This is a genomic window from Haloarcula halobia (genome assembly GCF_029338255.1).
Classification (GTDB): Archaea; Halobacteriota; Halobacteria; order Halobacteriales; family Haloarculaceae; genus Haloarcula; species Haloarcula halobia.
The window spans coordinates 333,606-387,062 of record NZ_CP119787.1; the positions used below are offsets into that span (position 1 = coordinate 333,606).

At 64.2% G+C, this 53,457-nt stretch carries 65 protein-coding genes, 2 tRNA genes and 1 pseudogene (2 of these 68 running past the window's edge); 41 read left to right on the forward strand and 27 right to left on the reverse strand.

What is annotated here, in order from left to right; all coding sequences use genetic code 11:
* On the reverse strand, positions 1–237 hold the 5' portion of the coding sequence (locus P1K88_RS01740; protein WP_379786674.1) for a methyl-accepting chemotaxis protein. Its footprint begins 1,362 nt before the window's first position; only the first 237 of its 1,599 coding nucleotides appear in the window; it begins with the start codon at positions 235–237; the stop codon falls past the left edge of the window.
* 457 nt (positions 238–694) lie between these two features.
* Between P1K88_RS01740 and P1K88_RS01745 the strand changes: the two genes are divergently transcribed.
* The 7 genes and pseudogenes from P1K88_RS01745 (at position 695) to P1K88_RS01775 (ending at position 6,333) form a co-directional block, all read left to right on the forward strand.
* Positions 695–2,032 carry an ammonium transporter gene (locus tag P1K88_RS01745; protein ID WP_276412064.1) on the forward strand — a complete coding sequence of 446 codons (1,338 nt, stop codon included), beginning with the start codon at positions 695–697 and terminating at the stop codon, positions 2,030–2,032.
* A complete protein-coding gene (locus P1K88_RS01750) occupies positions 2,025–2,381 on the forward strand; it encodes a nitrogen regulatory protein GlnK1 (protein WP_276412066.1) in 357 nt (118 codons plus the stop codon). The genes P1K88_RS01745 and P1K88_RS01750 overlap by 8 nt, the downstream gene beginning before the upstream one ends.
* Positions 2,382–2,390: 9 nt before the next feature.
* Positions 2,391–2,849, forward strand: coding sequence for an HTH-type transcriptional regulator Lrp (lrp, locus tag P1K88_RS01755; RefSeq protein ID WP_276412067.1), 459 nt, complete (start codon positions 2,391–2,393; stop codon positions 2,847–2,849).
* Between the two features lie 275 nt (positions 2,850–3,124).
* Positions 3,125–3,418 (forward strand): annotated as a pseudogene (locus P1K88_RS01760) (bile acid:sodium symporter family protein); the annotation flags it as partial.
* Positions 3,419–3,518: 100 nt separating this feature from the next.
* A complete protein-coding gene (locus P1K88_RS01765; RefSeq protein ID WP_276414172.1) occupies positions 3,519–3,917 on the forward strand; it encodes a hypothetical protein in 399 nt (132 codons plus the stop codon).
* Between the two features lie 278 nt (positions 3,918–4,195).
* Positions 4,196–5,533, forward strand: a complete 1,338-nt coding sequence (gene hemL, locus P1K88_RS01770; protein WP_276412069.1) for a glutamate-1-semialdehyde 2,1-aminomutase — start codon at positions 4,196–4,198, stop codon at positions 5,531–5,533.
* Positions 5,530–6,333, forward strand: coding sequence for an HVO_0234 family beta-propeller protein (locus P1K88_RS01775; RefSeq protein WP_276412071.1), 804 nt, complete (start codon positions 5,530–5,532; stop codon positions 6,331–6,333). The genes hemL and P1K88_RS01775 overlap by 4 nt, the downstream gene beginning before the upstream one ends.
* Before the next feature lie 130 nt (positions 6,334–6,463).
* Here P1K88_RS01775 and P1K88_RS01780 read toward each other — a convergent pair whose 3' ends face one another.
* A complete protein-coding gene (locus P1K88_RS01780) occupies positions 6,464–6,766 on the reverse strand; it encodes a ubiquitin family protein (protein ID WP_276412072.1) in 303 nt (100 codons plus the stop codon).
* 117 nt (positions 6,767–6,883) lie between these two features.
* Between P1K88_RS01780 and prs the strand changes: the two genes are divergently transcribed.
* Positions 6,884–7,738 (forward strand): ribose-phosphate diphosphokinase, encoded by an 855-nt coding sequence (prs, locus tag P1K88_RS01785; RefSeq protein WP_276412074.1) that lies wholly within the window; start codon positions 6,884–6,886, stop codon positions 7,736–7,738.
* Here prs and P1K88_RS01790 read toward each other — a convergent pair whose 3' ends face one another.
* From P1K88_RS01790 to P1K88_RS18375, 3 genes are all read right to left on the reverse strand, one after another.
* Positions 7,739–8,992, reverse strand: coding sequence for an MFS transporter (locus P1K88_RS01790; protein WP_276412076.1), 1,254 nt, complete (start codon positions 8,990–8,992; stop codon positions 7,739–7,741).
* Between the two features lie 74 nt (positions 8,993–9,066).
* Positions 9,067–12,420, reverse strand: a complete 3,354-nt coding sequence (gene ileS, locus P1K88_RS01795; RefSeq protein ID WP_276412078.1) for an isoleucine--tRNA ligase — start codon at positions 12,418–12,420, stop codon at positions 9,067–9,069.
* Between the two features lie 507 nt (positions 12,421–12,927).
* On the reverse strand, positions 12,928–13,164 hold the full coding sequence (locus P1K88_RS18375) for a DUF4177 domain-containing protein (RefSeq protein ID WP_379786675.1): 237 nt from the start codon (positions 13,162–13,164) through the stop codon (positions 12,928–12,930).
* A 34-nt stretch (positions 13,165–13,198) separates the two neighbouring features.
* Between P1K88_RS18375 and proC the strand changes: the two genes are divergently transcribed.
* From proC to P1K88_RS01830, 6 genes are all read left to right on the forward strand, one after another.
* Entirely contained in the window at positions 13,199–13,972 is a 774-nt protein-coding gene (proC, locus tag P1K88_RS01805; RefSeq protein ID WP_276412080.1) for a pyrroline-5-carboxylate reductase, read from the forward strand.
* Positions 13,965–14,798: a glutamate 5-kinase gene (proB, locus tag P1K88_RS01810; RefSeq protein ID WP_276412081.1), complete on the forward strand. Its 834-nt coding sequence runs from the start codon at positions 13,965–13,967 to the stop codon at positions 14,796–14,798. Before proC ends, proB begins: the two co-directional genes overlap by 8 nt.
* Positions 14,791–16,119, forward strand: a complete 1,329-nt coding sequence (locus P1K88_RS01815; RefSeq protein ID WP_276412083.1) for a glutamate-5-semialdehyde dehydrogenase — start codon at positions 14,791–14,793, stop codon at positions 16,117–16,119. The genes proB and P1K88_RS01815 overlap by 8 nt, the downstream gene beginning before the upstream one ends.
* Positions 16,120–16,131: 12 nt before the next feature.
* Entirely contained in the window at positions 16,132–16,746 is a 615-nt protein-coding gene (locus P1K88_RS01820; RefSeq protein ID WP_276412084.1) for a uracil-DNA glycosylase, read from the forward strand.
* Between the two features lie 195 nt (positions 16,747–16,941).
* A complete protein-coding gene (locus P1K88_RS01825; protein ID WP_276412085.1) occupies positions 16,942–17,364 on the forward strand; it encodes an HIT family protein in 423 nt (140 codons plus the stop codon).
* A 66-nt stretch (positions 17,365–17,430) separates the two neighbouring features.
* The gene (locus P1K88_RS01830) at positions 17,431–18,153 is read left to right on the forward strand and encodes a ParA family protein (protein ID WP_276412087.1); all 723 of its coding nucleotides are present in this window, start codon (positions 17,431–17,433) and stop codon (positions 18,151–18,153) included.
* Here P1K88_RS01830 and P1K88_RS01835 read toward each other — a convergent pair.
* Positions 18,150–18,527 (reverse strand): universal stress protein, encoded by a 378-nt coding sequence (locus P1K88_RS01835; RefSeq protein ID WP_276412088.1) that lies wholly within the window; start codon positions 18,525–18,527, stop codon positions 18,150–18,152. The genes P1K88_RS01830 and P1K88_RS01835 overlap by 4 nt on opposite strands.
* A 142-nt stretch (positions 18,528–18,669) precedes the next feature.
* On the opposite strand from P1K88_RS01835, the gene P1K88_RS01840 reads away from it, so the two are divergent.
* Together P1K88_RS01840 and P1K88_RS01845 are read left to right on the forward strand one after the other, a co-directional pair.
* A complete protein-coding gene (locus P1K88_RS01840; protein ID WP_276412089.1) occupies positions 18,670–18,834 on the forward strand; it encodes a hypothetical protein in 165 nt (54 codons plus the stop codon).
* A 59-nt stretch (positions 18,835–18,893) separates the two neighbouring features.
* On the forward strand, positions 18,894–19,631 hold the full coding sequence (locus P1K88_RS01845; protein ID WP_276412091.1) for a ribonuclease H-like domain-containing protein: 738 nt from the start codon (positions 18,894–18,896) through the stop codon (positions 19,629–19,631).
* A 75-nt stretch (positions 19,632–19,706) separates the two neighbouring features.
* On the opposite strand, the gene P1K88_RS01850 is transcribed toward P1K88_RS01845, so the two are convergent.
* Positions 19,707–20,309: a rhomboid family intramembrane serine protease gene (locus P1K88_RS01850; RefSeq protein WP_276412093.1), complete on the reverse strand. Its 603-nt coding sequence runs from the start codon at positions 20,307–20,309 to the stop codon at positions 19,707–19,709.
* 138 nt (positions 20,310–20,447) lie between these two features.
* On the opposite strand from P1K88_RS01850, the gene P1K88_RS01855 reads away from it, so the two are divergent.
* Entirely contained in the window at positions 20,448–20,870 is a 423-nt protein-coding gene (locus P1K88_RS01855; RefSeq protein WP_276414106.1) for a GIY-YIG nuclease family protein, read from the forward strand.
* On the opposite strand, the gene P1K88_RS01860 is transcribed toward P1K88_RS01855, so the two are convergent.
* Positions 20,871–21,077 carry a heavy-metal-associated domain-containing protein gene (locus P1K88_RS01860; protein ID WP_276412095.1) on the reverse strand — a complete coding sequence of 69 codons (207 nt, stop codon included), beginning with the start codon at positions 21,075–21,077 and terminating at the stop codon, positions 20,871–20,873.
* Positions 21,078–21,173: 96 nt separating this feature from the next.
* Between P1K88_RS01860 and P1K88_RS01865 the strand changes: the two genes are divergently transcribed.
* Together P1K88_RS01865 and P1K88_RS01870 are read left to right on the forward strand one after the other, a co-directional pair.
* Positions 21,174–21,617: an acyl-CoA thioesterase gene (locus tag P1K88_RS01865; RefSeq protein ID WP_276412097.1), complete on the forward strand. Its 444-nt coding sequence runs from the start codon at positions 21,174–21,176 to the stop codon at positions 21,615–21,617.
* A 56-nt stretch (positions 21,618–21,673) separates the two neighbouring features.
* Positions 21,674–22,126: a luciferase domain-containing protein gene (locus P1K88_RS01870; protein ID WP_276412099.1), complete on the forward strand. Its 453-nt coding sequence runs from the start codon at positions 21,674–21,676 to the stop codon at positions 22,124–22,126.
* On the opposite strand, the gene P1K88_RS01875 is transcribed toward P1K88_RS01870, so the two are convergent.
* The 6 genes from P1K88_RS01875 to P1K88_RS01900 form a co-directional block, all read right to left on the reverse strand.
* A complete protein-coding gene (locus tag P1K88_RS01875; protein WP_276412100.1) occupies positions 22,116–23,123 on the reverse strand; it encodes a hypothetical protein in 1,008 nt (335 codons plus the stop codon). The genes P1K88_RS01870 and P1K88_RS01875 overlap by 11 nt on opposite strands.
* Before the next feature lie 326 nt (positions 23,124–23,449).
* Entirely contained in the window at positions 23,450–23,725 is a 276-nt protein-coding gene (locus P1K88_RS01880; protein WP_276412102.1) for a hypothetical protein, read from the reverse strand.
* Positions 23,722–23,961 carry a hypothetical protein gene (locus P1K88_RS01885; RefSeq protein ID WP_276412103.1) on the reverse strand — a complete coding sequence of 80 codons (240 nt, stop codon included), beginning with the start codon at positions 23,959–23,961 and terminating at the stop codon, positions 23,722–23,724. The genes P1K88_RS01880 and P1K88_RS01885 overlap by 4 nt, the downstream gene beginning before the upstream one ends.
* A 77-nt stretch (positions 23,962–24,038) precedes the next feature.
* A complete protein-coding gene (locus tag P1K88_RS01890) occupies positions 24,039–24,278 on the reverse strand; it encodes a hypothetical protein (RefSeq protein WP_276412105.1) in 240 nt (79 codons plus the stop codon).
* A gap of 444 nt (positions 24,279–24,722) precedes the next feature.
* Positions 24,723–24,794: transfer RNA gene (locus P1K88_RS01895), tRNA-Thr, on the reverse strand.
* A 65-nt stretch (positions 24,795–24,859) separates the two neighbouring features.
* Complete coding sequence (locus tag P1K88_RS01900) at positions 24,860–25,513, reverse strand: DUF7114 family protein (RefSeq protein ID WP_276412107.1); 654 nt, start codon at positions 25,511–25,513, stop codon at positions 24,860–24,862.
* 61 nt (positions 25,514–25,574) lie between these two features.
* Between P1K88_RS01900 and P1K88_RS01905 the strand changes: the two genes are divergently transcribed.
* Positions 25,575–26,252, forward strand: coding sequence for an enoyl-CoA hydratase/isomerase family protein (locus P1K88_RS01905; RefSeq protein WP_276412109.1), 678 nt, complete (start codon positions 25,575–25,577; stop codon positions 26,250–26,252).
* Positions 26,253–26,301: 49 nt separating this feature from the next.
* Complete coding sequence (locus P1K88_RS01910; RefSeq protein WP_276412110.1) at positions 26,302–27,012, forward strand: DUF3105 domain-containing protein; 711 nt, start codon at positions 26,302–26,304, stop codon at positions 27,010–27,012.
* A gap of 1 nt (position 27,013) precedes the next feature.
* Here P1K88_RS01910 and P1K88_RS01915 read toward each other — a convergent pair whose 3' ends face one another.
* A complete protein-coding gene (locus P1K88_RS01915; protein WP_276412112.1) occupies positions 27,014–27,847 on the reverse strand; it encodes an NAD+ synthase in 834 nt (277 codons plus the stop codon).
* A gap of 217 nt (positions 27,848–28,064) precedes the next feature.
* Between P1K88_RS01915 and P1K88_RS01920 the strand changes: the two genes are divergently transcribed.
* Positions 28,065–28,135, forward strand: a tRNA-Gly gene (locus tag P1K88_RS01920).
* A 402-nt stretch (positions 28,136–28,537) separates the two neighbouring features.
* Here P1K88_RS01920 and P1K88_RS01925 read toward each other — a convergent pair.
* Positions 28,538–29,551, reverse strand: a complete 1,014-nt coding sequence (locus P1K88_RS01925) for an NADP-dependent oxidoreductase (protein ID WP_276412114.1) — start codon at positions 29,549–29,551, stop codon at positions 28,538–28,540.
* A 245-nt stretch (positions 29,552–29,796) separates the two neighbouring features.
* On the opposite strand from P1K88_RS01925, the gene P1K88_RS01930 reads away from it, so the two are divergent.
* The 9 genes from P1K88_RS01930 (at position 29,797) to P1K88_RS01970 (ending at position 38,350) form a co-directional block, all read left to right on the forward strand.
* Entirely contained in the window at positions 29,797–30,522 is a 726-nt protein-coding gene (locus P1K88_RS01930) for an alanyl-tRNA editing protein (protein ID WP_276412115.1), read from the forward strand.
* A 187-nt stretch (positions 30,523–30,709) separates the two neighbouring features.
* Positions 30,710–30,865 (forward strand): hypothetical protein, encoded by a 156-nt coding sequence (locus P1K88_RS01935; RefSeq protein WP_276412116.1) that lies wholly within the window; start codon positions 30,710–30,712, stop codon positions 30,863–30,865.
* A 169-nt stretch (positions 30,866–31,034) separates the two neighbouring features.
* Complete coding sequence (locus P1K88_RS01940; protein WP_276412118.1) at positions 31,035–31,184, forward strand: hypothetical protein; 150 nt, start codon at positions 31,035–31,037, stop codon at positions 31,182–31,184.
* Positions 31,185–31,344: 160 nt separating this feature from the next.
* The gene (locus P1K88_RS01945; protein WP_276412119.1) at positions 31,345–33,741 is read left to right on the forward strand and encodes a bacterio-opsin activator domain-containing protein; all 2,397 of its coding nucleotides are present in this window, start codon (positions 31,345–31,347) and stop codon (positions 33,739–33,741) included.
* Between the two features lie 51 nt (positions 33,742–33,792).
* Positions 33,793–34,980, forward strand: a complete 1,188-nt coding sequence (locus P1K88_RS01950) for a sensor histidine kinase (protein WP_276412121.1) — start codon at positions 33,793–33,795, stop codon at positions 34,978–34,980.
* A gap of 55 nt (positions 34,981–35,035) precedes the next feature.
* Positions 35,036–36,040: an AAA family ATPase gene (locus tag P1K88_RS01955; RefSeq protein ID WP_276412123.1), complete on the forward strand. Its 1,005-nt coding sequence runs from the start codon at positions 35,036–35,038 to the stop codon at positions 36,038–36,040.
* A 75-nt stretch (positions 36,041–36,115) separates the two neighbouring features.
* Positions 36,116–36,430: a 30S ribosomal protein S24e gene (locus P1K88_RS01960; protein ID WP_276412125.1), complete on the forward strand. Its 315-nt coding sequence runs from the start codon at positions 36,116–36,118 to the stop codon at positions 36,428–36,430.
* A 1-nt stretch (position 36,431) separates the two neighbouring features.
* Positions 36,432–36,563 (forward strand): 30S ribosomal protein S27ae, encoded by a 132-nt coding sequence (locus P1K88_RS01965; RefSeq protein ID WP_276297553.1) that lies wholly within the window; start codon positions 36,432–36,434, stop codon positions 36,561–36,563.
* 8 nt (positions 36,564–36,571) lie between these two features.
* The gene (locus P1K88_RS01970; protein ID WP_276412127.1) at positions 36,572–38,350 is read left to right on the forward strand and encodes a bifunctional N(6)-L-threonylcarbamoyladenine synthase/serine/threonine protein kinase; all 1,779 of its coding nucleotides are present in this window, start codon (positions 36,572–36,574) and stop codon (positions 38,348–38,350) included.
* 7 nt (positions 38,351–38,357) lie between these two features.
* On the opposite strand, the gene P1K88_RS01975 is transcribed toward P1K88_RS01970, so the two are convergent.
* From P1K88_RS01975 to P1K88_RS01985, 3 genes are all read right to left on the reverse strand, one after another.
* Positions 38,358–38,645, reverse strand: a complete 288-nt coding sequence (locus tag P1K88_RS01975; RefSeq protein WP_276412129.1) for a HalOD1 output domain-containing protein — start codon at positions 38,643–38,645, stop codon at positions 38,358–38,360.
* 432 nt (positions 38,646–39,077) lie between these two features.
* Complete coding sequence (locus P1K88_RS01980) at positions 39,078–39,323, reverse strand: hypothetical protein (RefSeq protein ID WP_276412130.1); 246 nt, start codon at positions 39,321–39,323, stop codon at positions 39,078–39,080.
* A 33-nt stretch (positions 39,324–39,356) separates the two neighbouring features.
* Entirely contained in the window at positions 39,357–40,565 is a 1,209-nt protein-coding gene (locus P1K88_RS01985) for a hypothetical protein (protein ID WP_276412132.1), read from the reverse strand.
* A 232-nt stretch (positions 40,566–40,797) separates the two neighbouring features.
* Between P1K88_RS01985 and P1K88_RS01990 the strand changes: the two genes are divergently transcribed.
* Positions 40,798–41,163, forward strand: a complete 366-nt coding sequence (locus P1K88_RS01990) for a hypothetical protein (RefSeq protein WP_276412133.1) — start codon at positions 40,798–40,800, stop codon at positions 41,161–41,163.
* A gap of 34 nt (positions 41,164–41,197) precedes the next feature.
* On the opposite strand, the gene P1K88_RS01995 is transcribed toward P1K88_RS01990, so the two are convergent.
* Together P1K88_RS01995 and P1K88_RS02000 are read right to left on the reverse strand one after the other, a co-directional pair.
* A complete protein-coding gene (locus P1K88_RS01995; RefSeq protein WP_276412135.1) occupies positions 41,198–41,626 on the reverse strand; it encodes a hypothetical protein in 429 nt (142 codons plus the stop codon).
* A gap of 1 nt (position 41,627) precedes the next feature.
* Positions 41,628–42,392, reverse strand: a complete 765-nt coding sequence (locus tag P1K88_RS02000) for an HhH-GPD family protein (protein ID WP_276412136.1) — start codon at positions 42,390–42,392, stop codon at positions 41,628–41,630.
* A gap of 90 nt (positions 42,393–42,482) precedes the next feature.
* Here P1K88_RS02000 and P1K88_RS02005 point away from each other — a divergent pair, with 90 nt between their 5' ends.
* Positions 42,483–43,796: a DNA cytosine methyltransferase gene (locus P1K88_RS02005; RefSeq protein ID WP_276412137.1), complete on the forward strand. Its 1,314-nt coding sequence runs from the start codon at positions 42,483–42,485 to the stop codon at positions 43,794–43,796.
* Here the strand turns inward: P1K88_RS02005 and P1K88_RS02010 are convergent.
* Positions 43,793–44,866, reverse strand: coding sequence for a PDDEXK family nuclease (locus P1K88_RS02010; protein WP_276412139.1), 1,074 nt, complete (start codon positions 44,864–44,866; stop codon positions 43,793–43,795). The two genes, P1K88_RS02005 and P1K88_RS02010, sit on opposite strands and share 4 nt — an antisense overlap.
* Before the next feature lie 243 nt (positions 44,867–45,109).
* Positions 45,110–46,156: a hypothetical protein gene (locus P1K88_RS02015; RefSeq protein WP_276412140.1), complete on the reverse strand. Its 1,047-nt coding sequence runs from the start codon at positions 46,154–46,156 to the stop codon at positions 45,110–45,112.
* 273 nt (positions 46,157–46,429) lie between these two features.
* Here P1K88_RS02015 and P1K88_RS02020 point away from each other — a divergent pair, with 273 nt between their 5' ends.
* Together P1K88_RS02020 and P1K88_RS02025 are read left to right on the forward strand one after the other, a co-directional pair.
* Complete coding sequence (locus P1K88_RS02020) at positions 46,430–46,660, forward strand: DUF8139 family protein (protein WP_276412141.1); 231 nt, start codon at positions 46,430–46,432, stop codon at positions 46,658–46,660.
* 31 nt (positions 46,661–46,691) lie between these two features.
* Positions 46,692–46,916, forward strand: a complete 225-nt coding sequence (locus P1K88_RS02025; protein WP_276412142.1) for a hypothetical protein — start codon at positions 46,692–46,694, stop codon at positions 46,914–46,916.
* A 111-nt stretch (positions 46,917–47,027) separates the two neighbouring features.
* Here the strand turns inward: P1K88_RS02025 and P1K88_RS02030 are convergent, their stop codons facing one another.
* Complete coding sequence (locus P1K88_RS02030; protein ID WP_276412143.1) at positions 47,028–47,258, reverse strand: hypothetical protein; 231 nt, start codon at positions 47,256–47,258, stop codon at positions 47,028–47,030.
* 175 nt (positions 47,259–47,433) lie between these two features.
* Positions 47,434–47,802: a hypothetical protein gene (locus P1K88_RS02035; protein WP_276412144.1), complete on the reverse strand. Its 369-nt coding sequence runs from the start codon at positions 47,800–47,802 to the stop codon at positions 47,434–47,436.
* Between the two features lie 156 nt (positions 47,803–47,958).
* On the opposite strand from P1K88_RS02035, the gene P1K88_RS02040 reads away from it, so the two are divergent.
* Positions 47,959–48,144, forward strand: a complete 186-nt coding sequence (locus tag P1K88_RS02040) for a hypothetical protein (RefSeq protein ID WP_276412145.1) — start codon at positions 47,959–47,961, stop codon at positions 48,142–48,144.
* Positions 48,137–48,787, forward strand: a complete 651-nt coding sequence (locus P1K88_RS02045) for a tyrosine-type recombinase/integrase (RefSeq protein ID WP_276412146.1) — start codon at positions 48,137–48,139, stop codon at positions 48,785–48,787. Before P1K88_RS02040 ends, P1K88_RS02045 begins: the two co-directional genes overlap by 8 nt.
* 6 nt (positions 48,788–48,793) lie before the next feature.
* On the opposite strand, the gene P1K88_RS02050 is transcribed toward P1K88_RS02045, so the two are convergent.
* Positions 48,794–49,096, reverse strand: a complete 303-nt coding sequence (locus tag P1K88_RS02050; RefSeq protein ID WP_276412148.1) for a hypothetical protein — start codon at positions 49,094–49,096, stop codon at positions 48,794–48,796.
* Positions 49,097–49,269: 173 nt separating this feature from the next.
* Positions 49,270–49,434 (reverse strand): hypothetical protein, encoded by a 165-nt coding sequence (locus P1K88_RS02055; RefSeq protein ID WP_276412150.1) that lies wholly within the window; start codon positions 49,432–49,434, stop codon positions 49,270–49,272.
* A gap of 546 nt (positions 49,435–49,980) precedes the next feature.
* Here P1K88_RS02055 and P1K88_RS02060 point away from each other — a divergent pair.
* From P1K88_RS02060 to P1K88_RS02075, 4 genes are all read left to right on the forward strand, one after another.
* Positions 49,981–50,445, forward strand: coding sequence for a hypothetical protein (locus P1K88_RS02060; protein ID WP_276412151.1), 465 nt, complete (start codon positions 49,981–49,983; stop codon positions 50,443–50,445).
* A 207-nt stretch (positions 50,446–50,652) separates the two neighbouring features.
* Positions 50,653–50,967: a hypothetical protein gene (locus tag P1K88_RS02065; protein WP_276412153.1), complete on the forward strand. Its 315-nt coding sequence runs from the start codon at positions 50,653–50,655 to the stop codon at positions 50,965–50,967.
* A 328-nt stretch (positions 50,968–51,295) separates the two neighbouring features.
* The gene (locus tag P1K88_RS02070; protein ID WP_276412155.1) at positions 51,296–51,682 is read left to right on the forward strand and encodes a hypothetical protein; all 387 of its coding nucleotides are present in this window, start codon (positions 51,296–51,298) and stop codon (positions 51,680–51,682) included.
* 326 nt (positions 51,683–52,008) lie between these two features.
* Positions 52,009–53,457 carry the 5' portion of a DUF7845 domain-containing protein gene (locus P1K88_RS02075; protein WP_276412156.1) on the forward strand. It continues 249 nt past the right edge of the window, so 1,449 of the gene's 1,698 nt are visible here — the first part of the coding sequence; its start codon is at positions 52,009–52,011; the stop codon falls past the right edge of the window.

Here is a 53,457-nt window from a genome sequence, read left to right on the forward strand (position 1 = left end):
GACCTCGGCGGTCGTGGCGGCGATCTCTTCGATGGTCGCCGAGAGCGCCGACATCTCCTCGACGACCCACTGTGCGTCCGACGCCTGCGCGCTCGCCCGGTCGTCGATGGCCGCGAGCTGGTCGTCGACCTCGTTCGCGGCGACCTGGACGACGTCAAGCGCTCCCTGTGCGTTCGCGACGGTGCGCTCGTCGGTTGCGGACCCGTCCGGCGCCCGCTTCGTCCCGGAGTCCTGCATCGTCATTTTTCCGTGTTTTCGTCGATTTTGTCCAATGGTTGGTCCAGTAGGGGAGATATACTATACGAATTTCTTATTATCCTACCCATTCGAGTCAGTTTATCGAATTGCAGCCGCCCCCATAATTCTGCCGGCAGCGACAATCTTGCCGGCCGGGGCGCGCACGAGCGAAATCGGCCTTCGCGGCCCACAGCGGTAGAATAGGCGGTCGACGTTCGTCCAGAATTCCGGTGGCCAGATGCAGTCTTTCTTTACGGAGAACAACCTTATATCCATAATATCATACCCTAATTTGGACATTCGTCTACCAAACTCCCCCCAATCGGCGAGTCTCTAAAGCAAATCTTTATGTATGGAACGGTGGAGAGGTTTTCCCGTGAACGACTTGACGAAGTTGGCACTCGCGACGATAAAGTTGGACATTCAAACGCAATAAAAACGAAAACCGAAACAAACAATGGTACTATCACCACTCCAAGCAACGCCGGAAACGCTCGAAACGATAGTCACGGGGGTCAACCTCCTGTGGGTACTCGTCGTAACGTTCCTGATCTTCTTCATGCACGCTGGCTTCGCGATGCTCGAGGCCGGCCAGGTGCGCTCGAAGAACGTCGCGAACCAGCTCACGAAGAACCTCCTGACCTGGTCGGTCGGGGTATCGGTGTTCTTCGTCATCGGGGCTGGCATCTCGTCGCTCGTCGGCGGGAGCGGCTTCTCGCCGGCCTTCGTCGCCGAGAACCCCAACGACTGGGTCGGCTGGCTGTTCGGTGCCGTCTTCGCGATGACGGCGGCCACCATCGTCTCCGGGGCCGTGGCCGGCCGCGCGAAACTCCGCGCGTACGTGGCCTACACGTTCCTGCTGGCGGCGGTCATCTACCCGGTCGTCACCGGCATCACCTGGGCCGGCGGCTACATCAGCTTCGGCGGCGCCGTCTTCCACGACTTCGCGGGCGGCATGATCGTCCACGGGATGGGCGGCATCGCCGGCCTCACCGCAGCGTACGTCCTCGGTCCGCGCATGGGCCGGTACAACGAGGACGGCAGCGCGAACGTCATCCCCGGTCACTCGCTGACCTTCGCGGTCCTGGGGACGCTCATCCTCGCCTTTGGCTGGTACGGCTTCAACGTCGGCACGGCCGCGAGCGTGTTCGTCTTCACCGACGGCGGCATCGAGCTCGGTGCCTTCGCGTCCGTCGGTCGCGTCGCCATGACGACGACCATCGCGATGGCCGCCGGTGCGATGGGCGCCGGACTCTTCGCCTGGTCCAAGACCGGCAAGGTCGACACGCTCTACGTCGCCAACGGCCTGCTGGCCGGCCTGGTCGGCATCACCGCGATTCCGGACACCACCGCGTGGTGGGGTGCGTTCGTGGTCGGCGGCCTCGCCGGCGCCCAGCTCCCGATGGTCTTCGAGTTCGTCGAGAAGCGCCTGAAGATCGACGACGTCTGTGCGGTCTTCCCCGTCCACGGCAGCGCCGGCGTCCTGGGGACGCTCCTGTTCCCGTTCGTCGCCGCGCCCGGCGTGGTCGACTCGGTGCTCAACGCGTTCATCGCGCAGGTCATCGGCGTCGCCGCCATCGGCATCTGGACCATCGCCGCAACCGCGCTGGTCTGGTACGTCCTCAAGGCGGTCGGCCAGTCCCGCGTCACCCCCGAACACGAGCAGGAGGGCCTCGACGTCAGCGAACACGGCGTCGAGACCTACCCCGAGTTCGGCTCCGGCGACAGCGTCGTCGCCGACGGTGGCATGGTGAACGGGACCGTGCGGACGGACGGAGGGTCCAAAGATGACTGACGAAACCGAGATCAAGATGGTGGTTGCGATGGTTCGCCCGGACAAGCTCAGCGACGTCAAACAGGCACTGGCCGAAGTCGGCGCCCCCTCGCTGACAGTCACGAACGTCTCCGGTCGCGGCTCACAGCCCGCAAAGAAAGGGCAGTGGCGCGGCGAGGAGTACGTCGTCGACCTCCACCAGAAGGTCAAAATCGAGACCGTCGTCGCGGACATCCCCGCCGAAGACGTCGTCGACGCCATCGCCGAGGGCGCTCACACGGGCGAGAAAGGCGACGGCAAGATCTTCGTCCTCCCCGTCGAGGACGCCTATCAGGTCCGGACCGGCAAGAGCGGCCCCGAGGCTGTCTGAGCGCGGGCGATGGTCGACGACATCGACAGACAGGTCGTCAACGCACTCCTCCGGGACGGCCGGGCCAGCGCCCGCGACGTCGCCGCCGAGACAGGCGTCGCGGCGACGACCGTCTCACGACGGATGGACGAACTGGTCGCGTCCGGTGTCATCGAAGGGTACACGCCCCAGGTCGACTACGGGTCGCTCGGGTACGAGGTCACCGCCGTGTTCCACCTCTCGGTGGAGGGGACGGGACTCCAGCCGGTGACCGACCGGCTTCGAGACACGCCGAACATGATCGCCGTCTACGAGGTGACCGGGAGCCACGACGTCGTGGCCATCGGCAAGTTCCGGGACACCGCGTCGCTGAACGCCGCGATCAAGGACCTGCTCACCGACGACGAGATACGGTCGGCGTCGACGTCGGTCGTGCTCAACGCCGTCCGCGAGTACGAGCAGTTCCCGGTCGAGGAATCGGGCGGGTGACGCCGGGTCGCTGCCATCGTCGGGCTACTCCGGCGTCCGAAGTCACACGACGAGTTCTACTCGGGTAGCACGGCCGGCGAGCGCTCGTCGGCTGTGCGGTTCTCGGATCACGGGTCCCCAACGCCCAACACCGAGCGCGCCACAGTGGGCCCATGGCCCACACCCGCCTGATCGAGGACTATCTGCTCGGGTGGGTGCTGCTGGCCGTCGCTATCGGCGTGGTCGTCCCCGAGGTGGCGATAGTCTCCCAGGCGGCCACGCCGATTCTCGCCGTGATGGTCGGCAGCGTCTCGCTGACGCTGTCCGTCGAGCGGTTCCGGGCGATCGACCCCGGACCGCTCTCGACGACGCTGCTCGGCCACCTCGCGATGCCGGTCCTGGCGTTCGGCGTCGCTCGCCTGCTCTCGCTGTCCCCCGCGTTGACCGTCGGGTTCGTCCTGCTGGGCGCGGTCACGCCGGAACTCGTGACGCCGACGATGACCGAACTGGCCGGGGGAAACACCGCCCTCTCGTCGGTCGTGCTCGTCGTCGCGGGCGTGGGCAGTACGGTCGTCGTCCCCGTCGCGACGGGGCTGTTCGGCGGGGGCGTGACCGTCGCCACGTGGCCCATCGTCGAGCAGTTGCTCGTGGCCCATCGTCGAGCAGTTGCTCGTGGCCGTCGTCGGACCGATGGCCCTCGCGATCGTCGTGCGCAACCGATTTCCGGCCCGGGTCGAACCACACGAGGACGTCTATCCGGCGATCTCGGCGGTGATGGTGGTGCTCATCATCGGCGGCGTGACCGGCGCGAACGCGGCGCTCCTCCGGGACGCGGCCGGCGTGCTGGCAGCCGTCACCGTCGGGGCGCTGGGACTCAACCTGGCCGGCTACGCGCTGGGCTGGCTCTCGACTGCCGGGAGCGATCGGCCGACGCGTATCGCCGGCGCGCTGTCGGTCGGGATGCGCGACTTCGCCGTCGCAGCGGCGCTGGTCGTCGCGGCCGGGTTCCCGCCGGCCGCCGCGGTCCCTGCCGTCGTCTTCGGCGTCGTCGAGATGACGACGAGTGCGGCGGTCGCGAGATGGATATAGAACGTTCGAATCGGCACCGTCGCCGTTCAGCCGTCGGCTCCCAGTCGCTCACTGCGACGTACGTGCCCGGTGCGCGCTCGTTCAGCCACTGGAGGGGCGTGGTCGGAACGCGTTCGAATAGTCTGTAACTAGTTGGTAGGATAGAATCGTGGTCGAAAACAGAATCTCTGAACGGGATTCGACATCCACAGTCGGCTCTGCACGTTCGTTCCGATCCGGATGTCACGGCGCGAACTACGAGGGGTAACTTCTTTCTTCGGGCAGGCGAACCCCGAGATATGAACCACGAGCAGTCGCGTTCGCTGTACGACCGGGCGCTGTCGGTCATGCCGGGCGGTGTCAACTCCTCGGTGCGAGCGGTCCGCCCGTACCCCTTCTTCGTCCAGTCGGGCGACGGCGGCCACGTCGTCGACGCCGACGGGAACCGCTACATCGACTTCGTGATGGGCTATGGCCCGCTCTTGCTTGGCCACGACCTGCCCGAGCAGGTCCAGTCGGCCATCCAGCAGCGCGCGGCCGAGGGGCCGATGTACGGTGCACCGACGGAGGTCGAGGTCGAACTCGCGGAGTTCGTCACCCGGCACGTCCCGAGCGTCGAGATGGTCCGGTTCGTCAACAGCGGGACCGAAGCGACGGTGTCGGCCGTGCGCCTCGCTCGCGGGTACACCGGTCGCGATAAAATCGTCGTGATGCAGGGAGGCTACCACGGTGCACAGGAGTCGACGCTCGTCGAGGGCGAGGGCGCCCACACCGCCCCGTCCAGTCCGGGCATCCCCGAGAGCTTCGCCGAGCACACGCTGACGGTGCCGTTCAACGACCCCCGGGCCGCCCGCGAGGTGTTCGAGGAACACGGCGACGACATCGCCGCGGTCCTCACCGAACCCATCCTCGGGAACTACGGCATCGTCCACCCGGTCGAGGGGTACCACGAGACGCTGCGCGAGCTCTGTGACGACTACGGCGCGCTGCTGGTCTTCGACGAGGTCATCACGGGCTTCCGCGTCGGCGGCCTCCAGTGTGCCCAGGGCAGGTTCGATATCGACCCCGACATCACGACGTTCGGGAAGATCGTCGGCGGGGGCTTCCCGGTGGGCGCCATCGGCGGCAAGAGCGAGATCATCGAGCAGTTCACGCCCGCCGGCGAGGTCTTCCAGTCGGGCACCTTCTCGGGCCACCCGGTGACGATGGCCGCCGGCCTCGAGACGCTGCGTTACGCCGCCGAGAACGACGTCTACGCCCACGTCAACGCGCTCGGCGACCGCATCCGCTCGGGCCTGCAGGACCTCGTCGAGGACCGCGCGCCCGAGTACACCGTCGTCGGCACGGACTCGATGTTCAAGCTCGTGTTCACCCGCGACGCCCCCGACTCCTTCGAGGGCCACTGCGAGGCCGGGTGTACCCAGCGGGAGTCCTGTCCCCGCTTCGACCACTGCCCGAAGACCGGCGCGGACATCAAGCGAGCCGAGACCGAGCGCTGGGAGCGGCTGTTCTGGCCGGGGATGAAAGACCGGGGCGTGTTCCTCACCGCCAACCAGTTCGAGTCCCAGTTCGTCTGTGACGCCCACACGGAGGAAGACATCGACGAGGCCCTGGAGGCGTACAAGGAGGCGATATGAACGACGACGACATCGCCCTCTCCGAGAAGCGGCTGTACGGCGAGAAGCGCCCGGAGACCCACGCCTACGTCGCCTCGGGCCTGGGCGTGACCCGCGTCGAGACGGCCGGCGGCCAGGTCGGCCGGTTCAGCCTGGCAGAGCGCTGTACGGCCCGCGACGTCGCCGGGTCGACCGGCGAGGTGGCCGTCGCCACCGACGAGGACGTGCTGGTCACGACAGACGACGGGTTCGCCCCCACCGGGTTCGGCCCGGCGACGGCCGTGGGATACGACAACGACGGCCTGCTCGCGGCCGGCGCGGCGGGCGCCGTCGCCCGCTACGTCGACGGCGAGTGGACGACGCTCGGGACCGTCGCCGACGTCCGCGCCATCGACGACGGCCTGCTCGGGGCCGACGGCGGCGTCTACGCCCTGCCCGCGCTCGACCGCCTCGGCCTCGCGGACGTGACCGACGTGGCCCCCGGCTACGCCGCGACGACCGCCGGCCTCTCCGAACGGGACGGCGACGCGTGGACCGAGGTCCGGGCGGGGGGCCACCGGGCGATCGCCAGCGACGGCGAGCGCGTCCACGCCGCGGCCGACGACGGGCTGTTCGAACTGGCCGACGGCGCGTGGGAACGGTGTGCGCTCCCGGTCGACGAGCGCGTGGTCGACGTGGTCCACGGCGTGGACACCTACGCCGTCACCGAGGCTGGGACCTTCCTCGTCGAAGCCGACCCCGAGGCGACCGCCGACGGTCGCGGTGGCTGGCGACAGCGCTCGCTGGGCGTCCCGGACGTCGTCGGCGTCGCCGTGGCCTGAGGACGCGGCGCGGCCCCGGACACAGCCGCTGGCCTGCTCACGGTTGGACGGCTACGCATGTACTCACTCAGACAGACGTCCGTGACCTAACCGCGCGCCACGGGCGGGTGTCCGGCGGTGAATTCGGCGCTCAGAACGGGAGCCGATCCTGAAGGTGCTCGGCGAGCGACCTGTCCTCGGTCCCGTGCCACTGCACCTCGTGTGTCTGTCCCTTCCCGGCACTCAGATACGGGACGGTCTCCGCCGGGTGGTCGTGGTACGCTTGCACCGCGTAGACGAGGTTCGTGCGGGCCGCCTTCTCGAACTCGCCGACGCCCCGGCAGTCCGTCTCGGGGTCGACGGCGACCCACGTCATCCCCTCCGCGCCGCCGGGGAGGGGGTCGCCGGGTCGGTGGATCAGCTCGGCCCGTTCGAAGATAGCGTCTGGGTCCATGGGTACACTTCGCACGCGAGCGTAATGGCCGTTCCTCCTGGCCAGGCGCCGAAGGCTACAGCAGCGGAGAACGCTCGAATCGAAAAGTGGTTTAGCCCGGCCGGAGACCCATCGCACATGATTATCCCCGGCGCGGAGACACAGGCGTTCGCGGCGGCGCTGGCCGACGCGGCCGAGGAGCGACTGGGTCGCGTGGAGTACGAACGGTTCGCCGACGGCGAACACGTGGTCCGGGTGCCCGAGGCCGTCGCGGGCGAGCGGGCCGTCGTCGTCGCCTCCACAGTCAGCAGCGACGCCCACGTCCAGGTACTCCAGTTGCAGGACGCCGTGCGCGAGGTCGGCGCGAGCGAGGTGGTCACCGTCCTGCCGTACATGGGCTATGCCCGCCAGGACGAGGCCTTCCGGACGGGCGAACCGGTCTCCTCGCGCGCGATGGCGCGGGCCATCTCCTCGGGCACCGACCGCGTGGTCACGGTCAACCCCCACGAGCCCGCGGTCTGTGACTTCTTCGACGTGCCCGCGGCCCACGTCGACGCGGCGAGTGTGCTGGCCGACCCGCTGCCCGAGACGCTCGAGGACCCGCTGTTCCTCTCGCCGGACTCGGGAGCCATCGACCTCGCAGAGACGGTGCGGGACGCCTACGGCGAGGGCGAGACGGACTACTTCGAGAAAGAGCGGGACTACGACACCGGCGACATCGAGATCCGGCCGAGCGACGCGCCGGTCGAGGGCCGGGACGTCGTGCTGGTCGACGACATCATCGCCACGGGGTCGACGATGAGCGAGTCGGTCGCCGTGCTGAACGAGCGGGACGCCCAGCGCGTCTACGTCACCTGCGTCCATCCGATGCTGGCGAGCAACGCTCTGACGAAGCTCTCGGCGGCCGGCGTCGAGGCGGTCTACGGGACCGACACCCTGGAGCGGGCCGCGAGCGCGGTCAGCGCCGCGCCGGTCGTCGCCGAGGAACTGTAGTCACCACTGGGCCAGCCCGGTTCGTCCGTGCTGGTAGGTCAGGATGCCGAGGAAGACGGCGACGCCGGTGAAGGCCGCCGCCGCACCGAGGTAGAAGACCCACTCCATGCCGACGTTCGTCGTGAGCCAGCCGCCGGCCAGCGGCGCGAGCACGGAGCCCGGCCGCCAGACGAGTGACCGGACGCCGAAACTGGAGGCGACGCCGTTGCCGGTGCCCTCGTCCGCGAACAGCGCCATACTCGCGGGTTCGCGGATGGAGTCGGCGACCCCGAGCAACGCGTTGAGCGCCACCAGCGGCAGGAAGGCTGCGGTGAGCGTCCCGAAGAAGGGGAAGGTCGCGGGCAGCGACAGCGCCCGGCCGATGGCGGGCGTGAAGGGGACGACGAGCGCCACGAGGCCGTAACAGAGGCCGCCGGCGAAGACGAACCGCGCCCGGCCGAAGCGATCGGAGAGCCTCCCCATGTAGGGCTGGGCGAGCATGTTGGTGAACTTCTCGGCAGCGAGGACGACGGCGACCGCCGTCGCCCCGTTGACGGCGGCGTTGAACCCCAGGCCGCCGCGAGCGGCGGCGACGCCGGCGAAGATGGGTACCCACGTCCGGACGAGCGTCACCGCGACGGCGTACTGGGCGCGAAAACTCGTGATGGTGAGGATTCGGCGGTTCATCGCCAGGTCGGCGAAGGCAAAGCCCTCGGTGGTTGTCTCGTCGGGGTCGACCCACCGCCAGACCGCGAGGAAGGCGACGCCGGTGATGACCATGAGCAGCCCGAAGACGGCGTCGAAGCCGAACTGGTCGTACAGCAGGCCCGCCGAGAGCGACCCGCCGATGGCCGCCGCGAACCGCCAGGCGTTCGCCGTGCCGATGGTGGTCCCTCGCTCGGTCTCGCGGGCGAGTTGCCCCACCAGCGCCAGGCTGAGCAGGCTGGCGACGGTGAACGCGACCCCCTGGAGGCCGCGGACGAAGACGAACTCCCAGCTCGAGCCCACGAGCGGGAAGAGCCCGTAGACGACGGTGGCGAGGCCGAGGCCGCCGAGCAAAATTAGTCGCTTGTCGAAGCGGTCTCCCAGATACGAGACGGGGACGACGGCCCCCGTCTGAGCCAGCGTCAGCCCGGTGGCGAACATCCCCAGGACGAATCCCTGGGGGTCCAGCAGGTCGATGTACGTCGGCAGGAGCGTCAGCAGCGTCACGAAGCCAAAGGCGTTGGCGAACCGAGTGAGATACAGGGCGTAGAGTTCGCGGGAGGTGGTCACTACCGCCGCCAATGAGGGTGCCTGTCTAACACTTTTCGAATCGGTTCAGACGCCGACCGCTTGTCCGGCCTGTCCTATTCGGATGCTTCGGCGGTAGCCACAGGTGCAATCGCGATGTCCATCTCGGTGTCCTCGACCTTCCAGGTCTTGCGGTGGCCGTCCTCGACGGCGCGGAACTCGTCGGCCCGGACCTCCTCCCTGATGAGGTCCTCGTGGGCGCGCACGAGGTCGTCGACACGTTCGTCCGAAACTTCGAGGTCGACGGCGATACGGGCCTCGATATCGAGTTCGAGGTCTTTCCGCATCTCCTGGACGCGGCGGATGACCTCGCGGGCGTACCCCTCGCTCTCGATGTCCTCGGTCAGTGTCGTGTCGACGTAGACGACGCCGCCGCCGTCCAGCGCGGTGAACTCGGTGCCGGTGACGCCGTCGGGGGTCTCCCGGCGGAACGTCACCATCTCGTCGGTCAACTCGACGGCCTCGCCGAGCGTCTCTGCCACATCGCCTTCGAGGGCATCGATCGACGGCTCGTCGATGCGGGCCTCGTTGAACGCCTGCATGACGCGGCCGGCGTCGTCGCCGAAGGTCGGGCCGAGTTCGCTCATGTCGGCCTCGGCGGAGTAGTGGAGCTCGCCCCACGTCTCGTCGGGGCCGACGACCTCGACCGCGCGGGCGTTGAGGCGGTCGCCGATGATGCCTTCCTGGGCACGAACCGCGTCTGCGACGGCCTCGCTGTCGACGTCGACGACGACGCGAGTGACGGGCCAGCGGAGTTTGCGTTCGGCCTGCTGGCGGGCGTTGGACCCGGCCTCCTCGACCTCGCGGACGACCTCGATCTCCTCTTCCAGCTGCGGGTCACGTAGGTCTTCGTCGGCCTCGGGCCAGTCGCACATGTGGACCGTCGGGTGACCCGACTCCCCGGTGAGCGCGCCGTAGACCTCCTCGGCGACGAAGGGCGTGAACGGGGCAAAGAGGGCGGCGACCTCCTCGAGGACGCGGTAGAGCGTGGCGTAGGCCGCCAGTTTCGAGTCGCTGTCCTCTTCTTCCCACATCCGCTCGCGGACGACCTGGATGTAGAAGCGGGAGACGTCCTCGACGACGAAATCCAGCAGTTCGCCGGCCGCCTTGTCGTTCTCGAAGTCGTCCATGTGCTCGGTCATGGCCGCCTCGACGCTCTGGAGCCGGGAGAGGACCCACTCGTCGGCGAGTTCGAGGTCCTCGCGGACGTCCTCGACGGTCGTCTCTCCGGCGGCTTCTTCTCGCGGGCTCTGCCCGCTCGAAGTGTCCGAGGCGCTCCGCGCCTCGCTATCGCCGCCTCCGACTCGTTGCCCTGAGAGGGCAACGCTTTCGGGGTCGAAGTCGTCGGCACGCATGTACGGCAGCGGGAACCGGGCGACGTTCCAGAGGATGTTGAGCCGCCGTTGCATCTCCTGGGTCTCCTCCCAGGAGAAGTTCATGTCCTCGCCCTGGGCCGTGACCGAGAGCAGGAACAGGCGCATCGGGTCCCGACCGTGCTTCTCGATGACATCGTGGGGGTCGACGAGGATGCCCTTGGACTTGGACATCCCGCGGCCGTCGGGCATGTTGGCGTACCCGTGCATCAGCACCTGTTTGTAGGGGATCTCGCCCATCGCGGCGGTGCTCATGCCGAGTTGCGACCAGAACCAGCCCCGCGTCTGGTCGTGGGCCTCCATGATGAGGTCGGCGGGCCACAGCTCCTCGAAGGCCTCGGTCTCCTGGGGGTAGTCCAGCGTGCCCCAGGTCGCCACGGAGGAGTCGAGCCAGACGTCGAAGACGTCGGGGACGCGGGTGTAGGTCGTCCCGTCTTCCGTGATGGTCAACTCGTCGACCGTACCCTTGTGGAGGTCGACGCTCTCGGGGTCGATGTCCTGGTCGACGCGTTCGGCGAGTTCCTCGCGGTCGCCGACCACGACGACGTCGTCCATCGACCCGTTCCAGCCTCCGGCGGCGTCGCCGCCTCCGTTCGCGGACGAGTCCGCGCTACCCTCGGGCGTCCAGATGGGGATGGGGATGCCCCAGTAGCGCTGGCGCGAGACGTTCCAGTCGGGGGCGTCCTCGACGAAGTCCCGGAAGCGGTTGTCCCGTGCCCACTGCGGGTACCACTCGCTGTCCTCGATGTTCGCCAGCAGCTCGTCCTTGATGTCGGTTATCGTGATGAACCACTGGTCGGTGACGATGCGGACGATGCCCGTGTCACAGCGCCAGCAGTGGCCCTCGTTGACGGTGTAGCCCGACTCGCTGGCCAGCAGGTGGCCGTGGTCGTCGAGGTCGGCGATGACGTCGTCGTTGGCGTCCCGGACGAACGTACCTTCGTAGGCACCTCCCTCCGCGGTGTAGACGCCGTCGCTGCCGACCGGACAGAACACCTCGAGGCCGAGTTCCTGGCCGCGCTCGAAGTCCTCCTCGCCGTGGCCGGGTGCGGAGTGGACCAGGCCGGTCTGGTCCTCGGCGTCGACGTAGTCGGCGGTGTAGACCTGCAGCGCCCCCTCGCCGCTGGCGTGGGCCGGGACCTCCTCGGCCAGCGGGTGGTCGTAGGTCCAGCCGACCATCTCCTCGCCGGTGACCTCTTCGACGACCTCGTAGTCGTCGTAGCGGCCCGTCTTCAGGACCTCTTCCACGCGGGGTTCGGCGACGTAGATGACCTCGCTCTCCCCGTCCTTCTCGGCGCGGACGCCCTGGTAGGTCACGTCGCCGTCGACGGCGACGAAGGTGTTTGCCGGGATGGTCCACGGCGTCGTGGTCCAGATGACGAGGTTGCCCTCGCGGTCGGCTAAGGGGAACTTGACGTAGATAGACGGCTTGCCGACCTCGCTGCGTTCGACCTCGTTGTTGGCGATGGCGGTCTCACACCGGGGACACTGGTTGATCGAGCGCATCCCCTGCTCGACCAGGCCGCGCTCGTGGGCGCGCTGGAAGCCCCACCAGGCGGCCTCCATGTACTCCGGATTCACGGTTTTGTAGGGGTCGTCCCAGTCCATCCAGACGCCGAAGTCCTGGAAGTCGCGCTGGAGCCCCTCGAGTTGCTCCTCGGCGAAGGCCTTGCACTCGTCGATGAAGTTCTCCTCGCCGAAGGCCTCGATGTCCTTCTTGTTCTCGAAGTCAAGGCGCTCCTCGACTTTCGTCTCGATGGGCAGGCCGTGCATGTCGTAGCCCGGCCGGTCGGTCACGTCGTAGCCCCGCATCCGCAGGTAGCGGATGTAGAGGTCCTTCAGCGTCTTGTTCCACGTCGTCCCCATGTGGGCGGCCCCGGACGTGTAGGGCGGCCCGTCGACGAAGAAGTACGTCTCCCCGTCCTCGCGATGGGCTTTCGTCTGCTCGTAGGCGTCGACGTCGTCCCAGTACTCGAAAACGTCGTTCTCGACGTCCTCGGGGTCGTACTGGTCGTCGACCGCGGCGAACCGTTCCATACCCGGGGTAATCCGCGCCGGCAATAAAGGACAATCGGTTAGTCACGCGGTGACCCCGCCGTCGGCCCCACAGCGGCAACGGGTATTGGCTGTGAGCAGTAGAGTATGTTCATCGTATTGATACGACGTGGGTCGAACAGCCAGGCACGAACAGCGGCCTGATAGCACGTCGGAGGCGGGTCGACGGTGGATAGCGACAGGGCGGTCGGCGACGACGTGCGAAGCGGCGCGGACGCGCCGGCGGACCACGGGCGAGGCGCTGGCCGACTCGCTCGACATCGCCGCCTCGACGAGCACGTCTCCCTGGCGTCGAGAGCGACGACCTGCCCCTTGAGGAGGGCGAATGGCTCGAGATGCCCGTCGTCGAGGCGCTCGAGGAGTGGAACGGCTACCGGTAGTCGGGGGAGACCCGGCGACGACAGTCTCGGCACTGCCACGGTCTCCCGGAGGGGGGCAGGCCGACGGGCGGCGGCGGGAGACGCCGTCCACGCACGACCGCGTGGGCGGCTACGCCTCTCGCTTGAGCACGAGCGCGGCCGTCTGACCGCTCTTCTCGGTTATCGGTGCGACGACCTCCCAGCCGTCGGCGCCCAGCTCGTTCAGCCGTGCCTCGGGGACACTACTGGAACCGAACATCCCCGTCTCGACGGCGAGGACGCGGTACTCGAAGGAGGGGGTACAGTCGTCGGTGTCGGCGTCTCGGAAAAATCTTGTGCCGCCGCCGGACGCGAGATGAAAACACAGTTAGTCCCTGCATCTCGTGGGATGGACTAAGAACATGGTACGTACGTGTGTCATCGGCTGTGGAAATATGGGCAGTGCGCTGGTCAGGGGCCTCGACAAGGCGGGCGACCACTCCGTCATCGCCATCGACCTCGACCCGGACGCGCTGGCCGCCGTCGAAGACTACTGCGAGGAGACGACCGACGACCTCTCGCGGGCGAGCGAGGCCGACGTGGTGTTCGTCGCGGTCAAGCCCGACATCGTCGAAGCGGTGCTCGACGGACTCGACCTCTCGGCGGACCAGACGCTGGTCACCATCGCCGCCGGCGTCCCCACGGACTTCGTCGAGCCGCGGACCGACGCCACCGTGGTCCGGATCATGCCGAACCTGGCGGCCGAGACCCGGGACATGGCGACCGCCGCGACCGGCGACCTCACCGACCAGGTCCGCGAGATACTCGACGACGTCGGCGAGTTCGCCGAGGTCGAGGAGGCACAGATGGACATCGCGACCGCCGTCAACGGGAGCGGCCCGGCCTTCGTCTTCTACTTCATCAAGGCCATGACCGAGGCGGCCATCGCGGGCGGCATGGACCACGAGGAGGCCCAGTTGCTGTCGGCCCAGACGTTCAAGGGTGCCGCCGAGACCGTCGTGCAGGACGAGCGCACCGCCGACGAACTCATCGACGCGGTCTGCTCGCCGAACGGGACGACGATCGAGGGCATGCACGTGCTCTGGGACAGCGGCGCCGACGAGGCCCTGAAAGACGCCGTCGCAGCCGCCGAACGGCGCTCGAAAGAGATGGCGGCCGACTTCGCAGATGACTGACGCCGTCGACGCCCAGACCATCTCGAACGCGCGCCGACTGGCCGCCGACGCCGAGCGCGTCATCGTCAAGGCCGGGACGAACTCGCTGACCGACGAGGACTCGAATCTCGACGACGCGAAACTCGACAAGCTCGTCGACGACATCGAGGACCTGCTCTCGCGGGGCAAGGAGGTGCTGCTGGTCTCCTCGGGGGCCGTCGGGGCCGGCATCGGCCGGGTCGACCACGAAAGCGGGACCTTAGAGGAGTCACAGGCGCTCTCGACGGTCGGTCAGAGCCACCTGATGCACCGCTACACCGAGAGCTTCGCTCGCTACGACCGCAAGGTCGCCCAGATACTCATCACGGAACACGACCTCGACAACCCCGAGCGGTTCACCAACTTCCGCAACACCGTCGAGACGCTCCTGGAGTGGGGTATCGTCCCCATCATCAACGAGAACGACGCCGTCGCCACCGAGGAGCTCCGGATCGGCGACAACGACATGATCTCGGCCTCCATCGCCATCGGCGTCGAGGTCGACCTCCTCATCACCCTGACCGACGTCGGCGGCGTCTACACGGACAACCCCAAGGAGAACCCCGACGCCGAGCGTATCGAGGTCGTGAGCGACAACTACGACCGGATCGAGGAGATCGTCTCGGCCAGTGGGACCGGCGAGTTCGGCGGCATCCAGACCAAGGTCAGCGGTGCGCGGGACGTCAGCGAACACGGCATCCCCGCCATCATCGCCGAGTCGACCGAACCCGACGTGCTCCGGAAAGTCGCCGACGCCGAATCGGTGGGCACAATATTCGTCCCGGTAAACGGTGAGACAGATGACTGAGACGACCGAACAGCAGGTCGAGGCCGCACAGTCCGCAGCCCTACGGCTCGCCAACGTCGACGCCGACGAGCGCGACGCGGCGCTCGCGGCCATCGCCGACGCCCTCCGCGAGAACAGCGAGGCCATCCTCGCGGCCAACGGGGACGACGTCGAGGCCGCCGAGGAACTGCTCGCGGAGGGCGAGTACACCCAGGCGCTGGTCGACCGCCTCAAGCTCGACGCGGGCAAGCTCGAGTCCATCGCCGAGATGGTCGAGTCCGTCGCCGAGCAGGACGACCCGCTCGGCAAGACGCTCGCGGCGCGCGAACTCGATGAGGACCTCGAGCTGTACAAGGTCGCGGTCCCCATCGGCGTCGTCGGGACAATCTTCGAGTCCCGCCCCGACGCACTGGTCCAGATCGCCGCGCTCGCCCTGAAGTCGGGCAACGCCGTCATCCTCAAGGGCGGCAGCGAGGCCAGCGAGTCCAACCGCGTGCTCTACGAGACGATCATGGAGGCCACCGGGGACCTCCCGGACGGGTGGGCGACGCTCATCGAAGCCCACGAGGAGGTCGACCGCCTGCTCGAGATGGACGACGAGGTCGACCTGGTGATGCCCCGTGGCTCCTCGGAGTTCGTCTCCTACATCCAGGACAACACCCAGATTCCGGTGCTGGGCCACACCGAGGGCGTCTGTCACGTCTATATCGACGACGAGGCCGACCTCGAGATGGCCGCGGACGTCGCCTTCGACGCGAAGGTCCAGTACCCCGCGGTCTGTAACGCCGTCGAGACCCTGCTCGTGAACGAGGGCGTCGCCGAGACGTTCCTGCCGGACGTAGTCGAGCGCTATCGCGACGCCGGCGTCACCCTTCGCGGCGACGCGGCCACCCGCGACGTGGTCGACGTCGACCCCGCGACCGACGACGACTGGGCGACCGAGTACGGCGACCTCGAACTCTCGATCAAGGTCATCGGGGACGTCTACGAGGCGATCGACCACGCCAACACCTTCGGGTCGAAACACACCGAGTCTATCATTACAGAGAACCCCGACCACGCCGAGGCGTTCATGACCGGCATCGACGCCGCCAGCGTCTTCCACAACGCCTCGACGCGCTTCGCCGACGGCTACCGCTACGGCCTCGGTGCCGAGGTCGGCATCTCGACGGGCAAGATCCACGCCCGCGGCCCCGTCGGCCTGGAGGGGCTGACGACCTACAAGTACTACCTCGAGGGCGACGGCCAGCTCGTCGCCTCCTACGCCGGCGAGGACGCACTGCCCTTTACCCACCGCGAGTTCGACGGCGAGTGGACGCCGGGTCATCTGGCCGACGAGTGAGTCGCGACGGCGATGGAGTTCCCCGACGCGAGCCGTCGCAACGCGCTCGCCAACGACTGTCGGCGCTGTGCCGAACTTTCCGAGAGCCGGACCTGCATCTCCTGGGGGAACGGCCCGCTCGACGCCGACGTGGTCGTCGTCGGCGAAGCACCCGCCGAGGGCGACCCCGATGCCGACGAGTGGCGCGGCGGCAACCTGACCGGGCTGGCCTACACCTCCCGTCGGTCGGGCCGGAAGATACGGCGCGTGCTCGACGACGCCGGGTTCGGCCCCGACCGGACGTACTACACGAACGCCGTGAAGTGCCATCCGCCGGGGAACCGCGACCCGACGGACGAGGAACTGGCGAACTGTCGGCCGTATCTCGTCGAGGAAGTCGAGACCGTCGAGCCGCGGGCGGTACTTCCGACCGGGAAACACGCCACCCGGACGGTTCTCGCGCTCGACGGCGAGTCGCTGAAGGGCTTCCTCGACAGCGTTTTGACTGCACACCGGAGCGAGACGCTCGGCGTACCCGTGGTACCGCTGTTGCACCCGAGCTACCAGGAGGTCTGGTTGTCCAGGCTCGGGTATTCCTACGAAAGATACGTCGATGAACTTTCGGCAGTTGTGAAAGAAATCGCTTGACTGTCGCCCACCGACCAACCGACACGGGTGGGACTGAAAGGCATCGAGTGACCGGCGGTCCCTCGGGCCGTGCGGACGGGCACGGCGCCCGTGAGCAGAGGCCGTGTTCTGGTTCTCTACGAACGAGGCACTGCGAGAGCGAACACCACCGCACGCGGGCCAACCTTGATGTAACGCCCGTTCCACCCCTCGAATATGAGCGCTGACTGCATCTTCTGTCAGATCGTCGACGGCGACATCCCGAGCCGGACCGTCTACGAGGACGACGACGTGCTGGCGTTCCTCGACGCCAACCCGCTCTCGCCGGGCCACACGCTCGTCATCCCGAAGGCCCACCACGAGCGGCTAAACGACCTGCCCGCGGACGTCGGGAGCGCGGTGTTTCGCACGCTCCACGAACTGACACCCGCCGTCGAGGACGCCGTCGACGCGCCCGCGAGCACCGTCGCGTTCAACAACGGCGAGGAAGCGGGCCAGGAGGTCCCCCACGTCCACGGCCACATCGTCCCGCGGTTCGAAGCCGACGGTGGGCGCCCCATCCACGCGCTGGTCAACGACCGGCCGGACCTGAGCGACGCGGAACTGGACGAGATCGCCGACGCCATCGCAGGCCACTAAATTCTTCGTCGGCTGGCGCGAAAGAATCCACACCTTTTTGTCCGAAGACGGCCCCCAGCATCGCCTATGGGGGTATCCACACTCGCACTCGTTGGTGCGACGGGCGGTGCGGGCACCACGACGGTCGCGGTCGAACTGGCGGCGACGCTCTCCCGGGCGGGCCGGTCGGTCGCCGTCGTCGACGCCGCGTTCGCCACGCAGGGGCTCTCGACGTACGTCTCGGGGCGCATCGACGGCGACGTGACGGCGGTCGCGACCGGGGAGGTGTCGACCGAGGAGGCGGTGTACGACCTGGAGTTCGAGACGTCGGGGGAGGCGCTGGCCGTGCCGGCACACGCGTCCTTCGAGCGCCTGGCCCGCGCGAAGGCACCGGAGCACGCACAGCGGTTCGAGTCGCTGGTCACGGACCTCACTGACCGGGTCGACCACGTCCTGGTGGACGTCCCGCCAGTGGCGGCCAACCAGGCCGTCGCCGCCGTCACGGCGGCGGCGCGGCGGGCGCTGGTCGTCCCGGCGACGCGTCGGGGCGCGGACCTGTTCCCGCGACAGCAGGGCCGCCTGCGGGACCTGGGCGCCCCGGCCGACACCGTCGTGGCGACGCGGACCGACGCCGACGGCGCGGTCGACGTCGCGGACGCCGACCACGACCTGCCGGTCGCAACGGGTGACCCGCTCCAACCGTCGTCGCTGGACCCGGAGACCGACCTCGCGCCGGCGGCGGCCGACCTGGCCGAGGAGACGCTGGCGGTCTCGCTCGGTCTCGAGTTCCCCGACGGCGGGTGGCTCTAGAGGGACGGCAGCGGCACGACCACGACCGGCCGGTCCACCTCGCCGAGCAGCGCCCGCGCCGTCGACCCGACGCCCTCGCTGCCGGCGGTCCCGCGGTGGGCACCGATCAGCACCTCGTCGGGGTCGTGGGTCTCGATAGCCGCCCGTATCTCGGGCACGGGGTCGCCGTCGTTTATCTCGGTCGTCGGCGCCAGCGACGCGAGCCGCGAGCGGGCGACGTTGACGGCGTCGCCGGCGTCGCGCTGGGGGGCGTCGGGGTCACGGACGCCCACGACGACGACGTCGTCCGTCGCCGGGTCGGCACGGGCTGTCAGGTAGTCGGCCGCCGCCGCGGTCACGTGGACCGACGACGTGGCGACGAGGAAGTCGGTCATACCCGCCGTTGGGGGGCCGGCGGCTTCGTCGTTTCGACCGGGGACAGGACGTGCCCGCGGGGATATACAGATAGCGGCGGCGCCGTGGGAGGCGAATACACGTAGCGAGGAGCGAGTTGCCCGCGGGGACCGAAGGCGAGGTATGTCCACGACGGCGACCCAGCCCCGGACGCGGTACGTCTGCCCGCTCTGTGAACGGACCTTCGACCGCCCGCACGACGCGTGTGCCCACTGCGATAGCACGCTCGTGGTGCCCCTCGAGAACCGGTCGGTCTACGCCTCGGTCCTCCCGATGTGCGGGGAGTAGCGTCGCCGGAGTCCGGCCCACCGACGAGCTTACATACGCGGCCGCTGGTACCGGAGAGCGTGCGCGTCGAGAACAGCTTCATCGGAGTGGACGGCGTCGGCGAGAAGACCGAGCGGTCCATCTGGGAGCAGGGGGTCACCCACTGGGACGAGTTCGAACCGGGCGTCGTCGGCGGCAAGCGCGGCGAGCGAATCCAGTCGTTCATCGGCGAAGGGCGGGACCGTCTCGCGTCGACGGACGTCGGCTTCTTCGACAGCGCCTTCCCCAGCGGGGAGCGCTGGCGCCTCTACCAGACGTTCCCGGAGCGAACCTGCTTTTTCGACATCGAGACCACCGGCCTGGACCAGCACCGCAACCGGGTGACGACGGTGAGCCTCCACCAGGACGGCGACACCCGGACGCTCGTGGCCGGCGACGACCTCACAGCGGGGAACCTCCGGGCAGCCTTCGCCGACGCCGACCTGCTGGTGACGTTCAACGGCAAGCGCTTCGACGTCCCCTTCCTCGAGGCGAACTTCGACGTCGACCTCCAGCGGCCCCACCTGGACCTGATGTACACCTGCAAGCAGCTGGGGCTCTCGGGCGGCCTGAAACAGGTCGAACAGGACGTCGGCATCGAGCGCGACCGGCCGGACATCTCCGGGCGGGACGCCGTGCGCCTCTGGCACGAACACGAGCGGGGCGCCGACGGCGCGCTCGAGACGCTCATCTCGTACAACCGCGAGGACACCGTGAACCTCCGGACCCTCGCCGACGAGGTGACCCAGCAGCTCGACGAGGAGCGGTTCGTCCGCTGACCCCTCCCTTCGACTGCAGATACGCCGGACGAAAGCGCCGTCTCCCGGCCCCATACCAGTCGTTCTGTTTACATATCATGCAGGCCGGAGCAGGTGGCGCCGGCCGGACAGCACACCCAGCAACAGGCCGGTGAAGTGCGCGACGAGGGCGACGCCGGGCGTCGCCGTCCCGAGGGTTATCGCCACCGCCAGCACGCCGGCCAGTGCCAGCTGGGTGCGCGGGGCGAGTTCCAGTCCGGCGACGACCATGTCGGTGACCCGGTTCGACGCGAGCACGTAGCCAAAGAGCGCGAAGATGGCGCCGCTGGCACCGAGGACGCTGACGTTCGCCGCCAGGCCGGGCACCAGCGGCCCGAGGACGGCGGCGGCCGTGACCTGTGTGACGCCCGCGAGCATCCCCGTCCCGAGGAAAAAGAGGTGGTACCGGCCGCGTGTGGTCTGGCGCTCGACCAGCAGGCCGACCAGCGCGAGCATCAGGGCGTTGGCCAGCAGGTGCGAGAGGCCGGTGTGGGCGTAGACGCTCGTCACGAGCGTCCAGGGCCGGACCAGCAGTGGCAGCGAGAGGGCGAGCAGCGCCCGCTGCGGGACAAACAGGCCCAGCACCTGCTGGCAGGCGAAGACGGCGACGAGTACCGACAGCGTGACCGCGGTGGGGCTGTCGGTCAGGCGGCGACCCATCGGCCGGAGGTAGGGCCACCAGACTCAAGAATCGTCCGGCCGGGCGGGGTCCAGAACGCCTACGCCGCCCCGGGTCCTGTGCCCGCCCATGGCAACGAACGGGACGTCGACGGGACGGGTCTCGACGGGGGATCGGTGATGGCCGGGGGCACCTACACCCTCGTGCTCGAACGGTCGCGTGAATCGACCATCGAGGTGGGCGCACTCGGCGACCACCGGTTCCCCGCCGGCTGGTACGCCTACACCGGGAGCGCGCTCGGCACCGGCGGCTTCGGCCGCGTCGACCGCCACCGTGCGGTGGCCGCCGGCGAGAACGACACCCGCCACTGGCATATCGACTACCTGTTGGGCGAGGCCGCGACGCGCCTCGAGACGGCGGTGACGACGCCGGCCGACGTCGAGTGTGCGGTGGCCGAGCGCGTCGACGACGGTCTCGAGACGCCGGTGGCGTACGACGACTTTGGCTGTTCGGACTGTGGCTGTCGCTCGCACCTGGCCTTCCACCCGGACCGGAAGGCGTTGCTGGCGGCCGTGCGGCGGGCCCACGACGCGGTGGCGTAGTCAGGCGACGAGCTCGTACCCCGCGTCCTCGATGGCCGCCGCCAGCGCGGCCTCGTCGACGTCGCCGCTCGTCTCGAGGTCCACCTCGTCGGCGTTCTGGTCGGCGGTCGCCGATTCGACGCCGTCGAGGTCTTCGAGCGCCCCTTCGACAGCCTCCTCACACCCGTCGCAGGCCATCCCCGTGACTGTGAGCGTTCGCGTTGCCATACCCGGTCGTAGGACCCCACGGGACAAAGGTGCTCGGCTCCCGGCACGACGCACGGACACCACACGGTTATCTCGCGGGCGGGCCAACTGTGGCCCATGCCCACCATCTCGCATACGCACATCGTCAACCGCGAGCGCGTCCAGCCCAGCCACGCCAACAACTACGACAGCGCCCACGGAGGCATCGTGATGAAGTGGATGGACGAGATCGGCGCGATGGCCGCCATGCGGGCCGCCCGCGAGTCGTGTGTCACCGCCCAGATGTCCCGCGTGGACTTCGAGCGGCCCATCCCCATCGGCGACAACGCGCTTGTCGACGCCTACGCCTACGAGACCGGGCGCACGAGCGTCAAGGTCCGCATCCAGGTCGAGCGCGAGCACCCCCACACCGGCGAGACGGAACAGACGACCAGCGCCTACGCCACCTTCGTCGCCATCGAGGACGGCAAACCCACGCCGGTGCCCGACCTCACCGTCGAGACCGAGGAGTGCGAGCGCCTGCGCGAGGCCGCACTGGCCGACGGACCCGACCGGGAGTGACAGCCCGACCGTCTGCTCGCCGCGACTGTTATCTTCGTTGACAGCATCTCGGTAGTATGGCATCCGAACGCGAGGCAGTGGCGGAGACGGTCGAACGGCTCGTCGACGACGTGGCGGCCTGGGAGGGCGTCACCGTCGGCGAACACCGCTTTGGCGGCACGGAGTTCCGCGTCGGTCCCCGCGAGATCGGGCACGTCCACGTCTGGGGGATGCTCGACATCGCCTACCTGCGGAAACTGCGCGACGTGCTCGTCGAGGCGGGCCAGACCGGCGTCCATCACCTGCTGACCGAATCCGGGTGGACGACGTACCTCATCGAGTCACCCGACGACTACGGGCACGCCCGGTGGCTGCTCCGGCTGTCGTATCTGTATCACGTCGCCATCGCGAAGCAGACGCCCACGGGCGCCGAGGAACTGGCCAGCGTCGACATCGCGGCGGAACTGGCCGAACTGGACCCCAGCGAGGCGGTCCAGGCAGCCTTCGAGCGTCGGCCGGTCAGCGAGTGAGGCGGCGGTTGGCGACTCGCGCCGGGACCACCGCCGCCGCCAGGAGGAGCGCGGGCCCGACGAGGTAGCCGGCCCACGTCAGGACGCTCAGCACGGCGGCGCCGGCGAGTCCAGCGCGCGCGAGTGTCGTCAGCGGCCCCGTGCCGACGGCGACCCTGAGTGCCCACGTGCCACAGACCAGCGGCACGACGACGAAGACGGCCGTCACGACCGCGCCGGCGGTCGGTCCGGTCTTCGACAGCGCGATGCCGGTCTGGACGAGCGTCCCGGCGGTCGTTCCGAGTATCAGGAGCGCGCCGAGACCCAGTGCGTACCGGGCGACCGGCCTCGAGGGGGTCGCTGCCCGGCGTCGCCACCCGACCACGACCCCGCCCAGTACCGTCGCTACGAACGGCCCCACGACGACGAGCGGATGTTGCCCCTCCCAGAGGTGGACGCCCACGAGGTCGAACGGCACCCGGACGTACTCCGTCGGGGAGAACTCCTCGCGGTAGCCGATGGCGACGCCGACCTGTCCGCTCCGCCCCTGGGGTTCGTAGACGGCGACCAGGAACGCCGTCTCCTCGTCGACCGGCCGGTCGAGGCTGGTCGTCTCGTAGGTGGCCGACGGCGCGAACGGCTCGTAGGACGCCCGCTCGGGCCGCTCGCCCTCGACGACGACCGCGCCCATCCCCTCGGGGACCGTCACCCGGTCGGGCACGCCGTCTGTCGCCCCGAGCGACTCGCTCAGCACGACGAACGACGGTGTGAAGGGGCCGTCCTCGGGCGTGAACGTGCTCACCCGAAGCCGTTCGCCTGGCGACAGCGAGAAGCGGTAGTACGCTACCTCGCCCGTGTCGAGGTGGTCGTAGAACGACCACGACTTGGCGGCGTCGGGCACTTCGACGGCGCTGTCGGGCGTCGTGTTGTCCGTGGGGAAACTCGGGACGTGGGCGAGGGCCGGCGTTGCGAGGAGCGCTATGGCGAAGACGAGGAGGACGGGCCGCAAGGTAGTCACATCGCTCCGTAGGCGGGGCGACGATATAGAGGCCCTGCCGACAGCGCACGACCCGCGAGACGACGGGCTCGGTCAGGACAGTCTTTGCGTGGCAACCCTGAACAGACGTCACAGGAGCGAGGGCCGACTGTTCACGCGGGCCGACGAATCGAGTACTGGACGTGGCAGCGTCGGGACCGACTCGTCCATCGTCGCGAGTGCCGCGACTTCGGCCGCGGAGAGGACACGGTCGTCGATGCCGACCTCGTCGAGGAGCAGGCCGGTAGCCGGGAGCGGGAACCGATAGCGTCGCGTCGTCGGGAACAGGATGCGTTCGCTCTCCGAACTCAGCGGTCGAGGTCCCGCGGCGTGTCGAAGTAATCGAGCATGTCCAGCACCGCACCCATGACGAAACTGAGGACGGTGATGACCAGGACGAGCCCGGTGAGCAGTGTCGAGATCGGGGGATTCAGCGTGAACTGGAACGCGGCGATGAAGACGCAGGTTACCATCCCGACGACCAGCAGGAACGACCCGGCGCTGGGGTCGTCACCGGTGAGGAATTCGAGCCCGGCGAGGAATCCGGAGGTCTGTGGCGGTTCCTCGGCGACGTCCTCGGTCATTGCTCGGCCTCGGGCTGTGGCGTTGCCGCGGCCCGCTGAACGATCTGTACCAGGTGTGACACCCAGAGCCCGCCGGTGAATCCGAACAGCGCGGAGACGACGACGGCTTTCGTGAGTGTGTCAAGCGGGGCGGCCGCCGCTAGTAAGCAGAGTCCTCCGAAGAGGAGCATCATCCCGTACTGGATTCGGGTGTCAAGGTCGAGGCGTGTTATGGTCTGGGCGAGGGTTGAGCGCATGTGGCGATAGTGCTGGGTGGTCGAGCGGCGGCTGGTTGTAACGCGATACGACGGCGGAAACCGGCGGCAGCACCTGTTCAGTTAGCGCCCTCTTCGAGGAGTCGTTTGACTTCGCCGAGTTTGCGGTACGCAGCGAGGCCGAGAATCGTCGCGGGCCAGAGACCGACGAACTGCCCCCGCTGTTTGTCGCCGCGGACGTAGTAGAAGTACAGTGCCAGGGCGACGGACGCGACAGATGCCAGCGTGGTGGGGTCCATGCGGCGGCCGCTCCCGTCTTGTGATACCGCGTCTGTCGTCTCGTCGTGTGTGCTACTCACATGCATGGTTAGGTCCACAGGTGTATATCCCTTTGCAAAAGGTCAGCAGAACTGGAGGTTCCGGAAGTCCCACGCTTCGGTCTCGTTTCGGGAGATCAACTGCCCCTGGCGTGTCCTGCGTACGGCAATCCGCCGCTCTGTACAGCTAGTTCGTCACAGGAAGCCCCGGCCGGTATGTGAACTACGCGAAGACGGTCGCCTCACTCTGTTCGGCGCTGGGTCTGCTCTCGATTCGAATGCCGCGTCAGTCCCACACGTCGAGCGGGACGCCGCGACGGGACGCGCCGCTCGCAAGTCGTCTCCCAGAAGAGCCTAGGCCGGAATTTGAACCAGAGTCAGACGTGCTCGCGTTGCTGCGTGCGACTGACAGGGATTCAAATCCGCGTCCGGCGGTCCACTCGCGACGGACCCGTCGCTGCCGCTCCGGGTCAGTCGCTCGGAGAAAGCCTAGGCCGGAATTTGAATCCGGGGTCTCGTCCTTACCAAGGACGCGCTTTACCGCTAAGCTACCCAGGCGCACCTGATTCTTTCCGGCAAATGTCTTTAGGCGTTTCGATTCGGGCCCGGTATGGCGGTCGGTGTCAGTGGTCGGCGGCGGCCTCGGTGCCGTCAGGATGGTAGTCTGAGTTGGCGCGGGTCACGAGCGCGTCCCCGACCTCCTCGCCGAGGATCCAGGCGTTCTCCGGGAGGCCGTCGGCGGCGAGGCGGGCCGCGTACTCGCGCAGCGAGGGCGAGGGATGGACGCCGGCGGCGGTGACGCCGGCGACGACGGCCAGTTCGCAGATGTCGGCCTCGAGGTTCTCGTCGATGGTCTCGTCGCCGGTGGTCTCCCGGACGGTCTGGTCGTGGCCGAACGAGCGGACGACGTCGACGGCCGCCTCCGCGGCCTCGGTGCGAGCGAGCAGGTAGAAGCCACGCGAGACGAGGACGTCGGCGATGAGGATGTCCAGGTTGGCGGCCTCGCGGTCGCCACCCTCCCAGGGGTCGTCCTGTGCGAGGTGGCGGGTGAGGGTGAGGCCCTCGTAGATGAGCTGGACGCCGGCGGCGCGGCCGGTGATGCCGTCGTCGAGGTCGGCCGGCCCGTCGGGGGCGGCCCGGGCGCTCACCAGGGTCAGCACGCCGGGCGTGAGCGGGGCATCGGAGAGGCGGTCGGTGATCCGGTCGCGGAACCGGTCAGGCTCGACGTCCTCGACCGCGGCCAGGGCTGCTCGGCGAACCGCCGCGACTTCCTGCATTGGCCCTTTCTAGCGGCGGGAAGGCCAAAGACCTTTGGAAACGGCAGAGACAGGGGAAGGCATGATACGGACGACGGCAGCCGGTGACGTCTGCGAGGTGCGCCTCGACCGGCCCGAGCGGCGCAACGCGCTCACACGCGAGGGGCTTTCGGCCCTGGAGTCGGCCGTCGCGGACGCCACGGCACCCGTGCTCTACCTCGCCGGCGCGGGCCCGGCCTTCTGTGCGGGGGCTGACCTCGACGTCGTCCGGTCGCTGGATGCCGAGTCGGCAAGCGAGTTCGCCGCGCTGGGCCAGCGGGTAGCACGCAGGCTGGCGACCTACGACGGGGCCGTCGTCGCGGGCGTCGACGGGGCCGCCCGCGGGGGCGGGGTCGAGCTGGCGCTGGCCTGTGACCTGCGGGTGGCGACACCCGACGCGACGTTCGCCGAGACGGGCGTCAAACTCGGCCTGTTCGGGGCCTGGGGCGGGACGGCGCGACTCCCGACTGTCGTCGGGCAGGGCGAGGCGCTGGACCTGGCACTCTCCGGGCGCACCGTCGACGCCGAGGGGGCCCTGCGGATGGGGTTGGTCTCGCGAGTGACTGACGACCCACAACGGGTGGCCGACGAGCTGGCGAGCGTCGACCACGACGCCCTCCGGCGGGTGAAGGCGCTGGTCCGCGAGGACACCCCGCTGGCGACCCAGGAGCGACGCGAACGCGAGGCCTTCGCCGCGCTCGTGTCCGCGGGGGCCCCGTGACCCGCGGCGGACCGCACGTTGAAACCCCCCGGCCGCCTACGGGACCCAAATGGTCGATTGTGACTACTGTGCGGCGTCCTTCGAGGACGAGGACGACTACCTCGACCACCTGGCCGCCGAACACGAGGAGGAGCTCGGGTCGATAGACCGGCGCCGGGTGGCACAGCACACGAGCGACGACGAGAGCGGGCCGCCCCTCGCCCTGCTCGCTGTCGGCGCCGTCGTCGTCATCGGGGCCGTCCTGGCGGTGTATCTCACCACCAGCAGCGACGGCCCGGCCGTCAGCGGTATCGAGGGGCAGTCCCTCGACGAGCGAGGCGACAGCGACCTGCTCGCGGGCGTCGAGGCGTTCCCGAACCAGGGCACCGAACACGTCGAGCGCGGGACCGAGGTCCAGTACGACCAGATGCCGCCGCTCTCGGGCCCCCACTACACCGGCACGGTCGACGCGGGCCTGTACACCGACGAGCAACCGCTCGGCGACCTGGTCCACACGCTCGAGCACGGTGCGGTCGTCGTCTACTACGACCCCGCGGCGCTGACAAACGAGTCCCGACAGAGTCTGGAATCGTTCGCCTCGATCCACACCGGGACCTGGCGCAGCGTCGTCGTCGTCCCCAACCCCGACGAGAACCCCGAGGCCGACTTCGTCCTGACCGCCTGGCGCCACCGCCTGTACCTGGACCGGTACGACGCCGAGACGGTCCACGCGTTCCTCTCGGAGTATCTCGGCCGCGGCCCCGAGAACCCGGTCCGCTAGCTCAGTACAGCGGGTCGGGGCCCGGCGGCATCGCGCGCTTGTGCGCGCTGGACTCGTACATCTCCCTGACCTGCTCGATCAGGGACTCGGGGACGCCGATGTGTTCGGCCGTGGCGGCCTGCGGGACGCCGCCGTCGACGTGGAGCGCGAGAATCGAATCGAGGGTGTCGTAGTCCATCCCCATCTCGTCGGCGTCGGTCTGGCCGGCCCACATCTCGGCGCTGGCGGTCTTCTCGGCGAGGTCTGCGGGGACGCCGAGGTGGCGGGCGAGCTGGCGGACCTGCTGTTTGTACAGCGTCGCGATGGGGTTGCAGTCGACGGCGCCGTCGCCGTACTTCGTGTAGTAGCCCACGAGCGCCTCGCTGCGGTTTCCGGTCCCCAGCACCAGCGCGTCCTCGTGGTTGGCGACGAGGTAGTTCAGCACCGCGCGACAGCGCACCCGGAGGTTGCCCACGGCCAGCTGGTCGCCGTCGGCGTCGGGGTAGGCCTCGAGGAATGCGTCGACGAGCGGGTTTATCTCGACGACGTCGTACTCGATGCCCAGCAGCTCGTCGGCGACGCGTTCGGCGTCGCTCATGTTCTCGGCGCGGTTGACCTCGCTTGGCATCACGAGGCCGCGGACGGCGTCTGCCCCCAGCGCCTCGACGGCCAGATGAGACGTCAGCGTGCTGTCGATACCGCCCGAGAGGCCGATGACCGCGCGGTCGGCGCCCGCTGCCTCGAGCTGGTCCCGGATAAACGCGGTGGCGTGCTCGCGGTGTGCCTCGAGCTCTGCCTCGGAGAAGGTCAGGTCCAGTGGCGTGTCCGCCCTGACGACCGTTTCGGCGTCTGCCATACGCGTTGGTAGGTCGGTGTGAACTAATAGCCACTCATCGTGGCGACATTTTCGAACGGACGTCCACTCCCGACCGCCGGCGAGTCCAGCGACGGCGCCCGGAAGCGCTACGTTGAAGTGCGACCGACGTGGACTCTGGGATGCAAACCGAGTGACGTGCGCCTGTGGTGAGCGATTCCGCAGGAATCGCGAGCCTCGGGGCGCGAACGAAGTGAGCGCGCCGGTGGTCCAGTGGTAGGACATTGGCTTCCCAAGCCAATAGCCCGGGTTCAATTCCCGGCCGGCGCATCCTGCAGGGCTGCTCGCGACAGTTTTCTGGCTTCGTCGGGACACAAGAAAGATAGCACCGATAGCACAGCCGGTAACACACAGTCTCCAATGCCGCCGCCATCTTGTGATCCGGTGGTGTGGCAGACCGAGTATAGAAACCAGCAGACAGCGAAGATACTCGAACGCATGGAGGGCCGCGATGCGGGGAAGCGAGACAGAAGCCCACTGGTTCCAGTAACCGTCGCGCACACAGACCACTGCTATTGACCTCGCCGAGCGGTTCCGCTGATCGTCGATACGAGCGGGATGTTGGATACCATCGGTGGCGTCTCGGTGGCCTCATCAGCGGGGTCGCTCCTGGGACGCTCGGCCGTCTCGAGACGGAGTCGGCGAAGGCGACCAGGCAGAGTACGACCTGGCTCAGGTTTCGGCGACGCCGACGACCTGTTTCCCGACGTTGTCCCCCGAGAACAACCCGAGGAACGCCTCCGGTGCGTTCTCCAGCCCGTCCACGACGGTTTCGCGGTGCGCGAGGTCACCCGAGGCCACCCAGGTACCGAGTTGGTCACGCGCTTGGCCGAACCGTGTTTCGAAGTCGCTGACGAGGAGTCCCTGTACCGTCGCCCGCGGTGCGATAAGCTGTGGTAGCTTTCGTGGGCCCGTAGGGACCGATTCGTCGTTGTAGTGGGCGATCTGCCCGCAGACGGCGACACGTGCGTCGAGATTCAACTGCGTGAACACCGCGTCGGTGATCGGCCCGCCGACGTTGTCGAAGTAGACATCGACACCGCGGGGCGCGACGTCCTCGAGGGCCGCTCGGTAGTCGTCGGTCGCGTTGTAGTTGATGCCGGCGTCGAACCCGAGGTCGTCCGTGAGCCACGCGACTTTCTCGTCCGAGCCCGCGAAGCCGACGACGCGACAGCCGTTCAGCTTCGCGATCTGGCCGACAGTGGAACCGACAGCCCCGGCAGCCCCCGACACCACGACGGTCTCTCCGGGGTCGGGGTCACCGACGTCCAGGAGCCCGAAGTACGCCGTCCGCCCGGGCATCCCGAGCACGCCGAGATACGCCGGTGGGGCCGCGATGGAGGTGTCGACGGGGGCGACGTCATCGGCGTCGAGGAGGCTGTAGTCCGCCCACGTCCCGGTTCCGGTCACGAGGTCCCCCGCGTCGTAGGCCACACTGTTGCTTTCGACGACCTCCCCGACGACGGCCCCTTCCATCGCGTCACCGACGTCCCACGGGTCCGCGTACGATGCGCTGTCCGACATCCGCCCTCGCATGTACGGGTCGACCGATAGGTACTGTACTTCGACGAGGAGTTCCCCGTGCCGTGGCTCTGGAACCGCAGTTTCGCGGAGTTCGAAGCTACGCAGATCCGGTTCACCGGTCGGCCGCGCAGCGAACACCCATTGTCGCGTCGAATCGTTCACACCTCACGTTGCGCTCGTCGCCGTAAGGGGGTGTTGCTTTCCGCAGCCGTCCGGCCGGACAGCGGGTCGCAGTCGCCCGCTCGTCGTCGCCGGGTGCGCCTCGCTGCCCACGAGAGGGGAGCGCAGAACGGGGTCGAGACGGCATCGAACCGGCACCGAACGTCGGGTTCGTGACCGCAAGTGCCACCGCTCGAGGACGGCCCGCCCCCACATCTCTTAGTGCATCGACAGCGTAGCCCACGCGCATGACCGACCTCCTGTATCTCCCCGACGAGGACGACGTCACGGAGTTCACCGCGACGGTCAGGGCGGCGACGGAGGAGTCCGTCGTGCTCGACGGCACGTACTTCTATCCGGAGGGCGGCGGACAGCCGGCCGACCGGGGCGAACTTCGCTGGGAGGGGGGCCACGCCGACGTCGTGGACGTGCGGAAGGACCACGGCGACGTCCGTCACTACCTCGAGTCGCTCGAGGGGGACCCGCCCGCGGAGGGGACCGCCGTCGAGGGCCACGTCGACGCGGCCCGTCGAGACGTGCTTCGGCGGATGCACACCGCCCAGCACGTCGTCTCGCGGGTGGTGCTCGAGGAGTACGGTGCGACGACGGCCGGCAACCAGATCCACGAGGACCGCTCGCGCATCGACTTCGAACCGGCGGACTTCGACGAGGAGGACCTGGCGTTCATCGAGCGCGAGACGAACGCCGTCATCGAACGGGACCTGCCGGTCGCGAAGGAAAACAGGGCACGGGCGGCCGTCGAAGCGGGGGTGGCCGAGGGCCGGACGCAGCTAGACCTCATCCCCGACCACGTCGACCCGCTTCGTGTCGTCGAGATCGACGACTACGACATGTGTCCCTGTGGCGGCACCCACGTCGACCGACTGGGCGAGGTCGGCGCCGTCCACATCACGAACCGGGTGTCGAAAGGCGCCGACGTGGAGCGAATCGAGTTCGAGCTGGTCGACCCGTAACCGCCTGCCAGAGCGGCACTCGGGAGGCCCGTCGAGCGCGTCGGACGGACAGCGCCGTGAGGATGGCGGACGCGACGCCACGCCCGTCCAGGCACGGCCGCTGAGCCCGACCGATACCGTTCCGCGGTGTGGCCCACGGGTGTAATCACACAAACAATTTTGCCGGTGGGGGAAGTAGTGAACGGTGATGCTCGACACAGAAGCCGTCTCACAACTGACGTGTCTCAGCTGCGGGTTCGAGGCACCGGCCGGCGACGCGTGGGACAGGGTCGCCGTCCCGCCGCTGGGCGTGACCACGCAGTGTCCCGAGTGTGGCAGTACCAACATCCACAGCCACCAGTAGGGCACGTCGGCGGCGCGCTCACGGGCACGGGAACAGCGCGTGTCGCCGTCAGAAAACTACACGAACGAGGACGTTTTTCTGTCGTAGTTGTGTGAACGGGCGGTATCTCCGCCAATATCGTACAGAACCATAGTTTTAAGACGGTGTGTCAACAATACACACGCCAGGTATGGCAGAGTGTGACCACTGCGGGAACGACGTAGTACACGTCTGGAAACACCGGCGAGCCACCGGTACGATGACCTACCGGACAACCGAGTGGCTCTGTTCCGGGTGTCACCCCGAGATGGGCGAGGTGTTCGCTGGCGGCCACTGTTGAGGGGGAGCCGGACTGTCTCGGCCCGGCGGTCACTGGCCGGAAAGGCGGAACCGGACGGACGTCGTTCTCGGGCGAATGCTTCGACCGATAGCCGCCCAACCGAACACGGCCGGGTGACCGACCCGTACCTTCATATGTAGTCGTTGCTAACCAGTTAGGTATGGGCAGCGGAGCGTGCGTGCTGGTGTGTGGCGACGACGAGGCGCAGGTCTCTCGGGCGGCAGCTGCGCTCGAGCGCGTGGGTGCGGGGTTCGACGTGCGGACGGCCGGACGCAACGCCCCTGCGGCAGGGCTCGAGGACGTCGACTGCGTGGTGAGCACGCAGGTCGACCTCCCGGCGTTCGTGACCGACCTGCGGTCGGACCGGCCCGACCTCCCGGTCGTCGTCTTCGGGCACGACGACGCGGCCATCGTCCGTCGGGTGTTGCGCGACCGGGACGTCGAGTACGTCCAGCGCGGCCCCAGCGAGCAGTACGTCGTCCTTGCCGACCGCATCGAACGCGTACTCGAGGACGGGGCGGCCGACGACGGGACCTTCGACCGGCACGAGGAGGTCATCGGGGCGCTCGACGACGGCGTCTACGCGCTCGACGACGATGGACAGTTCGTCTTCGTCAACGGCGCGATGACCCAGCTGACGGGCTACACCGGGGCTGAACTGCTCGGCGAGCACACGCGCATCATCAAGGACCGGACGACGGTCGAACTCGCCGAGGACAAGCTCCGGGAACTCCTCTCGGGCGACGGGCGCGACGACGTCGGGACGACCTTCGAGTTGACCATCCACCGCAAGGACGGCGAGAAGGTCCCCTGCGAGGACCACATGACGGTGCTGTACGGGGACGACGGCGAGTTCCGCGGGACCGCAGGCGTCATCCGGGACATCACCGAGCGGAAGCGCCGCGAGGAGATGCTGTCTAGCCTCCAGGAGACGTCCCGGGCGCTGATGCAGGCCCCGAGTCGGGAGGAGGTGGCCGCCATCGTCTCCGGGGCGGCCCAGCGGACCCTGGGCCTGGACCTGAACGTCGTGCGCCTCTACGACGCCGAGGACCAGGTCCTGCGGCCGGCCGCGACCACCGAGGCCACCGACGAGCGACTGGGCGAACGCCCGGTCTACGCACTCGACGAGGGGTACCCCGGCGAGGTATTCGCGACCGGCGAACCGGTCTTCTACAGCGACGCGGACGGCATCGACGTGGGCGGCGACGAGCGAATCCGGTCGGCGATGTTCTTCCCCATCGGCGTCCACGGGACGCTGAGCGTCCTCTCGACGGAGCCGGACGCCTTCGACGACATCGACCGCCAGGTGGCGAGCCTGCTCGTGACCAACACCGCGGCGGCCTGCAACCGCGCGAAACGGGAACAGGAGGTCCGCGAGACCCGCGAGCGCATCGCCACCATCCTCGAACGGATAAACGGCCTCATCGAGAACACCGTAGAGGTGCTGGTCGAGGCCACGACTCGGGAGGCCGTCGAGTCGGGCGTCTGTGACGAACTGGTCGCGACCGACCCCTACGTCTTCGCGTGGGTCGGCCGGCCCGACGTCCGCGACGAGCGCCTGGAGGCGACCGCGTGGGCGGGCGACGTCGACGTCCGGACCGAATCTGTCACCCTCGCGGACGACACCGTCGGCGCCCGGGCGCTGGCCGAAGACGACCCGGAGATACACACCGCCCTCGAGGAGAGCGGGACCGAGTGGGTCCGACAGGCCCACGCCGCCGGCGTCGAGTCGGTGATGGCCATCCCGCTTTCGTACACAGACTCGACGTACGGCGTCCTGTTCGTCTGTGCCGACCAGGCCGACGCGTTCGACGACCGCGAACAGGTCGTCCTCGAGGCGCTGGGGCGAGCCGTCGCCAACGCCATCAACGCCATCGAGAGCGGGAAGATACTCTCGGCGAACAAGGTGGTCGAACTGGAGTTCACCGTCGACGACCGGCGCCTGCTGCTGAGTCGCCTCTCGGCGAATACCGGTGCGACGCTCACGTCCGAGGGGACGGTCATCAACGACGACGGGTCGCTCCGGCTGTACCTGACCTCGACGGGGGCCGACTCCGACGAGGTGCTGGAGGGCTTCGAGGGCGACGAGTCGGTCACGAAGGTCAAGCGCGTCGCCGAACACGAGGGCGAGACCCTCTTCGACGTGACGGTCACCGGGTCGCTGCTGGCCAGGCTCGTCGACCACGGCGCCGTCCCCAGGGCCGTCGGCGGTGAGAACGGCGTCGCCCGCTACACCGTCGAACTGCCCTACCAGGCCGACGCCCGCGAGGTCTTTGGCATCGTCGAGGACAGCTACGACGGCGTCGACCTGACGAGCTACCACGAACACGAGCGGCCGGTCCGGACCCAACAGGAGTTCCGGGCCGCGCTGGCAGAGCAGTTCACCGACCGCCAGGAGACAGCGCTGCGGACGGCCTACCTCGGGGGCTTTTTCGCCTGGCCCCGGGAGGTCGACGGCGACGAGCTGGCCTCGGCGATGGACATCTCCCGGCCGACCTACCACCAGCACCTCCGGGCGGCCCAGCAGAAGGTGTTCCGCGAGCTGTTCGAGAACTGACGCCGGGCGGCACCAAGCTATTTAGTCACCTGAACTGATAATTGTAGTACGATGTCACGCTGGGTGGGGGGCGACCACCGGTGGGACCGTGTCGTGGAGTGGTGGGTCCCGACGGTGAGCCTGATGGCTATCGGGGTGCTGACGGTGGTGGTCTGGGTGCAGGTGCCAGACCCCGGGTACGCGCTGCTGGACATCGCGCTGCCGACGGCGTGTGCAAGCGTCGCCGTCTGGCAGGGCCTCCGGTTGCGCCAGCGTGCGACGGTCGAGGACACCGAGACGGTGGTCCGCTGGTTCACCGGCGGCCTGGTCGTCATGGGCTGTCTCGGCCTGTGGCCGGTCGCCCTGCGCGCCACCGGCCAGCCGGCGGTGCCGGTCGGGGTCAGGCTGCTGACCGAGATCGTCGGCGGCGGCCTCTTCGGCCTCGCGGTGGGCGTCTACAGCGTCAGGGCCCGCGAGTCGACGCAGCGAGCCACGGAGGAGGAGGTCAAGCGGGAGCTGCTCGAACGCCAGCGTGAGGCCAACGACCTGCTGAACCGAACGCTACGCCACCAGCTGCGAAACGGCCTGACGGTCGTGCGGGGTCGGGGCGAACTGCTCGCAGCCGAGGGCGGCACCGACCAGCGACAGTGGGCTCGGACCGTCGTCGACAAGAGCGACCAGATGGCCGAGACGGTCGACAAGATCGCCGACATCACCGAGGCGATGACCGAAGAGACCGACCTCGAGCCCGTCGGCCTCCCGACGGTCGTCACCGCCCAGGTCAGGGCCGTCCGGAGTGCGTACCCCGAGGCGTCGGTCACCGTCGAGTCGGTCCCGGACTGTGCGGTCCGGGCCGACGACCTGCTCGAGCGGGCCCTGTACAACGTCCTCGAGAATGCCGTCGAACACAACGACAGCGCCCGCCCGACGGTGGTCGTCGACGCGACGGTGACCAACGCGACGGCCCGGGTTCGGGTCGCCGACGACGGGGACGGCATCCCGGAGGCCGCCCGCGACCGGGTGCTCGAAGCCAACGAGCGGGGCCTCGAGAGCGACGGCGACGGCCTCGGACTGTTCCTGACGACGTCGATACTCGAGCAGTACGGCGGCGACGTGACGGTCTGTGAGAGCCGTCTGGGCGGAGCGCGCGTGGACCTCTCGCTCCCGCTGGCGGCCGTCGACCGCCCCGGCGTCGCGAGCGACGACGCGGCCGGGGCGGCAGTCGGCCTGCCCGACGGAGACCGGGGCACCCCGCTGTGACCCGGGCCGGGACCGCCGATTACTTGTCGGGTGGTGCCCTACCGGTCGACGACCAATGGACGCACCGCTGTGGACCGAGACCCACGCCCCGACGCTCGCGGACATCCCCCAGCAGCAGGCCCGCGAGCACCTCCAGGGGGCCATCGAGGAGCCGATGAACCTGCTGGTCCACGGACCGAAGGGGGCGGGCAAGACGGCCGCCGTCCGCGCCTACGCCCGCGAGGTCCACGCAAACCCCGACGCCGACTTCACCGAGATAAACGTCGCCGACGTCTTCGACATGACGAAAAAGGAGGTCGCCAACGACCCCCGCTTTTCGTCGTTCATCGACAGCAAGCGCCGCCGCGAGTCCTCGAAGGCCGACCTCATCAACCACGTCCTGAAGGAGTCGGCCAGTTACGCGCCCGTCTCGGGCACCTACAAGACCATCCTGCTGGACAACGCCGAGGACATCCGCGAGGACTTCCAGCAGGCGCTGCGTCGCGTGATGGAGCAGTACTACGAGGCCACCCAGTTCGTCATCGCGACGCGCCAGCCCTCGGCGCTCATCCCGCCCATCCGCTCGCGCTGTTTTCCGGTCGTCGTGCGCGCGCCGACCCACGAGGAGACGGTGGCGGTGCTCCGGGACATCGCGACCGCCGAGGGGGTCGACTTCGACGACGACGGCCTGGAGTACGTCGCCGGCTACGCCGAGGGCGACCTCCGGACCGCCATCCTCTCGGCACAGACGACCTACGAGGACGCCGGGGAACTGACGATGGACGCCGCCTACGAGACGCTGAACGCCATCGAGGCCGACGACCAGGTCGAGGCGATGGTGGCGGCCGCCGAGGCGGGGCGGTTCTCCGACGCCCGCTCGACGCTCGACGACCTGCTCGTCGACGAGGGGTACGGCGCGTCGGACGTCCTCGAGGACCTGCTCTCGGTCGCCCGGTCCCGGTACTCCGGGGCGCGCCTCGCCGAGGTCCACCGGCTGGCCGGGGAGACCGACATGGCGCTGGTCGACGCGGCCAACGAACGCATCCACCTCTCGCACCTGCTGGCCCAGCTGGGCGAGTAGTGAACCCCGTTCGGTCGGATTCGGCGGCTTCGAAATCCTTTTACCCGTTTCGCGGGGAAGTAGAGCCAACGAACTATGGACATCGACATCATCGAGGAAGACGAGAACCCGATGTTGCACCGGACGGACGTCCGCTTCGAGGTCGTCCACGACGAAGCGACGCCCTCGCGGCTCTCCGTGCGCGACTCGCTTGCGGCGAAGCTGAACAAGGACGCCGAGGAGGTCGTCGTCCACAAGCTGGACACGAAGTTCGGCATGCGCAAGACCGTCGGCTACGCGAAGGTCTACGACAGCCCCGAGGACGCCCGCGACGTCGAGCAGGACCACATGCTCGAGCGCAACAAGATCGTCGCCGACGGCGAGGCCGACGAAGAGGCCGAGGAGGCCTAGCATGGCCCGCAACGAGTACTACGAGGACGGCGAACTGACGCGGGAGACCTGTCCCCGGTGTGGCGACACGCTGCTGGCGGAACACGAGGACCGTCAGACCTGCGGGAAGTGCGGCTACACCAACTGGAAGTAAGGCCCCACATGCGCGTTCTCGGTATCGAGGGGACCGCCTGGGCAGCCAGTGCTGCGATATTCGAGACCGACCGGTGGGCGGGCGCGACTGCGCGGGAGAACGACCGTGCTCCCGGTGGTTTCGAGACGACGGACCCGACAGCCGCGAACGACGCCGATCACGCGTTCATCGAGACCGACGCCTACCAGCCCGAGAGCGGCGGCATCCACCCGCGCGAGGCCGCCGAGCACATGGGCGAGGCCATCCCGCAGGTCGTCGGGACGGCGCTCGAGCACGCCCGCGAGCGGGCCCGGGCGGCCGGTGACGACGGAGGCGCGCCCGTCGACGCAGTCGCCTTCTCCCGCGGCCCCGGCCTCGGCCCCTGCCTCCGTATCGTCGGGACCGCAGCGAGAGCGGTCGCCCAGCGCTTCGACGTGCCGCTCGTGGGCGTCAACCACATGGTCGCTCACCTGGAGGTCGGGCGCCACCAGTCGGGCTTTTCCTCGCCGGTCTGCCTGAACGCCTCCGGCGCGAACGCCCACCTGCTGGGCTACCGCAGCGGCCGCTACCGCGTGCTGGGCGAGACGATGGACACCGGCGTCGGAAACGCCATCGACAAGTTCACCCGTCACCTCGGCTGGTCCCACCCCGGCGGGCCGAAGGTCGAGGCCCACGCGAAGGAGGGGGAGTACCACCCGTTGCCCTACGTCGTCAAGGGGATGGACTTCTCCTTTTCGGGCATCATGAGCGCCGCCAAGCAGGCCGTCGGCGACGGCGTCTCCGCGAGCAATGCGAGCGGAGGCTCGTCGGGCGAACGACGTGCGTCCGACGGTGTACCGGTCGAGGACGTCTGTCGCGGCTTGGAGGAGACCATCTTCGCGATGCTCACCGAGGTGTCGGAGCGCGCCCTCTCGCTGACAGACGCCGACGAACTGGTGCTGGGCGGCGGCGTCGGCCAGAACGAACGCCTCCAGGGGATGCTCCGGGAGATGTGCGAGCAACGTGGCGCGGACTTCTACGCCCCCGAGAACCGCTTTCTCAGAGACAATGCCGGCATGATCGCGATGCTCGGCGCGAAGATGTACGCGGCGGGCGACACGCTGGCAATCGAGGATTCGGGCATCGACGCGGACTTCCGGCCCGACGAGGTGGCGGTGACCTGGCGCGGCGACGAGGCGGTCGGGGCCGGCCACCGCGGCGCGGCCGCCGACGCCGCAGTCCAGGGCGCGGAGGCGACCGTCTCCTTCGAAGGCGACCGTGTCGTCAAGGACCGCGTCCCCCGCTCGTATCGTCATCCCGAACTCGACGACCGCCTGCGCGTCGAGCGCACCCGCCAGGAGGTCCGGCTCACAAGCGAGGCGCGCCGTCACGGCGTCCCGACGCCGCTGGTCCGTGACGTCGATCCACAGAACGCTCGCATCGTCTTCCAGCGCGTCGGCGACTGCGACCTGCGGGCAGCGCTGACGGCCGACAGGGTCCGGGACGTGGGCCGGCACCTCGCCCGCATCCACGACGCCGGGTTCGTCCACGGCGACCCGACGACGCGGAACGTGCGGGTCGGGACTCAGCGGGAGAACGCCGACCGCCCGCGGACCTTCCTCATCGACTTCGGGCTGGGCTATTACACCCGGGAGGCCGAGGACCACGCGATGGACCTGCACGTCCTCTCGCAGTCGCTGGCGGGGACGGCCGACGACGACGCGGCGCTGGTCGCGGCCGCCGAGGAGGCCTACCGAGAGACGAGCGACCACGCCGACGATGTGTTCCAGAGCCTGGCGGACATCGAGGGACGCGGGCGGTACCAGTAGGCGGCCGTCACCCGTAGTTCGGGTCGGCCTCCAGGTCCTGGACCTCGACGGTGACCCGGCCGTTCCCCCAGAGCACCACGATGGCGCCGTGTGTCGCGAACTCGACCTTTATTCGGTCGCCCTCGCCGTCCTGGCGGAAGATGCTGTCCAGGCCGTCGGGGTCGATGGTGTCGTAGAGGACACAGTCGTCCCGGGAGATGTCCCTGCCCTTTGCCTCCGAGAGCGCTGAAACGATGGCCGTACTCAGCGATTCGTTCTCTTCGACGGGGCGTCTGACGACGGATTCCGTGTTCACGTGACGGGGTATGTAAGGTGGGAAGAAAGTATTGATGCCTTATTTATCCGACGGAGCCGGGTCGACGACGGCGGCGAGGGTTCGAGACGGAATCGAACCCTGTGAGGACGCCGTTCGCATGGCGGTTCTCGCTCCCCTCAAACCGCCCATTCGCCGCGCGCGACTGGCAGGGTTCGAATCTTCTGTTCACTACGGCACCCGCTCACGGAATGCGAGCACACGCGAGGCGGTGCTCGCCGGGTGGTTCGCGGAAGAAGTAGTCCCAGAAGGATTCGAACCTTCGTCGAAGCCCCCAGAAGGCTTCTGCCCATACCCGACCATATTTGCTAGTGTTTGTAAAAATATTCATCATTAAACGGCTTCTCCGACACCCCTTAATACCATATTACTGAATCAATTCGGAAAAAGAAACACGAGCACAATTGCTGAGTTTCACTCCCGAGAAGCTTCGATGACTTCCGGCGATATGTCGAGCATCATCTCGGCCTTTGAGCCGAGCCTGTAGATGGCCGCCTGTTTACTTTCTCGGCGTAACCAGCCCTTGTCCTGCATTTCTCGCAAGGTGCGCCTCACCGTGTGTCTCTGCTCCTCTTCGAACGGCAGGTCGCTTATCTTGAACTGCCCACGGTTGGCGACCTCCATCAAAGCCGCATCCCAAACGTCGTCTCTCAGGGTCATATTTTCGCCCCCGGGCACGCCGCGAGTGTGGTGTTACTGGGAAGTCCCATTAAGTGCCTCCAGACTCCGCTTGATAGCCTCGGTATCATTCTGCACGTAGCGACGTGCTGTTTCCACATTATTGATGCGAAGCTGTGTCATCACCGCTGAGAGCCCCTCGGTATTCCCAATTACGGTTCCGGTTCCCCTGCGTATCATGTAGAAGCCGGTCTCTCGATTGGTGGTATCGATGCCTGCCTCTTGCATCAGTCGCCCCATAACACCCTTCTCACCGCCGAGAGAGTCCGCCGAATACGGGTTGCCCTCGCGCGTGAGCCACATCTCGTCCCGCCCATCGTACATCTCGATGGAGTTACGCTCCTTGAGCCAGAGCTTGAGCAGGCGAACTGCCTCCTTTGAGAGGATGCACTTACGGTTATCCCCGCCTTCCTTGCTATCCTCCTCGGGATTTATCCCGATGTGACCCTCGTCGCCTCGGAGATTGAACCACGAGACCTTGGCATCCTCAATCTCGCAGGGGCGGAAGCCGAGGTCGAGCGCCGCGAAGGTCAGAGAGGGGATTTTATAGCTGTTTGCGCGCTCCCAATCCTCCTCTGTGAGGTCTAATACGGGCTTACGAAGCCTCTGGGCGAGGTGAGCCGCCCACTCCTGTTCTTTATCACCAGATTCCATCTGTTCCCTGTCCGGTACAGCGTACGCTCGAAGTGCCGCAGACCTCACGTCTCGCAATTCAGTGGGCAGGAGGTAATCCGAAAAGCCCGTAACTTCCTCCTCAGCGATTTCTTGGTACACATCCTCGCTATCGGGAATCTCGTACTCGATGCCCCGACGTTTGAGGATAATGGCGACGTTGTTAATCGTCCGCCGGTCGGATTTGAGCATGTTATCGCCCGGGGTGAGATGAGTCTTCCAGTATGCGTCGAGCATCTCTGGTTCGATAGCCGTGGTGAACCCGTACTCGTCCCACGCCCACAGCAGGAACGTTTCAATACGGGACTTGATATTCCGCATACTCGCCTTCGAATAGCCCTTCGGCTTGACGTAGTTCGGCTTGCGGCCTCGGTCGAAGGCCCAGCGGAGGATGTCCATCATCCACTCTTCGTACATCTCCAGTTCGAGCGGAGCAAGCTGTTTCTTGATTTCTTCCCGCGTGTCCGGCACACCCATCTCCTCTCGCGTGTACTCTGGGATGTCTGTGTCTGACGAGTACGGCCCACCGATTGTCTGGTTGTCTGAACTCATTTGTCCTACGCTGTGCGAAGAAACCCGACCAAATAAGTTTACGTATTTTTCTCCGTATTCGGAAACAGGAGCTATAGGCTTGCTATAGCGCCGCTATAGATACAGTAGAAATAATCGATATAGGCACATTTGCTCAGATTGTTCGTCATGCGGGTTGCAGTTATCGGCGCGCCCGCGATGTTGTTACACCCTGACCCGGGTGTTCAAGTTGATTGCCTGATTCTGGGGAAATATGCCTGAGTACAGTGAATCAGACCTCCCCTCGGAGACACTCTCGATTAATAGCCGAACATGGCGGCGAGAGAAATTTGACCGTGATGGGTACCAGTGGATTCGCGAGATGGATGATGACGAATATGACTGGAATCCAGAGACGGATGACGTGTCTCTGGTTGGAACCGACACTCCGATTCGCGCAGTGAACCTGCAGTTCCTCGATGGAGAGTGGCACGTTGAAGGTGCGGAGACAGCCGGACCAGACTATCATCGTCCGGGATTCACCGAAACCATCAGTAGTGACTTCTCCGCGTCAGTCCCCGAGGGGTCAGAGGCCGAAGCATTTGAGAAGGTCAAAGAGTTCGCTCGTCGCCTTTCCTGACTCTGATTCACGGGAGCGAGGGTCCAGAATCCCCTCAGTCGTTGAATTCGACGCCTGCTGAGTCGAGTATCAGTTGAAAGTCCTCCTCGCATATCTGGTGGATACTGTGCTGAGGGACTCCAGTCAATCCGGGTCTATCGCAAAGGAATGAAATCTCGTCCTTGAGCCCAGAGTCTCCAATTCCCTTCAGGATGACTGGCGGTTCAAATGCAGTATAGTTCGTAATATGCGCGAAGTAATCAGTCGTCACGCCCGACCCGTTCCCGGATTCTCGCTTGTCTATGTGTGATATTTCACCCGCGCCGAACAGTTCGTATTGTCCGACCCGGTAGTACACGAACCTATCGCCCGCAGTCAATTGCTGGGCCCCGGGGGTATTCCCCCGATAATGGTACACCTCTCCAACCTCGTCATTATAATTGCTCCCGTCAGTTCCCTTCTGATTGAGCCAGTAGTACGCCATGTCAAGCAAGCTTTCCCGAATAGTAGTGACAGGCCTTGTTAATAGGACACGCTTCGCAACTCGGGTCGTTCGGAGTACAGACCAGCGCTCCCAAATCCAGTATTGCAAGGTTGAACGCTCGGGCAAGTGCGGGTTCAGATGGGACGAGGGCATCCAGAAGTGCGTACACTTCATCGCTCTTGTGGGGTTGATTCGGCATGTCGTATCCCAGAACTCGACTTAACACGCGTGCGAAGTTGGAGTCTACGAGAGCGAGAGCCTCTCCTCGTGCAAAAATTTGGACGGCCCGCGCGGTGTAGTCACCAACTCGCCACGGTTCCTTCAGAGCATCAATTGACTCTGGTACCTCTCCACCGTGGTCATTACAAATCATCTCCACCGTTTCGTTGAGCGTTCGAACACGGTGATTCACGAACCCCAGAGACCGAATTGTCTCGCGAACGGTATCTTCCGGGGCGGCGTGAAGGTCCTGAGGCGTGTTGAATTGCTCGAAGAATTGGTCATAGATGGCATCAACGGCATCGGCTCTTGTGCGCTGTAACAGTATTTCCGTGGCATATATCGCCCACGGGTCTGTCGTCTCCCGCCACGGGTACTGACGCCCGTGCTCCTCAAGCCATTCTAACAGGGTAGGGATAGAGGAAACGAACTGGCGGACCCGAGTAGAGGCGTCGTCGATACCTGCCCCGGATGCGACATCGATGGCCGCACCCACATCAACCACCTCGAAGATTTCGTCTTCAGAGACCTGTGTTCGTCCGAGCATTCGTGATTGAGTTGTCCCTCCCCTATGATGAATTCTCCGCAGATTGCGGACCGTTAAGTAGGATGAAGCAACATGCAGTGATAGAACACGATGACGGAACTGACAGCGATTGACCTTTTCTGTGGTGCTGGTGGCCTATCGCAAGGGCTGGAAGATGCCGGGTATGAGGTCATCTGGGCCCTTGACCATGAAGAGAACACCAAGCCGACCTTCGACGAGAATCACGGCTGTGAAATGGAGGTCGGGGACATCCGTGAGACCGAGCCCCCGGACCTTGGTCTTGAGCAGGGTGAGCTAGACCTCGTTGCTGGTGGGCCTCCTTGTCCTACGTTCTCCTTGGTTGGTCGGTCGAAGATTAATTCGCTTGAGGGTCAGAATACGAAGACGGACGACCGACACGCGCTCTACGAGGATTTCCTTCGCTTTGTCTCTCACTACGAGCCAAAGGCGTTTATTATGGAGAACGTCGAGGGGATGCTGTCTGCGACAAATGAGGATGGTGAACAGGTTGTTGATGTTATCCTTGAGCAAATGCGGGACCTCGGTTACGAGGCAGACGCACAACTGCTAGATGCCGCCGACTACGGAGTTCCCCAGCACCGAAAGCGTCTGTTCTTTATCGGAAACCGAATTGGAGCCGAGAATCCCGACATGACCGAGTGGGAGACTCACCGCGAGCCCCGCAACGAGGAAGAGAAGAAAATTAAATACAAGCGCGACCCGGAGGCTCTCGCCGACGAGGACCAGAGTACTCTCGGTGGTTTCGCTGAGGACGAGGAGGAAGATGAGTTCCCTACGTTCAAGAAGAATATTAGCAAGGAACCGTGGAATACGGTTGCTGACGCCATTCTTGACCTGCCTCCTGTCTCTCCAAGTGGGGAGACGCCACCGACAAAAGCAGAAGAATACGAACTTGGTCCAGTATCGGAGTATCAGTACTGGGTGCGTGACATCCCCGAGGACAAAGAGTGGGACGAGATGCCACTTCTCAATCACGAGTGTCGAGGGCACAATATGCGTGACCTGACGCTGTACAAACTGCTCGGAGAGGGTACCTCGTATATAATTGGAGATATTCCCGAAGAACACCAGCCGTACCGGTCAGATATATTCCCGGACAAGTTGAAAAAGCAGAACCCGAAAGAACCCTCGACGACCATCGTGGCCCATTTGTACAAAGATGGCCACATGTTTATCCATCCGAACGAAGCGCGCTCGTTCACGGTTCGCGAGGCGGCTCGGTGCCAGTCATTTAAGGACTCATTCGAATTCCCCGGAGCACGTACACATGCGTTCAAACAGGTTGGTAACGCAGTCCCGCCACTTCTCGCGCAGGCTCTTGGTACAGCGGTCAGAACTGAGGTATTCGACAGTCCAATCAAACAGCCGCAGAAGGCTGATTAGTCCGCCGTCGCTTCTTCCGACAACCGACATCCCGCGAACTCTGCAACATCGCTCAAGAATTCGTCCGCCGGTCGAAGTGCGTACGTTAGTTCATCATCGTCGCTGTATCGTTCCCACACAAACGAATCCCGGGGCACGTAGATACGCCCACCGTCGTCTGCGATAATCTGGAGTTTTTCGCGGCTGATGTCTGCCATCATCAGGGATACGAACCAGACCTCATCGGCTCCGATTTCGGACTGACGAGCGAGCGACTGTTTGAACCGTTCGCGGAGCGTCCGCTTGCAACTGAATCCGATGGTCGCGTCCGGCCCATCCACGATGTTATCGACTTCGAGGTCCCCGAAATGCTCCGGCACGCCAGTTGCAGGAATTCCGAAACGGCTGAAGACGCGCTGGAGACCTGTTTCAAGGACGTTGCCTGCCGTTGCCGTCCGACTTTGACCTGCTCTCCGTTCGTATTCTTGTATTATTCCTGATACTATTCGGATAACATCAGTTTCGCTCCAGTCTGGGTCGTTCTGAAGGTCGTCGAACAACTCACGAAGATACCTGATGAGCACTGCTCGCTGTGCCCCAAGCTGATATGCCTCGCCGTCCACGTCAACGTCAAACATCGCGTCGAAGGCTTTCGTCGCGTCTATCGTGCCATCTTCGCCTTCCAGAGTATCATCAACAATCTCGTGGATTTCATTTTTCCCGAAGGAGGGCGTCGTCTTCATTATACGACTCGTTCGAACGACCGCCCGTGCCGCGATGACGAATTCTTCCACGTCCTCACGGTCATCGATACGGTGAAGGATACGCTCGGTCATGTCCTCCGTCTGGCGGTACTTCTTGCTGATGTCGCCACCGTAGAGCTTGTTAATGGAGTTTCGGATGTGGTCTCGAAGAGTCTCTTTGAGCGAGTCTACGTCCGCCCCTGCATCTAATTCGTCGGAGAGCTTGTCGGAGAGTTCCTCCAAGGCGTCTGCTTCGTTAGTCGCGTACCCGGAGAACCGCGAGGCAACGAGGTCGCGAGCAAACCAGTATGTCTTGTACTCGGCTGGATTCAACTCATCGTCGTCCATAGGGTGGTCCAGACATGTTGGGGTCCTAAATCTATCCAAATCTGGATACATTAACGCGAAATCGCGTATATGTGGAAATTATCTATGCTGAGTCTTCTACCGGAGCTATGTGGGTTTCAAAACTCATCAGTCGGTTCACATCTGCTGGTCAGAAAGGCTCTCGACCTGAAATGAAGGGGTTCGGCTGGGGCCCCAAAATAAACCGAAACATCGTCGTGACAACTGCGCTGGCAGTGGTCTAATTTAGCTTTCATGACCGACACTGAGGTCGCGTATCTCCCCTGTTTTCCGGTAGTGTTGCATATCCTCGGAAAACTCCTCATTCGAGCGCAAATGGAGTTTCCCGTTGGTCTTGTGTTCGTGGGCTTTCTTTCCTCCGTCTATGTCTGGAACCTGTTGAAGAGTTTTTGGCGGAACGTATGATGCGATAGTTGATTTAGCCCATGCCGGGCTCTGCACCGTTCCCTCGAACATACAGTTGTTTACTTCGCTTGGGTCTTGGAAAAATGAGAACAGCACCCACGGAACATTATTAGATACGGCACGGCTCGCGCGTTCGCGAGACGCCGCAGACTTGATTTCAACGTTCAATTGGTCAGTGGATGGATTAGCCCTGTAAACTATCGCATCTGCATTATCATCGTCCGTATCGAACTCATCGCCTTCAGTAAATCCGTCTGCTACAAGACATCGACTACAGATTACCTCATTTGCGTTGCCAGCCATCGATTTTGTTCCGTTGTTCATCGCGGTGACTCGACTGGGGAGTTCCTTCGCACAGATGTGTGCCGTCTCCTCCATCACTCCCTCGATGACATCGCTAAGGCCCTCTATTGTATCGGGGAATCCATCTTGGAGAGCACGTGACTGGAATTCACGAAGACTTGCTTCAGCATACCGTTCTTTCTCTCGGTCTCCCTCAGCAGTACATGCCTGTTGAACCTCGTTGAGGTTCTGGCTGTTTACTGAATCAACGCCTATAGATTGTGCGCAAAGGTCAACCCACACGTCTGATTTCGGGAACTGACCTGCAATATGCCAGAACAGGTCAGGATTCCACCTAAAGAGCGCCTTCACTTTTGATTTGAACGGCCCTTTCCCATAGGTGAGACCCCGGTCCTTTGCCAGTGTAAACGCGTAATCGAAGGAAAGTGGTTTATCTGATTCGTTGACCAGTTCAATAACTATTTTGTAATCATTATACACTCGTGAATCAACACTTTCTTTATTTAGAGCATCAGCCAAGTCATCATCATCGGGGAGACTGAACTCTTCGGTATCTCCACTCATGCGAGGCTGTTGAAGATGTCTCGTTCTGGGTGGATAGACTGAGGACGAGACATCGAGCAGGTCGCGGAATCGCTCTGTCTTCTTTGATTGATGTCGTGAAGACGAATGACCGCATCATCAAATGATTGTGCCATGAGAAGGTCCAGACATGAGATGGTCCTATTTCTTTCGCATATATTGTAAGATAGAGAAGAGAAAATTTGCCAGTATTTCATCAGGCGTTAAGAAAGCCAATCGCAAGTATATTTGAAGATGTGTAGTCATCGTTTCGGTATGACACGCTTCAACGCCGGAGACAGGGTACGAATAGATATTCCCGACAAGGACGACCCAGACCATGAAAAATATCATGGAAGACAGGGCGAAGTCATCGAAATTTTCGAGGATGCGGCGAGCGATGTGACTGGTGACGAACGCGACAACTTGCTCTACAGGGTAGAATTCGACGGTGATGAAGAAATGGACTTCAGATGGCGCGACCTCCGTCCCCCGGAGGACACATGATGTTTTGATTATTGCACTCGTTGGCAAAGATATGGCCGAATACAAGATTGACCTATCGTTTGGTTCTGAAGGAGTGGTTCATTTGCACGTGTTCGACCTTGACGACTTAGAGCCCGGACCAATTGAGACATGCGAGGTTGGCGAGGATTTAAATACAGAGGCACTCCGGCGGGCTTGGAGTCGGTTCTACGATGGATTCGAGACGCCCGATACGGGCGAGTATCTTGAAGAGAATCAGGACGCAGACGAGCTTTGACCTAGGTAGCCTTGTTGAAACCCTCAACAGATGATAAATTCTATTCCGGTGCGGTCAATACAGGCTATAGCTATATCAGTATTAATTACAAAATCTTCCTCCTAATTTACATTACTGTGGCCAGACGACAACATCGTTAACGAGAATTTGTCGAACTTGTCCATCACTATCCATATCAACTTTCACTACCCTACTACCATCGTTAATTTTCACATCAGCGGATTCATCAGACATTTCGACCTGCAAGTCAGCGGTCCCTGAATTAGCAACCAGTTCTGCCATCATGGCGCGACCGTTCGTTTTCGTGCTAGTTAGGGTATTTAGAGTGATTTCGCCGGGCATACATTCTCATTATTCCGGGTGGAGATAATATCACCGCTCTCATTTGGCAGATACGCACATCTTTTCCCGACTGTTTCACACGGGAACCCACCCTAAAAATAGGATTTCAACAGAGCCGACTGGCTGTAATGGTCATTTCGGTTTCATTCGATTCAGTGAGGCACGAATGCGGTTTCTATTCAAACTGTTCTTTCTGGCCCTTGATAATCGAAAGCGTAGCGGCATTCTTAGTCTCGAACTTGTCGCCATCATAGACCGGGAGTTCAATATCTTCTTCCCTGCCTTGGAGAAGTCGGTTCTTACACCAGAGAGCCACACATGCGACACAAGCCCCTAACACGATTGGCAGTTTCAGGCCTTGGAGTTCCTTCACATCCACATCAAGTAACTCAGTAAGACCACTACCAATTGCTTGGATGTTGAGTTTCCCGGCATGCCTCGCAACCCGAGCTAATATAGGTTCAACGCGTCTGTAAGTCTCTTCTGAGAGAACCAGATTCCCTTTGTGGAAACGGTTCATAACGACAGTGGGTGTCACGAGCACTTGAGTTTCTCGCTCAGTTTGGGATTCTTCTCGTAGACTCCCAAACTGAGCCCCGTTTTACCCCCTATATCGAACCAATATCGGCCTGAATGATGGGTGTATTGCAGACTCCCAAACTGAAGGAACACTCATATAATTGGAAGCTAATTGATAATTATGGCGAAGGCCCTCTTCTACCCGTTCCACAAACTGTGGCACAAGCACGACGAGACATGCCCCGAATGTTCCCCGCTCCCGATGGGCGAAATCGAACTGTTCCCGAACGAGGTGGTGATTCGGATGAAGCCGCGCGCCGAAGACCTGTTCAAGAACTGCTACAAGAACGATTCCAACGATGAGTAAACCCGAATCCAAGAAGTCCGTGGTGCATCGCTATATCAACATCCGAGAGGTAGACCTGCTCCGGGACGCCGCACACGACCGAAACCTCCGATACGACTCGCTGGGCCGTCGCCTGCGTGATGAGGTACTCATCGTACTGGCCATCGACCTTGGTCTCCGCGCCAACGAGCTACGTCAGTTGAAGAAGACGATGTTTCGACTGGAGGATGGAGAAGTCGTCCTTCCCGGGCACGTGCAGAAGGATTACCCGAGGGAAGACATCACTCCGGGAGCGGTTACGATGCGCCTCGACCCGTACGGCCACTTCGGGACAGTCCGCCTGCTCCGCTCGTACTTCCAGAGTGAATGGTACCGCGCCCGGGAGAGTGAGTATGTGTTCCCGAGCCGTCAGAGCGCGGTGATGTCGAACCAATCCATCCGCAACGTGGTTGAAGACCTCGCCGTCCACGCGGACGTTACGGTTTACCGTTCCGATGGAGAGCCCGCCGCCCCGTCAGAATTGCACCCTCATGCATTCAGACACTCCCTAGCGAACTATATGCTGGCCGACGAGGAGACCCGGCTTGTGGACGTACGGAACAGATTGCGGCACAGGTCCGTAAATACGACTGAGAGAGTTTACGACCACTTCCAGCGGCGTTGAGAGATTTTAGTCCTCTTCCTGCTCCTGATATACCTCTTCGATTCGCTGAACGGCGTGGAGGTCATGCCGGAAATACCACCGACCATCCTCGGGTTTGTAGACCGCTATTTCCTTGTCTTCTGAATCAGGTCGATACCAGACATCAGGATGTTCTCCGAGGACGCGTTCGATTCGTTCCTCTTTTTTGTCACTACTACAATCGTTGCACAGCAAACGCATCGGCTGGCGAACACCAATCATATAGGGCGCGTCGTAAGTGACCCCGCACCTGTTGCACTCTCGTTCTTCTGTATAGTACTTACTAGGCATATGAGACCCAGTACACGGCACTCAAATGAATGTCTATTGGATTTTCACTTACTCAAACCGAGTGAATGTCCGACTATGACAGCTGGGGTGCCTGTCCACACCTCGCTAGCAAAACCGCGCCACACAATTGATGCACGACGCGGGGACTCGCCTGAAAGCTCACGAAACGTACTCTATTCTGGCCAGTCTTCGAGTGTTGCGTTCGCCCGAGCAGTCAGTTCTCTCTCAACGTACCCGCCGAGGTCGTCAAGCGTGTGGATGTCCGTTGATTGCACGAATTCAACGATGTCCTCTGGGAGTGAGTCAGGTGGGTCGGGATGGTCCATGTCATCGGCCATGACCTGATTCCGCGTTTGTCGAGGATAATGCCGGGGGACGCATCGCTCTGAATGAGGTGGGGGTGGAGACCTCATTCAGACCGGTTTTTGATACGAACGTATGCACGTACGTAGCCACGTACACCACTCTACACACACGTATGTCATACTTCCTATGATTATATTATGTGCCCCCAGTGAACGTGTTTTCTAGGAGGTCATAGTCCCGCCCGAAATTAAGAATTCTACTGTGGCTCGAATAGATACGCAGTCACTGTTTCCTACCGGGTGTAGAATTTGGCTTGAATTCTTACCCTCTTAGGATAGCTCTATAATCAACGACCTGCGTATATTTTCAGTTTCCCCAGACAACGGTCTTCAACCATTATTGGGAGAAGCCTTATACATATATCATCCTGAGCGAATGTATGGTTCCCAAAACCGACGCTGACGTTGATAAAGCCCATCCAGTGCCAAGTATGGAAGTTTCAAAAGACCACACGCAAGTCTCGTGGCGACCCTTCGGGGCTGTTGAGTGCAGTGAGTGTAAGCAGACCAAGCAGTCTGGTGGACGCCTCCGACTCCGTGAGGCTGGTGAGGTCAAACCTCATTACGATGGACTCGTCTGCGAGAACTGCAAAGACGGCCTCATCAATTATGAATGAGCAAGCACCGTGCGACCACAAGTTCACAAAAACCGGCGACACCACTGATGTGGCCGAACTCACTGAGGAATTATTTGCTGAGGAAATCGACACAGTAGCGGATGAGCACGATGTGTCTCGTAATGAACTCACAAAAGTAGTTGCCTCCGACCTCGGCTTCTGGGTTCCGACAGACCGAAGTTATGTTGACGACGACGTAGCGATTGTACTCGGCACTCACAAGGAACTGACCGTCCCTGACACATACCGAGATGCCGTACAGCGTGTCCACAATCGTGCGGCTGAACGTATTACTGCCGACTCTGACTGGAACGTGGCCGAACAAACAGAAGTCTACGTCGCACCGCGTGAACTCCAAGGTCGTTAAGCAAAGCACCTCTTAGTCAATCAATCCGTTTGTCAGATAGTAGATGTGAGGGAGATATTGTAATGAGTCTTCGTCTCCGGCCTTTCAGCGTGACGACGCGAAATTCATCTTCCGCCCTCACATACGTATCACCAAGTTAATCTACCTCGCTCACTGGATAAATCAAGATAAGTAGTTATATATCGTTCATATTTCGTGTCGGACAGTATGGAGAAAGACAGCGATGAGATGCCTGCCCTGCGCGATGTGTGGACCGAAGAGAATCCGTATCAAGAAACAGAACAAGATGTGTTCTTAGAGTGGGAGAACGGGGCACAGGCTCACGTACACATTACCGAGACTCTGGAGTACGCGCTCACAGTACGCTGGCCTGATGGCGGCGTCGCTGGGACAGAACCGCTGGCCAGCGAAACCAGTTCCGCGTTTGGTGCCTTGAGAACCCTGAATGCTGTTCTGGCTCAAGACGAGAATAGACGGCTCCGCGATGAGTATCCCGCCGTCCACGCGGTGTTGACGCCGTGAGATTAGTATCAAATTCTTGCTCTGAATGGGGTGTGTTGCGGTCTGAATGAGGTGTGTCCCCAGTGCAACCCAAACAATCCGGGCACCCCGGGAAGCACCCATGTAGTGGATGATTTGCGTCATCTCCGGCGGCCCTGCCAAATGCCGGGCACTCTGTTATCGTGGTCACCCCATCCCGCACGCGATACGAGGGTACCCTCCATAGAGAGGGGTCGTTAGTTCCCTCAGATAACAGATGAAATCGGTGAGATAACATCTGATAATAAACGCATCTCACCGAACTCATATGTTATCAATACATTTGCACCTTGATTCCCTCATCTCCAATATGTACCCCAAACACGAGCGGATTCTGGGCGCACTACAGTTGCTCGACGGGGCGGCCAGTATCGATGAACTTGCACGGGCAAGCGGTATCTCGAATCGTGACATCAACAATTCCTTGCGAACTATCGAACCAGAGTTCGTCACCATTACTGGAACAAAGTCACGCCGAGGCGACCGCCGCGATGACCCGAAGATGCTCCGACTGACCGACGAAGGCCACGAAGTAGCAAAGGAGGCGTCAGTGAAGCTATACGAAGACAAGCCAACCGTTGCGTTGCATGAGACGATGAACCGACTGAGGGCGCGTGTTACCGCAATCGAGGATGCTCACGCCGCGCTGGAGAAAGAGAATCGAAAACTCAAGCGTATTCTCCTCGACGAACTCTGAAAAAGGTCTGTTGTCCAGTAACAGTTGGAATATTACCCCAGCACAGCATGTACTCAGTCCTTTCTCAGTAGGGCGAAAACTGAAAAGCGAAATTTCAAGGCCAAGTTACGGGACTAAGAGCATTTTTGTTGTATGAGTTTTCCAATTCCTTCTCTCAACGTGAGACCGTCACGCTTGACGTGAGAGGCTCACGTTTCAATCTGCCGACACATATTTGCCATAATACACGAACTAGTCAGTAACCGATTGATGCTTTCCCAGAAATGGGGTGTCACAGCACCCCTCTAGCGTCGGTCGGGAATCCCTCCCTACATGGGATGACCAACATGATAGAAGACGCGCACGAGCCGCATATATCTAGCGGCACTGATACAGCAGAATCGCCTCAGAACAACAGTTTTTCCACTGAATCGAAGGTTTTCTCCCGGGGCACGACTCACGGGTGTGACATCTGGTTCCAGATTAACGATAAGGGCCGCCTCCACCGCGAACTTTCTTCGCTCTGTCGTAACCTCGACCAAAGCACGGGTCACGCTTCGTCAAGCAACAACCCGCACAAGCTCGGTCGTCTCAACGGTAGCTGGACGGCAAGTAGTGATTATCAGGACGTTGGCCTCTTCCCGAGCGGCGTCGAGTACGGCTCGCAAGGTAATTCGGGAAACTGGACACAGAATGACTGCCATGTGCTCAATCTCTACGACAGTATCTGTCGAGGCTCTTCAGGTATTGCGGACAACGCTCGGAAACTCCGAGTCGAAGTTCACGAGCGGGCGGATGGACTTGTGTACGAAGATGGAAATGAGTATTCGTGGCCTGCTGGGTGGCAGACTGAACAACAATATGAGGGAACCGCGATTCGCATTCAAGCGTCGTACGTCTTTGACCTGTACGAGACTATTCGTCACGCGTTCGAGTATCTATTAGTCGCATTCAGCAAAGCGAGGGCCAAACGATACGCTCGGGACATCATCCACGAGACTGTTCGCTTCAGTGGTCTCGAACTGCATCATCGCCACCATCTCCGTACGAAGGATGCAACTGTCCAGACCCTTCGAGATTCGGCCCGTCTAGTCGTGTCCGGTGACGCGAGCGGGAAAGAGAAGGCAACTGTTGAGCGCGGTCACTACCAAATCTATGCGTTTTCGACGACGAATCTTGGAGCAATTGGGTTCGATACGGATATTACGTATGAGCTTCCGAATGGGGAATCTCGGACCGAATCAGTTCCGAAGCACTACCTGAAGGAGTATATGCATGAGGAGGCTCACAGCTTCTCCGACTCGCACGCCTTGGCCCACCCGAAGCTGGAGGTCAAACACCGGGGTGCGTTTCCCGCACCCGCATGGGACGCGATGGTTGAACACCTCCACGAGGTCCTGCACGCGCACATCGAGTGGGCGGGCATCACCGAAGACGACCTCATAAGTGACGAGTGGTACACTCCCGGAGAACCCATCGAGACAGCGACCCCAGAGGATTACAAAATCAAACTCCGCGAGTACTTCGAAAGTGACGGACTCCAGCGGACAGTCATCGGGATGCTGTTCGAGCGCCAGACGATGGCCATTCACGACATCCTCCACCTCGTGGTTCGCAACAGCCGTAACAACCGTATTAGCTACGACGAACTCGCGGAACTTACTGGACTTAGTAAGAGCACCATCGGGAGACATGTGGCCGAGTTGGAAGGACATCAACTCGTCTTACGAGACCACCAAGGCCGTGCGGGAATGTGGGTTACAGTCACCGAGTACGCGAAAAAGAAGGTCGGTGGC

Excerpts from the sequence above, each read along its gene's own strand:
- P1K88_RS01745 (WP_276412064.1), top strand. The coding sequence starts at position 695 with ATGGTACTATCACCACTCCAAGCAACGCCGGAAACGCTCGAAACGATA.
- P1K88_RS01750 (WP_276412066.1), top strand. The coding sequence starts at position 2,025 with ATGACTGACGAAACCGAGATCAAGATGGTGGTTGCGATGGTTCGCCCG.
- lrp (WP_276412067.1), top strand. The coding sequence starts at position 2,391 with ATGGTCGACGACATCGACAGACAGGTCGTCAACGCACTCCTCCGGGAC.
- P1K88_RS01765 (WP_276414172.1), top strand. The coding sequence starts at position 3,519 with ATGGCCCTCGCGATCGTCGTGCGCAACCGATTTCCGGCCCGGGTCGAA.
- hemL (WP_276412069.1), top strand. The coding sequence starts at position 4,196 with ATGAACCACGAGCAGTCGCGTTCGCTGTACGACCGGGCGCTGTCGGTC.
- P1K88_RS01775 (WP_276412071.1), top strand. The coding sequence starts at position 5,530 with ATGAACGACGACGACATCGCCCTCTCCGAGAAGCGGCTGTACGGCGAG.
- P1K88_RS01780 (WP_276412072.1), bottom strand. The coding sequence starts at position 6,766 with ATGGACCCAGACGCTATCTTCGAACGGGCCGAGCTGATCCACCGACCC.
- prs (WP_276412074.1), top strand. The coding sequence starts at position 6,884 with ATGATTATCCCCGGCGCGGAGACACAGGCGTTCGCGGCGGCGCTGGCC.
- ileS (WP_276412078.1), bottom strand. The coding sequence starts at position 12,420 with ATGGAACGGTTCGCCGCGGTCGACGACCAGTACGACCCCGAGGACGTC.
- proC (WP_276412080.1), top strand. The coding sequence starts at position 13,199 with ATGGTACGTACGTGTGTCATCGGCTGTGGAAATATGGGCAGTGCGCTG.
- proB (WP_276412081.1), top strand. The coding sequence starts at position 13,965 with ATGACTGACGCCGTCGACGCCCAGACCATCTCGAACGCGCGCCGACTG.
- P1K88_RS01815 (WP_276412083.1), top strand. The coding sequence starts at position 14,791 with ATGACTGAGACGACCGAACAGCAGGTCGAGGCCGCACAGTCCGCAGCC.
- P1K88_RS01820 (WP_276412084.1), top strand. The coding sequence starts at position 16,132 with ATGGAGTTCCCCGACGCGAGCCGTCGCAACGCGCTCGCCAACGACTGT.
- P1K88_RS01825 (WP_276412085.1), top strand. The coding sequence starts at position 16,942 with ATGAGCGCTGACTGCATCTTCTGTCAGATCGTCGACGGCGACATCCCG.
- P1K88_RS01830 (WP_276412087.1), top strand. The coding sequence starts at position 17,431 with ATGGGGGTATCCACACTCGCACTCGTTGGTGCGACGGGCGGTGCGGGC.
- P1K88_RS01835 (WP_276412088.1), bottom strand. The coding sequence starts at position 18,527 with ATGACCGACTTCCTCGTCGCCACGTCGTCGGTCCACGTGACCGCGGCG.
- P1K88_RS01840 (WP_276412089.1), top strand. The coding sequence starts at position 18,670 with ATGTCCACGACGGCGACCCAGCCCCGGACGCGGTACGTCTGCCCGCTC.
- P1K88_RS01850 (WP_276412093.1), bottom strand. The coding sequence starts at position 20,309 with ATGGGTCGCCGCCTGACCGACAGCCCCACCGCGGTCACGCTGTCGGTA.
- P1K88_RS01855 (WP_276414106.1), top strand. The coding sequence starts at position 20,448 with ATGGCCGGGGGCACCTACACCCTCGTGCTCGAACGGTCGCGTGAATCG.
- P1K88_RS01860 (WP_276412095.1), bottom strand. The coding sequence starts at position 21,077 with ATGGCAACGCGAACGCTCACAGTCACGGGGATGGCCTGCGACGGGTGT.
- P1K88_RS01865 (WP_276412097.1), top strand. The coding sequence starts at position 21,174 with ATGCCCACCATCTCGCATACGCACATCGTCAACCGCGAGCGCGTCCAG.
- P1K88_RS01870 (WP_276412099.1), top strand. The coding sequence starts at position 21,674 with ATGGCATCCGAACGCGAGGCAGTGGCGGAGACGGTCGAACGGCTCGTC.
- P1K88_RS01880 (WP_276412102.1), bottom strand. The coding sequence starts at position 23,725 with ATGACCGAGGACGTCGCCGAGGAACCGCCACAGACCTCCGGATTCCTC.
- P1K88_RS01885 (WP_276412103.1), bottom strand. The coding sequence starts at position 23,961 with ATGCGCTCAACCCTCGCCCAGACCATAACACGCCTCGACCTTGACACC.
- P1K88_RS01900 (WP_276412107.1), bottom strand. The coding sequence starts at position 25,513 with ATGCAGGAAGTCGCGGCGGTTCGCCGAGCAGCCCTGGCCGCGGTCGAG.
- P1K88_RS01905 (WP_276412109.1), top strand. The coding sequence starts at position 25,575 with ATGATACGGACGACGGCAGCCGGTGACGTCTGCGAGGTGCGCCTCGAC.
- P1K88_RS01910 (WP_276412110.1), top strand. The coding sequence starts at position 26,302 with ATGGTCGATTGTGACTACTGTGCGGCGTCCTTCGAGGACGAGGACGAC.
- P1K88_RS01915 (WP_276412112.1), bottom strand. The coding sequence starts at position 27,847 with ATGGCAGACGCCGAAACGGTCGTCAGGGCGGACACGCCACTGGACCTG.
- P1K88_RS01930 (WP_276412115.1), top strand. The coding sequence starts at position 29,797 with ATGACCGACCTCCTGTATCTCCCCGACGAGGACGACGTCACGGAGTTC.
- P1K88_RS01935 (WP_276412116.1), top strand. The coding sequence starts at position 30,710 with ATGCTCGACACAGAAGCCGTCTCACAACTGACGTGTCTCAGCTGCGGG.
- P1K88_RS01940 (WP_276412118.1), top strand. The coding sequence starts at position 31,035 with ATGGCAGAGTGTGACCACTGCGGGAACGACGTAGTACACGTCTGGAAA.
- P1K88_RS01945 (WP_276412119.1), top strand. The coding sequence starts at position 31,345 with ATGGGCAGCGGAGCGTGCGTGCTGGTGTGTGGCGACGACGAGGCGCAG.
- P1K88_RS01950 (WP_276412121.1), top strand. The coding sequence starts at position 33,793 with ATGTCACGCTGGGTGGGGGGCGACCACCGGTGGGACCGTGTCGTGGAG.
- P1K88_RS01955 (WP_276412123.1), top strand. The coding sequence starts at position 35,036 with ATGGACGCACCGCTGTGGACCGAGACCCACGCCCCGACGCTCGCGGAC.
- P1K88_RS01960 (WP_276412125.1), top strand. The coding sequence starts at position 36,116 with ATGGACATCGACATCATCGAGGAAGACGAGAACCCGATGTTGCACCGG.
- P1K88_RS01965 (WP_276297553.1), top strand. The coding sequence starts at position 36,432 with ATGGCCCGCAACGAGTACTACGAGGACGGCGAACTGACGCGGGAGACC.
- P1K88_RS01970 (WP_276412127.1), top strand. The coding sequence starts at position 36,572 with ATGCGCGTTCTCGGTATCGAGGGGACCGCCTGGGCAGCCAGTGCTGCG.
- P1K88_RS01980 (WP_276412130.1), bottom strand. The coding sequence starts at position 39,323 with ATGACCCTGAGAGACGACGTTTGGGATGCGGCTTTGATGGAGGTCGCC.
- P1K88_RS01985 (WP_276412132.1), bottom strand. The coding sequence starts at position 40,565 with ATGAGTTCAGACAACCAGACAATCGGTGGGCCGTACTCGTCAGACACA.
- P1K88_RS01990 (WP_276412133.1), top strand. The coding sequence starts at position 40,798 with ATGCCTGAGTACAGTGAATCAGACCTCCCCTCGGAGACACTCTCGATT.
- P1K88_RS01995 (WP_276412135.1), bottom strand. The coding sequence starts at position 41,626 with ATGGCGTACTACTGGCTCAATCAGAAGGGAACTGACGGGAGCAATTAT.
- P1K88_RS02000 (WP_276412136.1), bottom strand. The coding sequence starts at position 42,392 with ATGCTCGGACGAACACAGGTCTCTGAAGACGAAATCTTCGAGGTGGTT.
- P1K88_RS02005 (WP_276412137.1), top strand. The coding sequence starts at position 42,483 with ATGACGGAACTGACAGCGATTGACCTTTTCTGTGGTGCTGGTGGCCTA.
- P1K88_RS02010 (WP_276412139.1), bottom strand. The coding sequence starts at position 44,866 with ATGGACGACGATGAGTTGAATCCAGCCGAGTACAAGACATACTGGTTT.
- P1K88_RS02015 (WP_276412140.1), bottom strand. The coding sequence starts at position 46,156 with ATGAGTGGAGATACCGAAGAGTTCAGTCTCCCCGATGATGATGACTTG.
- P1K88_RS02020 (WP_276412141.1), top strand. The coding sequence starts at position 46,430 with ATGACACGCTTCAACGCCGGAGACAGGGTACGAATAGATATTCCCGAC.
- P1K88_RS02025 (WP_276412142.1), top strand. The coding sequence starts at position 46,692 with ATGGCCGAATACAAGATTGACCTATCGTTTGGTTCTGAAGGAGTGGTT.
- P1K88_RS02030 (WP_276412143.1), bottom strand. The coding sequence starts at position 47,258 with ATGCCCGGCGAAATCACTCTAAATACCCTAACTAGCACGAAAACGAAC.
- P1K88_RS02040 (WP_276412145.1), top strand. The coding sequence starts at position 47,959 with ATGGCGAAGGCCCTCTTCTACCCGTTCCACAAACTGTGGCACAAGCAC.
- P1K88_RS02045 (WP_276412146.1), top strand. The coding sequence starts at position 48,137 with ATGAGTAAACCCGAATCCAAGAAGTCCGTGGTGCATCGCTATATCAAC.
- P1K88_RS02050 (WP_276412148.1), bottom strand. The coding sequence starts at position 49,096 with ATGCCTAGTAAGTACTATACAGAAGAACGAGAGTGCAACAGGTGCGGG.
- P1K88_RS02055 (WP_276412150.1), bottom strand. The coding sequence starts at position 49,434 with ATGGCCGATGACATGGACCATCCCGACCCACCTGACTCACTCCCAGAG.
- P1K88_RS02065 (WP_276412153.1), top strand. The coding sequence starts at position 50,653 with ATGGAGAAAGACAGCGATGAGATGCCTGCCCTGCGCGATGTGTGGACC.
- P1K88_RS02070 (WP_276412155.1), top strand. The coding sequence starts at position 51,296 with ATGTACCCCAAACACGAGCGGATTCTGGGCGCACTACAGTTGCTCGAC.